The sequence below is a fragment of the Streptosporangium longisporum genome (assembly GCF_039534895.1).
Taxonomy (GTDB): domain Bacteria; phylum Actinomycetota; class Actinomycetes; order Streptosporangiales; family Streptosporangiaceae; genus Streptosporangium; species Streptosporangium longisporum.
In genome coordinates this window covers 55,716-113,386 of the sequence record NZ_BAAAWD010000010.1, presented here as the reverse complement: position 1 = coordinate 113,386, position 57,671 = coordinate 55,716, and the positions used below count along the sequence as shown (strand labels likewise).

General features: G+C 73.8%; 39 protein-coding genes and 1 pseudogene (2 of these 40 cut by a window edge). 11 read left to right on the top strand and 29 right to left on the bottom strand.

What is annotated here, in order from left to right; translation table 11 throughout:
* The 9 genes from ABD832_RS19350 to ABD832_RS19310 all read right to left on the bottom strand — a co-directional run.
* Positions 1 to 1,286 carry the 5' portion of a family 16 glycosylhydrolase gene (locus ABD832_RS19350; protein ID WP_344897092.1) on the bottom strand. It extends 109 nt beyond the left edge of the window, so 1,286 of the gene's 1,395 nt are visible here — the first part of the coding sequence; it begins with the start codon at positions 1,284 to 1,286; its stop codon lies off the left edge, out of view.
* A 202-nt stretch (positions 1,287 to 1,488) separates the two neighbouring features.
* Entirely contained in the window at positions 1,489 to 2,664 is a 1,176-nt protein-coding gene (gene efeB, locus ABD832_RS19345; protein ID WP_344897090.1) for an iron uptake transporter deferrochelatase/peroxidase subunit, read from the bottom strand.
* A 107-nt stretch (positions 2,665 to 2,771) separates the two neighbouring features.
* Positions 2,772 to 3,926 (bottom strand): iron uptake system protein EfeO, encoded by a 1,155-nt coding sequence (efeO, locus tag ABD832_RS19340; protein WP_344897087.1) that lies wholly within the window; start codon positions 3,924 to 3,926, stop codon positions 2,772 to 2,774.
* A gap of 23 nt (positions 3,927 to 3,949) precedes the next feature.
* On the bottom strand, positions 3,950 to 4,798 hold the full coding sequence (gene efeU, locus ABD832_RS19335; protein ID WP_344897084.1) for an iron uptake transporter permease EfeU: 849 nt from the start codon (positions 4,796 to 4,798) through the stop codon (positions 3,950 to 3,952).
* A gap of 98 nt (positions 4,799 to 4,896) precedes the next feature.
* Complete coding sequence (locus tag ABD832_RS19330; protein ID WP_344897081.1) at positions 4,897 to 5,538, bottom strand: TetR/AcrR family transcriptional regulator; 642 nt, start codon at positions 5,536 to 5,538, stop codon at positions 4,897 to 4,899.
* Entirely contained in the window at positions 5,528 to 6,313 is a 786-nt protein-coding gene (locus ABD832_RS19325; RefSeq protein WP_344897078.1) for an SDR family NAD(P)-dependent oxidoreductase, read from the bottom strand. The genes ABD832_RS19330 and ABD832_RS19325 overlap by 11 nt, the downstream gene beginning before the upstream one ends.
* 65 nt (positions 6,314 to 6,378) lie before the next feature.
* Positions 6,379 to 7,653 (bottom strand): lysine N(6)-hydroxylase/L-ornithine N(5)-oxygenase family protein, encoded by a 1,275-nt coding sequence (locus ABD832_RS19320; protein ID WP_344897075.1) that lies wholly within the window; start codon positions 7,651 to 7,653, stop codon positions 6,379 to 6,381.
* 175 nt (positions 7,654 to 7,828) lie between these two features.
* Positions 7,829 to 8,863: an iron-siderophore ABC transporter substrate-binding protein gene (locus ABD832_RS19315; RefSeq protein WP_344897072.1), complete on the bottom strand. Its 1,035-nt coding sequence runs from the start codon at positions 8,861 to 8,863 to the stop codon at positions 7,829 to 7,831.
* Positions 8,864 to 8,984: 121 nt separating this feature from the next.
* Complete coding sequence (locus tag ABD832_RS19310) at positions 8,985 to 21,263, bottom strand: amino acid adenylation domain-containing protein (protein ID WP_344897069.1); 12,279 nt, start codon at positions 21,261 to 21,263, stop codon at positions 8,985 to 8,987.
* 161 nt (positions 21,264 to 21,424) lie between these two features.
* Between ABD832_RS19310 and ABD832_RS19305 the strand changes: the two genes are divergently transcribed.
* Complete coding sequence (locus tag ABD832_RS19305; protein WP_344897065.1) at positions 21,425 to 22,825, top strand: salicylate synthase; 1,401 nt, start codon at positions 21,425 to 21,427, stop codon at positions 22,823 to 22,825.
* 151 nt (positions 22,826 to 22,976) lie between these two features.
* Here ABD832_RS19305 and ABD832_RS19300 read toward each other — a convergent pair whose 3' ends face one another.
* The gene (locus ABD832_RS19300; protein ID WP_344897062.1) at positions 22,977 to 23,549 is read right to left on the bottom strand and encodes a dihydrofolate reductase family protein; all 573 of its coding nucleotides are present in this window, start codon (positions 23,547 to 23,549) and stop codon (positions 22,977 to 22,979) included.
* Between the two features lie 107 nt (positions 23,550 to 23,656).
* Here ABD832_RS19300 and ABD832_RS19295 point away from each other — a divergent pair, with 107 nt between their 5' ends.
* Positions 23,657 to 24,271: a TetR/AcrR family transcriptional regulator gene (locus ABD832_RS19295; RefSeq protein WP_344897059.1), complete on the top strand. Its 615-nt coding sequence runs from the start codon at positions 23,657 to 23,659 to the stop codon at positions 24,269 to 24,271.
* Positions 24,272 to 24,384: 113 nt separating this feature from the next.
* Here ABD832_RS19295 and ABD832_RS19290 read toward each other — a convergent pair whose 3' ends face one another.
* Both ABD832_RS19290 and panD read right to left on the bottom strand, forming a co-directional pair.
* Positions 24,385 to 25,956: a (2,3-dihydroxybenzoyl)adenylate synthase gene (locus ABD832_RS19290; protein WP_344897056.1), complete on the bottom strand. Its 1,572-nt coding sequence runs from the start codon at positions 25,954 to 25,956 to the stop codon at positions 24,385 to 24,387.
* Positions 25,957 to 25,959: 3 nt separating this feature from the next.
* Positions 25,960 to 26,367 (bottom strand): aspartate 1-decarboxylase, encoded by a 408-nt coding sequence (panD, locus tag ABD832_RS19285; protein WP_344897053.1) that lies wholly within the window; start codon positions 26,365 to 26,367, stop codon positions 25,960 to 25,962.
* Between the two features lie 77 nt (positions 26,368 to 26,444).
* On the opposite strand from panD, the gene entS reads away from it, so the two are divergent.
* Positions 26,445 to 27,740 (top strand): enterobactin transporter EntS, encoded by a 1,296-nt coding sequence (gene entS / locus ABD832_RS19280; protein WP_344897050.1) that lies wholly within the window; start codon positions 26,445 to 26,447, stop codon positions 27,738 to 27,740.
* Positions 27,741 to 27,878: 138 nt separating this feature from the next.
* On the opposite strand, the gene ABD832_RS19275 is transcribed toward entS, so the two are convergent.
* From ABD832_RS19275 to ABD832_RS19260, 4 genes are all read right to left on the bottom strand, one after another.
* Positions 27,879 to 31,382: a non-ribosomal peptide synthetase gene (locus ABD832_RS19275; protein ID WP_344897047.1), complete on the bottom strand. Its 3,504-nt coding sequence runs from the start codon at positions 31,380 to 31,382 to the stop codon at positions 27,879 to 27,881.
* Positions 31,383 to 31,469: 87 nt separating this feature from the next.
* Positions 31,470 to 32,498, bottom strand: coding sequence for a FecCD family ABC transporter permease (locus tag ABD832_RS19270; RefSeq protein ID WP_344897044.1), 1,029 nt, complete (start codon positions 32,496 to 32,498; stop codon positions 31,470 to 31,472).
* On the bottom strand, positions 32,495 to 33,544 hold the full coding sequence (locus tag ABD832_RS19265) for a FecCD family ABC transporter permease (RefSeq protein WP_344897041.1): 1,050 nt from the start codon (positions 33,542 to 33,544) through the stop codon (positions 32,495 to 32,497). The genes ABD832_RS19270 and ABD832_RS19265 overlap by 4 nt, the downstream gene beginning before the upstream one ends.
* A gap of 237 nt (positions 33,545 to 33,781) precedes the next feature.
* Positions 33,782 to 35,263, bottom strand: a complete 1,482-nt coding sequence (locus tag ABD832_RS19260; protein WP_344897038.1) for a helix-turn-helix domain-containing protein — start codon at positions 35,261 to 35,263, stop codon at positions 33,782 to 33,784.
* A gap of 261 nt (positions 35,264 to 35,524) precedes the next feature.
* Between ABD832_RS19260 and ABD832_RS19255 the strand changes: the two genes are divergently transcribed.
* A complete protein-coding gene (locus tag ABD832_RS19255; protein ID WP_344897035.1) occupies positions 35,525 to 36,871 on the top strand; it encodes a cation:proton antiporter in 1,347 nt (448 codons plus the stop codon).
* Positions 36,872 to 36,953: 82 nt separating this feature from the next.
* Here ABD832_RS19255 and ABD832_RS19250 read toward each other — a convergent pair whose 3' ends face one another.
* The 3 genes from ABD832_RS19250 to ABD832_RS19240 form a co-directional block, all read right to left on the bottom strand.
* On the bottom strand, positions 36,954 to 37,676 hold the full coding sequence (locus ABD832_RS19250) for an SRPBCC family protein (protein WP_344897032.1): 723 nt from the start codon (positions 37,674 to 37,676) through the stop codon (positions 36,954 to 36,956).
* Positions 37,673 to 38,449, bottom strand: a complete 777-nt coding sequence (locus tag ABD832_RS19245) for a helix-turn-helix domain-containing protein (protein ID WP_344897029.1) — start codon at positions 38,447 to 38,449, stop codon at positions 37,673 to 37,675. The genes ABD832_RS19250 and ABD832_RS19245 overlap by 4 nt, the downstream gene beginning before the upstream one ends.
* A gap of 117 nt (positions 38,450 to 38,566) precedes the next feature.
* Positions 38,567 to 39,124 (bottom strand): hypothetical protein, encoded by a 558-nt coding sequence (locus ABD832_RS19240; RefSeq protein WP_344897026.1) that lies wholly within the window; start codon positions 39,122 to 39,124, stop codon positions 38,567 to 38,569.
* A 58-nt stretch (positions 39,125 to 39,182) separates the two neighbouring features.
* Between ABD832_RS19240 and ABD832_RS19235 the strand changes: the two genes are divergently transcribed.
* A complete protein-coding gene (locus tag ABD832_RS19235) occupies positions 39,183 to 39,626 on the top strand; it encodes a MarR family winged helix-turn-helix transcriptional regulator (protein WP_344897023.1) in 444 nt (147 codons plus the stop codon).
* A 622-nt stretch (positions 39,627 to 40,248) separates the two neighbouring features.
* Here ABD832_RS19235 and ABD832_RS19230 read toward each other — a convergent pair.
* Entirely contained in the window at positions 40,249 to 40,566 is a 318-nt protein-coding gene (locus tag ABD832_RS19230; protein WP_344897806.1) for a RidA family protein, read from the bottom strand.
* A 402-nt stretch (positions 40,567 to 40,968) separates the two neighbouring features.
* Complete coding sequence (locus tag ABD832_RS19225; protein WP_344897020.1) at positions 40,969 to 41,799, bottom strand: TetR family transcriptional regulator; 831 nt, start codon at positions 41,797 to 41,799, stop codon at positions 40,969 to 40,971.
* Positions 41,800 to 41,893: 94 nt separating this feature from the next.
* Between ABD832_RS19225 and ABD832_RS19220 the strand changes: the two genes are divergently transcribed.
* Both ABD832_RS19220 and ABD832_RS19215 read left to right on the top strand, forming a co-directional pair.
* Complete coding sequence (locus tag ABD832_RS19220; protein WP_344897017.1) at positions 41,894 to 43,111, top strand: FAD-dependent monooxygenase; 1,218 nt, start codon at positions 41,894 to 41,896, stop codon at positions 43,109 to 43,111.
* Between the two features lie 261 nt (positions 43,112 to 43,372).
* Positions 43,373 to 44,326 (top strand): pyridoxamine 5'-phosphate oxidase family protein, encoded by a 954-nt coding sequence (locus ABD832_RS19215; protein WP_344897014.1) that lies wholly within the window; start codon positions 43,373 to 43,375, stop codon positions 44,324 to 44,326.
* Positions 44,327 to 44,448: 122 nt separating this feature from the next.
* Here ABD832_RS19215 and ABD832_RS19210 read toward each other — a convergent pair whose 3' ends face one another.
* The 3 genes from ABD832_RS19210 to ABD832_RS19200 all read right to left on the bottom strand — a co-directional run bounded on the left by ABD832_RS19210 (position 44,449) and on the right by ABD832_RS19200 (position 47,679).
* A complete protein-coding gene (locus tag ABD832_RS19210) occupies positions 44,449 to 45,453 on the bottom strand; it encodes an ATP-grasp domain-containing protein (RefSeq protein WP_344897011.1) in 1,005 nt (334 codons plus the stop codon).
* An 11-nt stretch (positions 45,454 to 45,464) separates the two neighbouring features.
* A complete protein-coding gene (locus tag ABD832_RS19205; RefSeq protein WP_344897008.1) occupies positions 45,465 to 45,677 on the bottom strand; it encodes a hypothetical protein in 213 nt (70 codons plus the stop codon).
* A gap of 160 nt (positions 45,678 to 45,837) precedes the next feature.
* Positions 45,838 to 47,679, bottom strand: coding sequence for a discoidin domain-containing protein (locus ABD832_RS19200; protein WP_344897005.1), 1,842 nt, complete (start codon positions 47,677 to 47,679; stop codon positions 45,838 to 45,840).
* Between the two features lie 335 nt (positions 47,680 to 48,014).
* Between ABD832_RS19200 and ABD832_RS19195 the strand changes: the two genes are divergently transcribed.
* Positions 48,015 to 49,631 carry a serine hydrolase domain-containing protein gene (locus ABD832_RS19195; protein WP_344897002.1) on the top strand — a complete coding sequence of 539 codons (1,617 nt, stop codon included), beginning with the start codon at positions 48,015 to 48,017 and terminating at the stop codon, positions 49,629 to 49,631.
* On the opposite strand, the gene ABD832_RS19190 is transcribed toward ABD832_RS19195, so the two are convergent.
* Both ABD832_RS19190 and ABD832_RS19185 read right to left on the bottom strand, forming a co-directional pair.
* Positions 49,616 to 50,260, bottom strand: a complete 645-nt coding sequence (locus tag ABD832_RS19190; RefSeq protein ID WP_344896999.1) for a response regulator transcription factor — start codon at positions 50,258 to 50,260, stop codon at positions 49,616 to 49,618. The two genes, ABD832_RS19195 and ABD832_RS19190, sit on opposite strands and share 16 nt — an antisense overlap.
* Before the next feature lie 128 nt (positions 50,261 to 50,388).
* Entirely contained in the window at positions 50,389 to 51,666 is a 1,278-nt protein-coding gene (locus tag ABD832_RS19185) for a sensor histidine kinase (protein WP_344896996.1), read from the bottom strand.
* Between the two features lie 230 nt (positions 51,667 to 51,896).
* On the opposite strand from ABD832_RS19185, the gene ABD832_RS19180 reads away from it, so the two are divergent.
* The gene (locus tag ABD832_RS19180) at positions 51,897 to 52,406 is read left to right on the top strand and encodes a hypothetical protein (protein WP_344896993.1); all 510 of its coding nucleotides are present in this window, start codon (positions 51,897 to 51,899) and stop codon (positions 52,404 to 52,406) included.
* Between the two features lie 311 nt (positions 52,407 to 52,717).
* Positions 52,718 to 53,686: pseudogene (locus ABD832_RS19175) on the top strand (RNA polymerase sigma factor); the annotation flags it as partial.
* A gap of 124 nt (positions 53,687 to 53,810) precedes the next feature.
* Here the strand turns inward: ABD832_RS19175 and ABD832_RS19170 are convergent.
* Positions 53,811 to 54,215 carry an SRPBCC family protein gene (locus ABD832_RS19170; RefSeq protein WP_344896990.1) on the bottom strand — a complete coding sequence of 135 codons (405 nt, stop codon included), beginning with the start codon at positions 54,213 to 54,215 and terminating at the stop codon, positions 53,811 to 53,813.
* Between the two features lie 333 nt (positions 54,216 to 54,548).
* Here ABD832_RS19170 and ABD832_RS19165 point away from each other — a divergent pair, with 333 nt between their 5' ends.
* Positions 54,549 to 55,526: a CPBP family intramembrane glutamic endopeptidase gene (locus tag ABD832_RS19165; protein ID WP_344896987.1), complete on the top strand. Its 978-nt coding sequence runs from the start codon at positions 54,549 to 54,551 to the stop codon at positions 55,524 to 55,526.
* A gap of 137 nt (positions 55,527 to 55,663) precedes the next feature.
* On the opposite strand, the gene ABD832_RS19160 is transcribed toward ABD832_RS19165, so the two are convergent.
* Entirely contained in the window at positions 55,664 to 56,662 is a 999-nt protein-coding gene (locus ABD832_RS19160; protein WP_344896984.1) for an ABC transporter substrate-binding protein, read from the bottom strand.
* Between the two features lie 131 nt (positions 56,663 to 56,793).
* Positions 56,794 to 57,671 carry the 3' portion of a LacI family DNA-binding transcriptional regulator gene (locus ABD832_RS19155; protein WP_344896981.1) on the bottom strand. It continues 154 nt past the right edge of the window, so the window shows 878 of its 1,032 coding nt (coding positions 155–1,032); its start codon lies off the right edge, out of view; the stop codon is at positions 56,794 to 56,796.

Below are 57,671 nucleotides of genomic sequence, written 5' to 3'. Positions count from 1 at the left end.
AACTTGCGCTTGTAGTTCAGGTCGCCGCCGAGGGTGTCCTTGAGCCAGGTGGGTGTGTTGCCCTCGCGGCGCCAGATCTCCTTGCCGTCGACGTACCAGCGGATCACGCCCGGCTCCCACTCGGTGGTGTAGGTGTGGAAGCCGTCGCCCGGGTATCCGCTCGGGAAGGTGTACCGGAAGTCGTTCTTGGTGGGCGTGTAGTCACGGAAGATCGCCGTCGTCGAGGCCCGGTAGTACTGCGGGCCGCCGGGGAGCTCGGTGACGTCGATCTCGCCGTTGCCCCCGTCGTCGGGACGCATCCAGAACGCGGGCCACAGGCCCTTGGAGTTGTTCGGCCCGTTCGGGGACTTGGCGCGGATCTCGAACCGGCCGTAGGTGAACGACGCCTTGCCCCTCATGGTGTCGAGGTAGCCGGTCGAGTAGTGGCGGGTCGTACCGGCGCAGGTACGGTCCTCCTTGAGCGCCCGCATGGTCAGCACGCCGCCGCTCACGAACTGGTTCGCCGGCCTGCTGGTGATGCAGGCGCGGTCGAAGTCCAGGGAGCTGTCCCTGGTGTTCCACTTGGCGGTGTCGATCGCGGTGCCGTTGAACTCGTCGGCCCACACCAGCCGCCAGCCGGCCGGGGTCGTCGGGGTCACGGTGGGGCTCGCCGTCGGGGTGGGCGTCGGCCTGACCGTCGGGGTCACCGTCGGCGTGGGGCCGGGCGTCCCGCCGGTGGTGTAGGAGATCACCAGGCGCGGCCGGATCGCCGCGTTGGAGTTGTCGGCGGACGCCCAGTACGTACGGGTGGTGCGGGTCGTCTGGCGGACGGCGAAGGTGACCGCGCCGTTGCCGGTGACGGCCGAGGAGACGTCCCAGGCGTTGTAGCCCTTGGTGACCGCCGTGTTGGAGTCCAGCGCGGCGCCGAGCGCCGGCCGGCTCGCCCAGGTCCCGGTGCCGGAGGCTCCGCCGTCGGCCTCGTGCGCGGTGGTCGTGGTACCCGTGAAGGGATTCCAGGAGTACAGCTCCAGGCGGGCCGTCACACCGGTGGCGCCCGCGGGCAGGCCGGTGACGTTGAACCCGACGACCGCGTCCCGCTGCCCCGAGGCGTTCCCGTCGCAGGACTGCGGGCAGGTCGCCAGGGTCGTCCTGGCACTGCCGTCGCCGTCCTGGGCCACCTGCGAGTAGGTGGTGTCGGCGGCCGGTTTGATCGTGACGCTCGCCGCCGCGGCGGTGGCCGTGCCACTGCCGCAGAGCGTTATGACACCGGTCGCGGCCAGAAGCGCCGCGACCGCGCGTTTCCTCAAGAAGCTTGACCCCGTCGAACGCGGATGAGTCATCTTCCGCCCCCTTGAACATCGTCGGGCCGCTGCTGCAAGCGGCCGTTGATCATGTGAACGGGACGAACATAACAGCGAAAATCCGGTCCCAACGCTTTTCCGAATTTTGGACGGTTCCATATGGCGAAAACGGGGTATGCGCCGGTCCGGCGGGGGGCTCCGGCTCCGGTCAGGCGAACAGGGCCCGCCCCCAGTAGTCGCCCGCGTCGCGCACGCCCGGCGGGCAGGCGAACAGGGCGCTGGAGACGTGCCTGATGTACTCGTTGAGGGAGTCGGTCTCGGCCAGGGAGCGCTGCACGGTGACGAACTGCCGGTGCGGGTCGCGCTGGTAGGCCATGAAGAACAGCCCGGCGTCCAGCCGGCCGAGCCCGTCGGAGCCGTCCACGTAGTTGTAGCCGCGGCGCAGCAGCCGCGCGCCGCCGTTGTTCGACGGGTGCGCCAGCCGTACGTGCGCGTCGTCCTTGATCAGGGCCTGCCCGTCGGGGCCCTTGGCGGCGAAGTCGATCGTGTCGAACTCGGCCTTGCGGCCCAGCGGGGCGCCCTCGCCCTTGTCGCGGCCGAAGATCTGCTCCTGCTCGGACAGCGGTGCCCGGTCCCACGTCTCGATCAGCATCCGGATCTTGCGGGTGACCAGGTAGCTGCCGCCGGCCATCCAGCCGGGGCCGTCGCCGGGCGCCACCCACAGGTGGTCCCTCAGCAGAGCCACGTCCTCCAGCTTGAGGTTGGCGGTGCCGTCCTTGAAGCCCATCAGGTTGCGCGCCGTCGCCTGCGAGCGCGAGGTCGAGGACGTACGGCCGAAGCCGAGCTGGGTCCAGCGGACCGAGACCCGGCCGAAGCCGATGCGCGCCAGGTTGCGGATGGCGTGCACCGCGACCTGCGGGTCGTGCGCGCACGCCTGCACGCACAGGTCACCGCCGGAGATGTCCTTCACCAGCGCGTCGCCGGGCAGGTGCGGCAGGTCGGCCAGCGCGGCCGGCCTGCGCGACGCCAGCCCGAACCGGTCGTCGAACAGCGAGCCGCCGAAGCCGACCGTCAGCGTCAGTCCGGAGGCCGGCAGCCCGAGTGCCTCGCCGGTGTCGTCCGGCGGTGCCTCGCGGTCCCCGCCGACCGCCCCGAACACCCCGGCCTCCTGCCCCCGCGTCATCCGGGCCGCGGCCGCGGTCCACTCCTGGAGCAGGTCGTCCAGCTCGGCCCTGTTCTCGGTGACCACGTCGAACGAGACGAAGTGCAACCTGTCCTGCGCCGGGGTGACGATGCCCGCCTGGTGCTCGCCGTAGAAGGGGATCGGATCGGCGGCGGAGGCGGGGGGGCGAGGCGGGTGCCGGTTCGGGCCCGTCGGCGGCACCGCGCACCACGATCGCGCCGGCACCGGCGGCCGCCGCCCCCGCGGCGCCCATGCCCAGCAGTTTCCTGCGGCTGATCCGCCCGCTCATCGCCCCTGCCTCCCGCGGGTCACTTCGCCACCACCGCGGCGATCCTGCTGATCGGCTCGGAGAGCGCGTTGATCGCGTCCGAGAGCTTCTTGAGGTCGTCCTTGGACAGCTCGGTGTGCAGCTTCCAGCCGTCGCCCTTGCGGTGCGCGCCGAGCGCCGCCTCGGCCGCGGCGAACCTCTCGTCCAGCGTCGTGACCAGCTCGGGGGCGCGCTGCTCCAGGACCGGGCGGAGCGCCTGCACCGCCGCCTTGGACCCCTGCAGGTTGGCGTCGAAGTCCCACAGGTCGGTGTGGGAGTAGCGGTCCTCCTCGCCGGTGATCTTTCCGGAGGCGACCTCGTCGAGCAGCCCCTTGGCGCCGTTGGCCAGCAGCACCGGTGAGAGCTCGGCGGCGTTGGCCTTCTCCACGATGGTCGTGATGTCGGCCATCAGCTTGTCGGCGACGGGCCCGTCCTTGCTGATGTCCCCGCTGACCCAGAGGTCCTTCTCGATGCGGTGGAAACCGGTCCACTCCTCGCCCTCGGCCACGTCGTTCTCCCGGGCGTCGATGGCCGGGTCGAGGTCGCCGAAGATCTCCGCGACCGGCTCGATCCGCTCCCAGTAGGTCCGCGAGACCGGGAAGAGCGCCTTCGCCGTCTTGACGTCCTTCGCCTTGACCGCGTCCACGAACTCCTGCGCCTTGGTCAGCAGGGTGTCGCTCTGCGACTTGATGTAGCGCTTGTAGCCGGCGGTGGCCGCCGCGAGCTGCGCGTCGTCGCTGAGCGGCTTGTGCTCACCGGTGACCTTGAGCGGCCCGCGGACGCCCTTGCCGATCATGCCGGGCTTGCAGGCGGTCTGGTACGTGCCGGGGGGCAGCTCGATGATCACCTCGCGGGTCAGGCCGGGCACGATGTTCTCCACCTCGCCCATGACCCGGTCACCGGCCGCGTAGACGTAGAACTCGGTCACCTTGGTGCCGCCGTTGGTGACGGCGAACGTCGAGGTCCCGGCCGGGACCTCGGTGGCGGCGACCTTGCACTCGGTGTCGCTGGCGGCCACCGCGACGGGACCGCCCGCGGCCGGGGCCGCAGAGGCGGCCGACGTCCCGGCGCCCGGGGCGGGGGCGGGATCGGAGGCGCAGGCGGTGAGACCGGCGAGCGCGAGCACGCCGGTGACGATGGAGACAGAGGTGCGCATGGTCGTTCCGTTCGGGAATAGGGTCAGCCCGCGTGTTGCGGGTCGGTCGCTGAGGTCGGGGACACGGGGGCCGGGCTGCGCCGCGGCCACAGGAAGAGCACGAGCGTGGGCAGCGCGTACGCGGCCCAGGCCACCGTCTCCAGCACGCTCGGCTGCGGGGTGATGTTGAACATCCCGGCCAGCAGCGTCCCGTACCAGGAGTCGGCGGGCAGTACGCCGCTGATGTCGAAGGCCTGGACGGACAGTCCCGGCAGGACGCCCGCCTCCTGCAGGTCGTGCACGCCGTACTTGAAGATGCCCGCGGCGACCAGGATCAGCAGCAGCCCGGTCCAGGTGAAGAAGACGGTCAGGTCGATGCGCATCGCGCTGTGGTAGATCGCCCAGCCCAGCGCGACCGCGGTGAGCAGGCCCAGGCTGATCCCGATCAGCGGGACGGCGGTGGTGGAGGCGCCCTGCGCCGAGGCGAAGAACAGCAGCGCGGTCTCCAGGCCCTCGCGCGCCACCGCCAGGAAGGACACGACCACCACCGCGGTCGCGCCGACCTCCAGGGCCTGGCTGAGCCTGGCGCGCAGCTCGCCGGAGAAGGTACGGGCGGCGCGGCGCATCCAGAAGATCATCCAGGTGACGAACGCGGTGGCCAGCAGCGAGGTGATCGCCTCGAACAGCTCCTGCTGCCGGTACTCCAGGTGGGCGACGGTGAAGGTCAGCAGCGCGCCGAACGCGACCGACAGCACCAGGGCCGCGCCGACGCCGGCCCACACCAGGGGCAGCCGGTCCCGCCGGTCGCTCTTGACCAGGAGGGCGACGAGCACGGAGACGACGAGGGTGGCCTCCAGGCCCTCACGCAGTCCGATGAGATAGCTGGCGAACACCGTCACTCCATGAGAACCGAAAATCACGACCACGTTAGGTTAGGACAACCTTAGTCAGGGTGACGGGACGACTCTCGGGCGGGGTGGCCACAGACCCCTTACGCGCGCACGGAGCGCCAGATCCGTTCGGGCAGCAGGCGGCACGCCTCGTCCAGGTCGATGCCGGGGGCTCCGGCCAGCCACCGGCGGGCCGTCTCCGCGACCGGGCCGACGATCAGCGTCTCGGTCAGCGCGTCCGGCAGCTCCACGACCAGGCCCGCCTCGGTGTACGGCCGCAACCGGCCCAGGATCTCGGCGAGCCTCGGCCCCGTCTCCCGCGTGACCGGCCCGGGGTGGGCGGCGAGGAACCCGGCGTAGGCGGAGGCGTGCACGAAGTGCGCGGCGGACCGGTGCTCGCGGGTGAAGCCGAGGTAGCCGGTGACCACGGCGCGGATCACCCCGGCCGCCTCCTCCTCGTCCCGCCCCGGCCGCGTGGCCGTCCCGGCCCGGACGAGGTCGCGCTCGGCGTCGAGGGCGGCGATGACGGCGTCGAGCAGGCCGGACAGGCAGCGCGCGTACAGTGCCGCGGCCAGCCCGTCGAAGCTGCCGAAGTGGTGGTAGAGGCTGCCGACGCTGACCCCGCTCGTCCCGGTCACCGCGGTCATCGTGAAGCCCTCCGCGCCGTCGCGGTCGTACAGCTCCAGGGCGGCGGCCAGCAGCCGTTCCCTGGTCTCGTCGCCGCGCCTGTGCCTAGGCGACACCGGTGAGCTCCGCGGCCTGCGCCCAGAGCCTGCGCGCCAGGACGGCGTCGGCCGCCACCGGCTCCAGGGGCAGCTCGCGGTCGACGTCGAAGTAGCGCCCGGTACCGGCCCGGTCCATGGCCACCCCCAGGACCGCGGTCGCGCCCTCGGCGGGCGCCTTCCACAGCAGCTTGGCCACCTTCAGCAGCACCCCCACCGGGCCGCCGCGGTCACCGAGCCCGGTCCTGATCACCCCCGGGTGCACGGCGTCGATCGTGACGCCCCGTTCCCTCCAGCGCGCGGCCCACAGCGGTAGCAGCGCCAGGTTGCACAGCTTGGTGTCGGCGTAGGTGCGCACCGGGGAGAAGTCCGCGCCGGTGGGTGTGCGCCCGGGGTCGGCGCGGCCCTTGACGTACAGGCCCGCGGTGACCTGGACGACCCTGCTCAGGCGGTCCTGGAGCAGGTGGTTGAGCAGGAAGGGGGCCAGGTGGTTGACGGCGAAGGACTCCTCGAACCCGTCCTCGGTGAGCCGCCGCGCCGCGGGCCAGATCCCGGCGTTGTGGATCAGCACGTCCGGTCGCGGGCAGACCGCGGCCAGCTCCCCGGCGGCGGACCGGATCCCCCGCAGGGTCGACAGGTCCGCCGTCACCAGGCCGGCGCCGAGCCGGGCCGCCTCGCCCGCCGCGGCGGGGTTCCTGGCCACGAGCACCACGCTGTGGCCGAGGCGGGCGAACTCCTCGGCCGTGGCCAGACCGATCCCGCGGTTGCCCCCGGTGATGACGACGCTGGGTCTCATGTCCGGAAGCGTACCGGATTCTAGAGAGTCTCTCTAGAATCGGTTCCCGGCGCCGGGCGGGCCGCTCAGGGCTCGGCGCCCTGGGGCACCTGCGCGGAGCGGCGGGCGATCGAGCGCACGATCTCCCCGGTGCGCACGGCGGTCATGGACAGCAGCGACGAGGCGATCCCGTGGGTGTCCTCGGTGGCCCCCTGCAGGTAGACGCCCCAGCTCTTGCCGGGATCGACGGCGATCCGGTAGTCGCGCTCCACCAGCAGCTCGCCCGCCTCGCCGGTACGGCAGTGCTCGCGCGCCTCGCCCAGCAGGTCCAGGGGGTTGCGCTCGCGGTAGCCGGTCGCGCAGACGACCGCGTCGGCCTCGATCGTGCTCGTCTCGCCGGTGGGCAGGAAGCACAGCCGGACGCGGGCGGTCTCGCCGTCCTCGTCCACGCCGAGCAGGCGGGAGGCGTTCAGCATGCGCAGGCGTTCGACCCCGGCGACCTTCTCGGCGTAGGAGCGCCGGTAGAGCTCGTCGATGAGGTCCATGTCCACCACCGAGTAGTTGGTGTTGCGGGAGTAGGCCAGCAGCATGCGCTTGACCTCCTCGGGGGCGGTGAAGAAGTGGTCGACGGCCACGGGGTCGAAGATGCGGTTGGCGAAGGGGCTGTCGTCGGCCGGCGAGTAGCCGTACCGGGTGAAGACCGCGCAGATCTCCGCGGAGGAGTAGGTGCGGTGCAGGTGCTCGACGGCCTCGGCCGCGCTCTGCCCGGCGCCGACCACCACGAACCGCCTGGGCTCGCGGCCGCCGAGGCCCTCCAGGCGGGCCAGCAGCTCCTCGGTGTGCCAGATCCGCTCGCCCGAGCGCACGCCGCCGGGCAGCACCGGGTCCAGCCCGACCGCGATCACCAGGTTGCGGGTCAGGCAGGTGTGCAGCTCGTCGCCGCGCTGCACGACGACCTCCAGCGTGTCGTCGTCGTGCGGGCGCACCGCCACGACCTCGGAGTCGTAGCGCACCAGGCCGGCGAAGGAGGCGGCGACCCACTCCAGGTAGTCGTGGAACTCCAGCCGGGTGGGGAACATGGTCTTGTGGTTGATGAAGTCGACCAGCCGGCCCTTTTCCTGCAGGTAGCACAGGAAGGAGTAGGGGCTGGTGGGGTTGCGCAGGGTGACCAGGTCCTTGAGGAAGTGGACCTGCATCGTGGCGCCGTCGATGAGCATGTTGCGGTGCCAGCCGAACCTGGGCTGCCTCTCGAAGAAGACCGCGTTCACGCCGGCGCCGTACTCCTCCTCCAGGGCCACCGCGAGCGCGAGGTTGGAGGGCCCGAAACCGATGCCCACGACGTCATAGACCGGGCTCGACATGTTCGCCTCTCACGTGCTGAGGAATGGTCCCCCGCGGCCGGGCGGCGGCGGGGGAAGAGCGGGTCCGCACGGGATCCGCACAGGATCCGCGCAGGATCCGGGCGGGGTCCCGCGGGCACCCGCCCCGGTACGGCCCGCCGGGGCGGGCCCGTCCCGGGGCGGGCCGGGACGTCCGTCAGGAGGACGAGGCGGCCTTGGCGGCCTTGGCGACCTGGGGCACGAGCTGGTCGACCACGTAGGGGATCGCCAGCGGCGTCGGCGTGCGCAGCGGCCAGAACGCCTTGAGGTCCAGCGGCACGTACGAGCCGCGCTCGACCACGTCCAGGCCGGAGAACAGGGCGTTGGCCTCGATCTTCTTCTGGGTGGCGGCGTCGTCGTTGTAGTGGCTGAGCAGCACGTCGACGTCGAGGACCTTGACCTTCTCCATGCTCAGCTCGGCCGCGAAGCCCTCGCCGGGCAGGGCCTTGATCTCCTCGGGCAGCACCATCCCGAACTGGTCGAAGAGCTTGACGCTGATGTCGGCGTCGGACTTCATGACGCCGATGTTGCCGGACGGGAAGACGCTGGTGAGCGCGTACTTCTTGCCGGAGAGCTCGGGGTGGGAGGTCTTCACCGAGGCGATCTTCGCCTCGACGTCGGCGACGAGCTTCTCGCCCTCGTCGGCCTTGCCGACCGCCTTGGCGACCTGGCGGGCCACGGTCTGCCAGGAGTCCTCGGCCGGTCCGGTCTCGTAGGCGGTGGTCGGCGCGAGCTGGGAGAGGCCGGCGTACTCCTTGTCGATGTAGTAGTCGCCGCCGGCCAGGATCAGGTCGGGCTTGAGAGCGGCGATCTTCTCCAGGGAGAAGCCCGCCTCGCCGGCCTTCAGCAGCTCCGGCTTCGCGCCGGAGAGCTTCGGGGCGGTCCAGGGGGTGAGGCCGTCGGGCTGGATGCCGGTCAGCTCCGCCATGCCGACCGGCTGCACGCCCAGGGCGAGCAGGGTGTCCTGGTCGATCTCACCGAGGGCGACGATACGCTGGGGCGCGGATTCGATCGTGGTGGTGCCGAGCTTGTGGGTGATGGTCACCGGGAATCCGGAGCCTGCCCGGGCGGCGGGCGTCGTGGCGCTCGCGGCGGGCTGCTCGCCACCGCCTCCGCCACCGCACGCGCCCACCAGGCCGAGGCCCAGCAGGAGTGTTCCGGTGGCGAACAGACGGCGCATCGTGTCGCGCATGGGTATGGGTGTCCTTCCAGAGCTCACGGGAGCTCCCGTTTTAGGTAAGCCTCACCTAAGTTAACAATCTTTGCCCGCCCTGGGAAGCGCTTCACGGCGAAGCGCTTCCCGGCCAGGTGCCTCACTCCAGGCGGTCGACGAGCTCGGCCACGCTCTGGGACGTCATCAGCGTGGCGATCCGCACCCCGGTGCAGCCGGGCTCGCGCCGGATCCTGCGCACCAGCTGCATGGCCAGCAGCGAGTGGCCGCCCAGGTCGAAGAAGTTGTCGTGCGGCCCGACCGCGTCCACCTCCAGGACCTCGGCGAACACCCGGCACAGCCGCTCGGTGAGGTCGTCGTCGCGCCGGGAGGCCCGTCCCGTGGCGGCGGCGGTGACCGTGCGGGCCTCCAGCGCGACGGGCAGGTCGCTCAGGCGCGTCTCGGGTTCGGCCGCGACGCGTCCCAGCACGTCCAGGAGCGCCTCGATCATCGTGTCCACGGTGGCCGGGTCGAACAGGTCGGCCGAGTAGTCGACGATCAGGTGGAGCTCCTCCCCCCGCTCCCGGAAGATGAAGTCCAGGTCGAACTTGGCCGCGGGCGGGCTGAACAGCGCCTCCCGCTGCCGCAGCCCGGGGAAGTCCACCTCGCCCATGGCCTGGTTCTCGTAGCCGACCATCACCTGGAACAGCGGGTTGCGGCCGGGCACCCGCGGCGGGCGCAGCGCCTCCACCAGCGCCTCGAACGGCAGGTCCTGGTTGGCCAGACCGGCCAGGTCGGTGTCGCGGACGCGGGCCAGCAGCCCGGCGAAGGAGGGGTCGCCGGAGGTGTCGGCGCGCAGCACCAGCGTGTTGACGAAGAACCCGACCAGGTCGGCGGCGGCCTCGTCGGTACGGCCCGCGACCGGGCTGCCCAGCGGGATGTCCTCCCCCGCGCCGGTGCGGTGCAGCAGCGCGGCCACCGCGCTCTGGCAGACCATGAACATGCTGGCCTGCGCCGAGCGGGCGAGCTCGCGCAGCCGCCCGGTCAGCGCCGCCGGCAGCCGCCTGGTCGCGGTCCCGCCGCGCTGGCCGACGGTGGCGGGCCTGGGCCGGTCCACCGGCAGCGGGATCTCCTGCGGCATGCCGGACAGCGTCCGCGCCCAGTAGGCGAGCTGGCGGGCGTGCAGGCTGCCGGGATCGGCGGGGTCGCCGAGCAGCTCGCGCTGCCAGAGCGTGTAGTCGGCGTACTGCACCGCGGGCGGCTGCGCGGCCGGTGCCACCTCCCGCAGCCGTGCGGCGTAGGCGCGGGCCACGTCCCTGGCGAACGGCCCGAAGGACCACTCGTCGAACGCGATGTGGTGGAAGACCGCCAGCAGCAGGTGCTCGTCCGGTCCTTCCTCGATGAGCGCGGCCCGCAGCGGGATCTGCGTGGCCAGGTCGAACGGGCGCGCGATGACCTCCTCGGGCGTGGCGGAGGTGATCTCCAGGACCGGGCGGGCCTGCTCGGGCGGCAGGACGCGCTGGAAGGGCACGCCCTCGTGCTCGGCGAAGACGGTCCGCAGGCTCTCGTGCCTGGCGGTCACGTCGCCGATCGCGGCCTGCAGCGCGGCCACGTCGACCCTGCCGCTCAGGTGCACCGCGAGCGGCAGGTGGTAGGCCTCGCGCGGCCCCTCGTCCTCGCGCAGCATCTGGTCCAGCAGCCACAACCGGCGCTGGGCGTACGACAGCGGGACGCGCTCGGGCCGCTCGGCGGGCACCAGCGGGGGCCGCAGCGCGACCCCGGCCCGGTCGTGCAGCCGTTCGGCCAGCTCGGCGACGGTGGGCGCCTCGAACAGGTCGCGGATGGCCAGCTCGGTGCGGAGCACCGCGCGGACCCTGCCGACCAGCCGGGTCGCCAGCAGCGAGTGGCCTCCCAGCTCGAAGAAGTTGTCGTCGATGCCGACGCCGGAGACGTCGAGCACCTCGCCGAAAAGCGTGCACAGCAGGTGCTCCACCGCGGTCCTGGCGGCGCGCCCGCTCCCGCGCGGCCCGTGCCGGTCCGGGGCGGGCAGGGCCCTGCGGTCCAGCTTGCCGTTGACGGTCAGCGGCAGCGCGTCCAGCGTCACGACCGCGCTCGGCACCATGTACCCGGGCAGCCTGCGCTTGAGCCCCTCGCGCACCCGCGCGGCGAGCGCCCCGTGGTCGCGGGCCGCCGCCGGGTTGCTCGCGTACGAGGCGGGCCTGCGGTCGGGGTCGGCCGGCGCGTACGCGGCCCCGCCGCCGAAGACGGCGTCGTAGTACCCGATCTCGGCCGAGAGGGTGATGACCACGTCCGGGTCGAGCGCGTACAGCGACTCGGGGTCGACCCCGCGCGGGGGCTCGGCCAGCAGCTCGCGCGCCCGCCTCGGTGAGGCGCCGCCCTCCAGAGCGCGCAGCGCGGCGAGCTCGCCGGACAGGCGGGGGTCGGGGATGCCCCGCACCCGCAGCGGCCCGGCCGGGCCCGCGGGCGGCAGGGTGCCCGGCCCGGCCCAGTCCACGACCGGGGTCTCCTCCGCCGGTACGGCGGGCGGGGTGACCGGCGCCTTCCACAGCGTCACGTCGTAGCGGTGCCTGCTGAGCTCGTTGTGGTGCACGCCGCGCTTGGCGCGGACCTCCACCCGCGCGGCCACGCCGAGGGCGGTGAAGAACGCGGGGTCGAGCAGCAACTCCTTCTCCATCCGGACGGCACGGTCGATCGCCGCGGTGACCGCCCGCGGGTCGCCACCGTCCGCGCCGTTCCCGTCGTTCCCGTCCTTGCTGTCCGCGCCGGTCCCGTCGCCGAGGCGGCCGAGCTGGACGGCCGCGTGCAGGCAGCGCACCGACCGCAGGTCGCGGACGTCGCCGACGAACAGAGCGCCGCCGGGGGCGAGCAGGTCCATCGCGGCGCCGATCACCTCGGCGAGGTAGCCGGCGCTCGGGAAGTACTGCACCACCGAGTTGACCACGACGACGTCGAAGTGCCCGGAGGGCAGGCCGGCGGTGTCGTGCGCGGGCCGGCAGCTCAGCCGTACCGGCGAGTCCGGGCCGAGGTCGGCCTGGAGCTTGGCGATGACGGGGGCGGCGAAGTCGGTGCCCCAGTACTCCTCGCAGTCACCGGCGAGCCGCGACAGCAGCAGGCCGGTGCCGACGCCGATCTCCAGCACCCGCCGGGGCCGCAGCGCGGCGATCCTGGCCACGGTGGACTCGCGCCACTCGCGCATGTGCTCCAGCGGGATGGGCGTGCCGTCGTAGCTGCTGTCCCAGCCCGCGAAGTCCTCGGTGTGCACGGCCGTGCCGATCTCGGTGTACTCGGCGTCGTAGATCTGCCGCCACTCCGCCAGGTGCTCGGCCTCGGCCTCGGGCTGCGCGGCGCCGTCGGGCACCACGTAGCCGATGAGGCGCTTGACCCCGGGCACGTCCGTGCTCACCGCGACGACCGCGGCCTGCCCGACGCCGGGCTCGGCCGCCAGCGCGGTCTCGACCTCCTCCAGCTCGACCCGGTAACCGCGGATCTTCACCTGCTCGTCGGTACGGCCCAGGAAGTCGATGTTGCCGTCCTCGCGGACCCGTACCAGGTCGCCGGTGCGGTACATCCTCTCCCCGGCCTGGAAGGGGTCGGCCACGAACCGTTCGGCGGTCAGGCCGGGCCGGTCGAGGTAGCCGCGTGCCAGGCCGGCGCCGGAGATGTAGAGCTCTCCGGGCGCGCCCGGCGGGACCGGCCGCAGCCAGGCGTCGAGCACGTACCCGCGGGTGTTCCAGATGGGCTTGCCGACGGTGGGGGTGGCGCTGTCGTCGGTGCCGCCGCCGAGGGTGTTGATGGTGTACTCGGTCGGGCCGTAGAGGTTGTAGCCGAGCGTCCCCTCGGTGCGCGCGAGCCGGTCCCACACGGCCGCGGGGACGGCCTCGCCGCCCAGCAGCACCAGCGGCGGCCGGTGCTCACCGTCGAGCAGGCCCTCCTCCAGGAGCTGCTGCGCGTAGGTCGGCGTCACGTTGATCACGTCGATCCGGTGGCGCCGCAGGTACTCGGTCAGCGCCTCGGCGTCGCGCCGCAGCTCCTCGTCGCAGACGTGCACCTCGTGGCCCTCGATGAGCCAGAGCAGCTCCTCCCACGACATGTCGAAGGAGAACGACACGGTGTGCGCGATCCGCAGCCGGCGCCCGGCCGAGGCCACGACCGGGTCGAAGATGTTGGCCCGGTGGTTGAACTGCATGTTGGTCAGGCCCCGGTAGGGGGTGACCACGCCCTTGGGCCGGCCGGTCGAGCCGGAGGTGTAGATCACGTACGCGGGGTGCTCCAGCCGCCCGGGGACGTCCCTGCCGAAGCCGGGCGTCTCCTCGCCGGTCAGCCCGGTGCCGGGCAGCCGGTCCAGGCGCTCGCGCACCGCGGGGTCGTCGAGCGTGATCGTCTCCCCCGGGCAGGTCAGCCCGGCGGCGATGGCACGGTGCGAGACCAGGCAGGCCGGGGCGGCGTCGGCCAGCATGAAGTCCAGCCGGTCGGCCGGGTAGTCGAGCTCCAGCGGCAGGTAGGCGGCGCCGGTCTTGAGCACCGCGAAGAGCGCGACGACCATCTCCGCCGAACGGGGCAGCGCGAGGGCGACGACCCGTTCCGGACCGGCCCCGTGCGCCAGCAGCAGCCGGGCCAGCCGGTTGGCCGCGGCGTCCAGCTCGGCGTAGGTCAGCCGCACGTCCGGCTGGGAGACCAGGGCGAGCTCGTCCGGGGTGCGCGCGGCCTGCTCGGCGAGCAGCTCGGCGATGGTGAGCTCGGGCACGAACCGCTCGGAGTCGGCCCAGTCGCGGCGCAGCCGGTCGTGCTCGCCGGGCAGCAGCAGGTCGAGCCGGTGGCAGGGCCCGGCCGGGTCGGCCGCGACGGCCTCCAGGACGCGCACGTAGCGGTCGGTCAGGCGCGCGGCCTCGGCCTCGGTGAAGGCGTCGCCCCGGTACATGACCCGCAGGCCCGCGCCGGGCTCGACGACCATGGTGACCGGGTAGTGGGTCGCGTCGCGGACCTGGCGGCCGGTCACCCGCACGTCGCCGCCGGGGCCGAACCCGCGCCCGACGGGCATGCCGGGGAAGTTCTGGAACACGAAGAGGGTGTCGAACAGGGTGCCGAGGCCGGTCTCCCGCTGCACGTCGGCGAGCGCGACGTAGGAGTGGTCGAACAGCTCCGACTGGAAGGTCTGCACCCGCTCCAGGACGGCGCGGAGCGGGTCGGCCGCCGAGGCCCGCACCCGGACCGGGACGGTGTTGAACAGCAGCCCGACGACGGACTCCACCCCGTCGACGTCGGGGTGGCGGCCGGAGACCGAGACGCCGAAGACCACGTCGTCGCGGCCGGTCAGCCCGGCCAGCAGCAGTCCCCAGGCGCTCTCGTACAGGGTGCCCAGGGTCAGGCCGGACTCGCGGGCCAGGGTGTCGAGGCGGGACGCGAGGTCGCCGGGCAGTGCCCGGTGGATCTCCCCGGCGCCCGCGAGGTCGGCGGGGCGGCCGGTCAGCTCGGGCCTGATCAGGGTGGGCTCGTCGAGGCCGTCGAGGGCACGGGCCCATGCCTTGAGCGCGGCCTGGCGGTCCTGGGCGTTGACCCAGTCGAGGTAGGCGTGGAAGGGGACGGCAGGGCGGTCCCGCTCGGCCTCGGCGTCGGTGTAGAACTCCAGCAGCGAGGTGACCAGCAGGGCTCCCGACCAGCCGTCCAGCAGGATCAGCTCGGAGGTCAGCACCAGCCGGAAGTCCCCCTCCCCCACCCTGGCCAGCGCGAAGCGGATCAGCGGCGGGGAGTCGGGGACGAACGGGCGGGCGCGCTGCGCCTCGACGAACGCCTCCAGGCCGTCCGCCCCGCCGGTCCCGCCGGTTCCGCCGGTCTCGCCGTCGTCGCCGGTTCCGCCGGTCGTCCCGGTGAGGTCGGCGAAGGTCCAGTCGACCTCGAAGTGCTCGGGGACGAACTGCACGGTACGGCCGCCGTCGGTGCGGAACCCGGCGCGCAGGTTGGGGAACTTCAGCAGCACCCGGCGCGCGGCCCCGGCCAGCCGGTCCGCCTCGACCGGTCCGGTCAGGGTCACCACGGCCTGCTGGACGTAGATGTCGCGGTCCTCGCCGGCCATCATCAGGTGGAAGAGCAGGCCCTCCTGCAGCGGGGAGAGCGGCAGCTCGGCCCGCTCCGGGCCGGAGGCGCCCCCGGCCGGGACGTCCGGGACGGACGCGTCCGGTGCGGGGACGTCCGGCAAGGACGCGTCCGGTGCGGACGCGGCGGCCGGGATGCGGGCCAGGGCCTCGACGGTGCGCAGCCGGAACACGTCGCGGACGGTGAAGGCGAAGCCGGCGCGGCGGGCCCTTCCCACCAGCAGGGCGGCGCTGATGCTGTCGCCGCCGGTGCGGAAGAAGTCGTCGTCGGCGTTGACGGCGTCCCGCCCGACGGTCTCGGCCACCAGCCGGGCCAGGGCGAGCTCGGGCCCGGTCTCCGGGGCCCGTCCCGCGCGGGCGGCGGGCTCGGGCAGCGCCCGGCGGTCGAGCTTGCCGCCCGGGGTCAGCGGCAGCCGGTCGAGGCCGACGAGCACGGCCGGGACGAGGTGGCCGGGCAGGGTCTCGCGGAGCCCCGCGTGCAGCGCGTCGAGGTCGGTGCCGGGCTCGGTCTCGACGTAGCCGACCAGGCGCGGCCCCGAGCGGAGCGCCACGGCCGCCCGCCGCACCCCGGGCCGGGCCGCGAGCGCGGCCTCGACCTCCCCGGGTTCGACACGGAAGCCACGGATCTTGATCTGGTCGTCGGCGCGGCCCAGGAAGTCCAGGGCGCCGTCGCGGCGGCGGCGCACCCGGTCGCCGGTGCGGTAGAGCCGCGAGCCGGGCGGGCCGAAGGGGTTGGCGACGAACCGCTCTGCGGTGCGGGCCGGGTCGCCGAGGTAGCCGCGCGCCAGGCCGTCCCCGGCCAGGTACAGCTCGCCGACCGTCACCTCGCGCAGCCCGGCGTCCAGCACGTACGCCTCGGTGCCGGTGATCGGGACCAGTCCCCCGGCGCCCTCGGCGATCAGGCTGTCGCCGGCCGCCTCGGAGCAGCCGTACAGGTTGACCAGCCGGGCCGGGACCCGCTCGGCCAGCGCGGCGGGCAGGGCCTCGCCGCTGCTGATCCAGGTGGTCACCGATCCGAGGTCGCCGGTCCCGCCGGCCTGAAGGAGCGCGGACAGCAGGCCGGGCACGACCGTCACCAGGTTCACCCGGTGCCGGCGGATCAGGCCGGCCAGGGCGAGCGCGTCGACGGCGGTCTCGTCGTCGGCCACGACGACGGTGTCGCCGACGACGAGGCCGCCGAGCAGTTCGGTGCTGCCGTCGATGAAGGCCGGTGAGCTCTTGGCGACCCGCGTGCCGACCGGGGCCAGGTCCATGCCCCAGGCCAGGCGTCCGGCCAGGGCCCGCTGGGTGCCGGCGACGGCCTTGGGCGTCCCGGTGGACCCCGACGTGAAGATCACGTACGCGGGGTGGTCGGGCAGCGGCCGGGTCCGGGTGCGGGGCGGTGCGTCCGGGGGGACCTCGTCGGCGCCCAGGACCAATAGCGGGCGGGCCGCGTCCAGCATCAGGTCGATCCGGGAGCGCGGGTAGGTCGTGTCGATCGGCAGGTAGGCGGCGCCGGTCTTGAGCACCGCCAGCAGGGCGACCACGAACTCGGCGGAGCGGGGCAGCGCGATCGCGACGATCCGCTCCGGCCCGGCGCCCGCGGCGGCGAGCCGGTCGGCGAGGGCCTCGGCGCGCTCGTCCAGCCCGGCGTAGTCGAGCACGGTGTCGCCGAAGACGACCGCGGGGGCGTGCGGGGTCCGCGCCACCTGGGCCTCGACCATCTCGGCGACGGTCAGGCCGTCGGTCCCGCCGTCGCGGAGCCCGCGGAGCTCGCGGGCCTCGCGAGGCTCGCGGGTGGTGACGGCGGGCCGGGCGGCCGGGGCGCCGAGCGCCGACAGGCGCCGCGCCGGGTCCTCCACGGCCCGCCTCAGCAGCTCGGCGAGGTCGTCGAGCAGGGCCGTGACGGTCTCGGCGTCGTAGAGGTCGGCGGCGTAGGCCACGAACCCCTCGATCAGGTCCTCGCCCTCGGAGAAGTAGACGTCCAGGTCGAACTTGACGCCACCGGTCTCCGGCAGGAACGGCTCGGCGCGCACGCCCGGCAGCCGGAGCCGGACGTCCTCCAGCCGCTGGTGGACGATCATCACCTGGAACAGCGGGCTGCGGGCCAGCGAGCGCTCCGGCGCCAGCCGCTCCACGACCTGCTCGAACGGCACGTCGGCGTGGGAGAACGCGGCCAGGTCGGCCCGGCGGACCCGCTCCAGCAGTTCGGTGAAGGCCGGGTCGCCGGACAGGTCGGTGCGCAGCACCACGAGGTTGACGAACACGCCGACCAGGTCGGACAGGTCGGCGTCGGCACGGCCCGCGACGGGCGTGCCGAGCGCCACGTCCTCGCCCGCGCCGGCCCGGTGCAGCAGCGCGGCCACGGCGGCGTGCAGGACCATGAACACGCTGGTGCCGGTCCGCAGGGCCAGCTCGCGCACCCCGTCCAGCGGCAGCCGGAACGGGACGAGCCCGCCGCGGTGGCTCGCCTCGGCGGGGCGGGGCCGGTCCGGGGGCGGCGTGCTCTCCTCGGGCAGCCCGCGCAGCGTCCGCTCCCAGAAGGCGGTCCCGCCGGCGACCTCGGAGGCCCGGCTCCGCCAGACGGCGTAGTCGGCGTACTGCACCGGCAGCGGCGCCCAGTCGGGCCCGGCGCCTGCGGCACGGGCGGTGTAGGCGCGCGACAGGTCGGCGAGCAGCGGCGTGAACGACCACTCGTCGGCGGCGGCGTGGTGCTGGAGCATGACCAGCACCGACTCCTCGGCGGAGACGCGCAGCAGGGTCGCCCGGATCGGCAGGTCGGTGGCGAGGTCGAAGACGTGCGAGGCGGCCCGCGTCTCGGCCTCGCGCAGCCACTCCTCGGAGCGTCCGCGCGCGTCCACCACGTCGAAGGCGGCCTCGCCGACGGCCAGGACGCGCTGCACGGGCAGGCCGTCCTCCCCCTCGACGAGCAGGGTGCGCAGCGCCTCGTGGCGGGCCACCACGTCGGCGAAGGCGGCGCGCAGCGCGTCGGCGTCGACGGGGCCGCGCAGGCGCAGGCCGAGCGGGAGCGCGTCGGCGGCCGAGGGGCCGCGCAGGCGCTCCTCGAACCACAGGCCGCGCTGCGCGGGCGAGGCCGGGACGACGTCCGGCCGGACGACGTCGCGGACCCGGGGGCCGGTGCCGCGGGTCAGGCGGGGGGCCAGGGTGGCGACCGTGGGCGCCTCGAAGACGTCGGCGATGGTGAGCTCGGCGTCCAGCGCGGCGCGTACCCGGCCGGCCAGGCGGGTGGCGAGCAGCGAGTGGCCGCCCAGCGCGAAGAAGTCGTCGTCGATGCCCACGCTCTCCAGCCCGAGCGTCTCGGCGAAGACCGCGCACAGCGCGGCCTCGCGCTCGTCGCGCGGTTCCCGGCCGGAGACGCGGACCTCGGGAGCGGGCAGCGCGGCCCGGTCGAGCTTGCCGTTGACCGTCCGCGGCAGCGCCTCCAGCAGGACGGTCGCGGAGGGCAGCATGTACTCGGGAAGCGCCCCGGCCGCGGTGGCCCGCAGATCGGCCTCGTCCAGGCCGTCGTCCAGGCCCGGGTGCGGCACGACGTAGGCGACGAGCCGCCTGTCGCCGGGGGTGTCCTCGCGGACCACGACGGCGGCCTGGGCGACACCGGGGTGGGCGGCGAGCACCGCCTGCACCTCGGCGGGCTCGATCCGGAAGCCGCGGATCTTCACCTGGTCGTCGCCGCGGCCCAGGTACTCCAGGGAGCCGTCACGGGCACGGCGGGCCAGGTCGCCGGTGCGGTACATGCGCTCGCCGGGCGGGCCGAAGGGGTCGGCGACGAAACGCTCCGCGGTCAGCCCAGGACGGCCGGCGTAGCCGCGGGCGAGCTGGACGCCCGCCAGGTAGAGCTCGCCGGGAACGCCGACCGGCACCGGGCGCAGCGCGGCGTCCAGGACGTGGGCGCGGGTGTTGGGGAACGGGTGGCCGATCCCGTCCGACGGCAGCTCGGCGGAGGTCGCCCAGATCGTCGCCTCGGTGGGCCCGTACATGTTGACGGCCGAGGCCGCGACGGCGTGCAGGGTGCCGGCGAGCGCGGGCGGCAGGGCCTCGCCGCCGACCAGGACCCGCAGCCCGGCCAGCGCGGCCGGCTCCAGCGACCCCAGCAGCGAGGGGGTGCCCTGGACGACGGTCGCCCCGGCCAGCGCCCGGCCCAGCGCGGCCGGGTCGCGCACGGTCTCGCGGCTCGCGGGGACCACGGTCGCGCCGCTGATCAGCGGTACGTACAGCTCCAGCGCGGCGATGTCGAAGGCGATCGTGGTGACCGCGACCAGCCGGTCGCCGGCGCCCAGGGCCAGGCGCTCCCGCATCGTGAGCAGGAAGGCGGTGAGCGCGGAGTGCGGGACGGCCACGCCCTTGGGGCGGCCGGTCGATCCCGAGGTGTAGATGACGTACGCCAGGTCGCCGCCCCGCACCGGCCGCGCCTCCGCGCCGGCCGGCGCGCCGGGGTGGGTATCGGGAGCGGTGGCGGTCGTGGGGCCGTCGAGGAGGAGCACGTCGGTCCCGGGCGGCAGGAGCGCGGCGGTCTCCGCGGTCGCGAGCGCGCAGAGCGGGCCCGCGTCCTCGATCATGTACGCCAGCCGGTCGGCCGGGTGGTCCAGGTCGAGCGGCAGGTAGGCGGCGCCGGCCTTGAGCACGGCCAGCAGCGCGACCACCAGGTCCGGGGTGCGGGGCAGGGCCAGCGCGACGACCCGGTCGGGCCCGGCGCCGCGCTCGCGCAGCAGACGGGCGAGGTCGCGGGCGCGCCGGTCCAGCTCGGCGTAGGTGAGCGTGCCGGACTCTCCGTCCACGGCGACCGCGTCCGGGGTGCGCGCGACCTGCTCCTCGAACAGGGCGGTGACCGTGGTGTCCGGGACGGGACGCGCGGTGTCGTTCCACGCCTCCAGCAGCGCCGACTCGGCCGCGTCGAGCAGCTCCAGGTCGGCGATCGGCGTGTCCGGGGCGTTCACCGCGCCGCCCAGCAGCGTCTCCAGGTGGACCAGGAGCGCGTCGATGCGCTCGTCGTCGAAGAGCTCGCGGCGGAAGGTGGCCTCGACCGTCATGCCCTGCGGCCGGACGAACGCCTCCAGCGACAGGTCGAAGTGGGTGGTGCCGTTGTGGATGTGCGTCCAGCCCGTGGTGAGGCCGGGCAGGTCCAGCTCGCCGATCTCCTGGGCGAGGAAGAGCAGCATGGTGTCGAAGAACGGCGACCCGCCGCGCCTGCGGGCCGGCCGCAGCTCCTGCACGATCGTGTCGTACGGCAGCGTCCGGTTCGCGAACCCCTCGGTGCAGGTCTCGCGCACCCGGTGCAGCACCTCGCGGAAGGTGGGCGCGCCGGACAGGTCGGTGCGCAGCACCAGGGTGTTGCCGAAGTTTCCGGCCAGCCGCTCGATCTCGGTGTGCTCGCGGTTCATCACCGCCGAGCCGATCGCGATGTCGGTCGCGCCGGTGTAGCGGTGCAGCAGCACCGCGTGCGCGGCGAGCATCACCATGTACGGGGTGAGGTTCTCCCGGGCGGCCAGCGCGCGCATCCCCGCGGTGACGGCGTCGTCGAAACGGCGGGCCCGGCGCCCGCCGCGCTCGGAGACGACGGCGCCGCGCGGGCGGTCGGCGGGCAGGTCCAGGGGGGCCGGGGGCGGGTCGAGGCGCCGGCGCCAGTACTCCAGCTCCTCGGCGGCGTGCGGGCGGCCCTGCTCCCAGGTGGCGTAGTCGGCGTACTGCACCGGCAGCGGGGGCAGGCCGTCCGGCTCGCCGGAGAGCGCGGCGCGGTACAGCGCCGACAGGTCGCGGGAGAGCGACCCCCAGGTCATGCCGTCCCAGGCGATGTGGTGCACGACCAGGACCAGCGCGTGCTCGTCGGCGCCGAGCCGGAGCAGCTCGAGCCGGATCGGCCGCTCGGTCCGCAGGTCGAACGGGAGCGCGGCGAGGTGCGCGGCCCGGGCCTCGGCGTCGTCGCAGTCGTGCGGCGGCAGGTCGAGGGAGTCGTCGTCCAGGACGCGCTGCACCGGTCCCCCGCTGTTCGCGCTGTTCCCGCTGTTCCCGTTGTTGCCGGTGGTCGCGGGGTGCTCGGCGCCCTCGTCGTAGACGGTGCGCAGCACCGCGTGACGGCGGATCAGGCCGCGCAGGGCCTCGCGCAGCGCCTCGACGTCGAGCGGGCCCGCCATGCGCACCAGCAGGCAGACGTTGTAGACGGGGCTGTCGGGGAACGTCCGGTGGTGCAACCACATGCTCTGCTGGGCGTAGGACAGCGGGGCCGGTCCCGCCGAGGCACGCGGGACGATCCCGTCCCTTCCGGGCCCGAGCCCCGCCTCGGCCATCATCCGCCGCATCAGTTCACGTCGCCGCGCAATGTCCTGCTGTTGCCGCACGCTCAACTCTTCCTTCGGGGCCGGGGCCGGGCACTGTCCAGCGTCTGGCTTAGGTTAGCCTTGCCTCTTAAATTCACACAAGGTTAGGCTTACCTAATTAGTCGGGAAGTTCGTCCCGCGGAGGGGTGGGTCTTTTGTCCTCTGGTGTCAGCACCGATGAGATGCGCGCGCACGTGGTGGTCGGCGACGTGGCCGATCCGCTGTCGTTGGTCACGCGCCTGGCCGGGTCCGGCCTGTTCACCGACTATGTGGTGTACGAGCGGCCGGGCCGCTGGACGTTCGCGGGCGGGGTGGCCGGTGAGGTGATCCTCGAACCCGGCGTCGTGCGCAGCCGCTGGGCGGACGGTCCCGCCGAGGAGGAGACCTGGTCGGGACGGCCCTCCGCCGCGCTGGAGGCCGCGCTCCAGTCGGCTCCCTGGCCGGCCTGGAACGCCTACGGCTGGATCGCGTTCGAGTTCGCCGCGCACGTCCCCGCGGGACGGCTCGCCCACCTGGTCGTGCCGCGCACCGAGGTGCGGATCGAGGAGGGACGCGCCGTGGTGACGAGCACGGACCCGGGCGAGGCCGAACGGGTCGCCGCGCTGCTGTCCGAGCCGGTCGCGTCGCAGGTCGTCCCGCCGGGTGCGTCCCCGGTCCCGCCGTCGGCCGTGTCGTCGGCCGCGTCCTCTGTCGTGTCCCCCGCCGCGTCTCCCGTCATGTCGTCGGCCGAGGTCGCGGCGACGGCGGCTCCGGTGCCGTCCCCGGTCGACGTGCGTCCCGGCGGCGACGACTACCGGGCGCGGGTGGCCAGGGCCGTGGCCGAGATCGGTGCCGGGCTCTACCAGAAGGTCATCGTCTCGCGCCGGTTGCCGGTCCCGTTCCCGGTCGACGTCGTCGCGACCTACGCGTGCGGCCGCGCCGCCAACACCCCGGCCCGGTCGTTCCTGCTCGACCTGGACGGCTTCCGGTCGGCCGGGTTCAGCCCCGAGGTGCTGGTCAGCGTGGACGAGGCCGGTACGGTCACCACCCAGCCGCTGGCCGGCACCCGGGCCTTCGGCCGCGGGGAGAGCGTGGACTCGCTCACCCGCCGCGAACTGGAGGGGGACCCCAAGGAGATCTTCGAGCACGCGGTCTCGGTGCGCGCCTCGCAGGAGGAGCTGTACCGGGTCTGCGCACCCGACACGGTCCGCGTCACCGGCTTCATGACGGTCAAGGAACGCGGCAGCGTGCAGCACCTGGGCTCCAGCGTCAGCGGTGAGCTGGCACCCGGCCGCACCGGCTGGGACGCTCTCGACGCGCTGTTCCCCGGGGTGACCGCCTCGGGCATCCCCAAGCCCGAGGCGATCGACGCGATCGCCCGGCTGGAGGAGCCCCGCGGGCTCTACGCCGGCGCCGTCCTGTCGGTCTCGCGGGACGGGGCGATGGACGCCGCCCTGGTGCTGCGCGCCATCTACAGCGAGAACGGCCGGGCCTGGCTGCGGGCCGGTGCGGGCATCGTCTCCGGCTCGACCCCCGAGCGGGAGTACGAGGAGACCTGCGAGAAGCTCTCCAGCATCGCCCCGTACGTGGTCCCGAGCGCCTAGCCGCCGTTCCCGTGCCACCCGGGCGAGGCGCCCCCGCCCGGGTGGCACGTGCTTCTCCCCACCGGCCGCGTCCGGCGACCACCCGGCACCGCCGACCCGGTGGCCCCGCCCCGGCCCGGCGGCCTCGTCCTGGCCCGGTGGTGCCGGGGCCTCACCGCACCGGCGTCCCGGGAGCCGCGACGTCGTAGGTGAGGAGCAGGGCGCCCGAGGCGAACCGGCGGGTGTCGGTGAGCCGGAGATCCGCCTTCGGGTACGTGCCGTCGAACAGCGGCGTCCCGCCGCCGAGCAGGACGGGGTTGACGACGAGCCGCAGCTGGTCCAGGACACCGAGGCGCACCGCGGAGGTGGCGGCCCGCCCTCCGGCGAAGAGCGCGAGGTCGCGCCCGTCCTGGCGCTTGAGGTCGCCGAGGAGGCGGGCCGGGTCGTCGCCGAGCGGGTGGGAGTTGTGCCACCCGGTGCGCGGGAACGTACGGGACAGGACGTACTTGGGCAGCTCGTGCATCCGGCGCCGCTGGGTGGCCGAGACCTCCTCCCCTGCCGTCGGCCAGTACGCGGCGAGCTGCTCGAAGGCCGTCCGGCCGAAGACCATCCCGTCGATCGACTCCAGCAGGGCGTCGATGTGGTCCTGGAACTCCTTGTCGGCGAACCGCCAGTCGATGTCACCCGCGGGGTCGGCGACGTAGCCGTCGAGCGACACGTTGATGTGCAGGAAGAGGCGTCTCACGGGATCTCCTCGAAGGGGCGATGACTTTTTGATCGGGCGAACAAGAAGTCGTGACCGGCACGGTTCCACTTCTTGAACGCACTGTCAAGAAGTTGTAGGCTCCCCCCATGCCACGCACCGGACGGCCCCGCTCCTTCGACGACGACCAGGTCATCGGGGGCGCCCTGGAGATCTTCTGGCGGCACGGCTACGCGGCCACGTCGCTGCGGGACCTCAAGGGCGGGATCGGCGTGCTGCCGGGCAGCCTGTACGCCGCCTACGGCGACAAGCACGCGATATTCCTGCGGGCGCTGGGGCGTTACGTGGACGCGAGCCGGGAGCAGGCGGACGGGATCGCGGCCGAGGGGCCCGTCCTGCCGCGGGTCCGCGAGCTGCTCCTCGGCGTCCTCGAGGCCGCGCGGGCGGAACCCGGGCGCGGCTGCATGCTCGGCAACACCGCGGCCGAGCTGCTCCCGCGGGACGAGGCGGCGGGACGGCTGGTCCACGACGGCTTCGGCGCGCTGGAGAGCGGCCTGGAGCGGGCCCTGGACGCCGCGCGACGCTCCGGCGAGGTCCGTCCCGACATCGACTGCGGGGCCCAGGCCCGCCTCCTGCTCGCCCTGATGCAGGGACTTCACGTCGTCGCCCGGGCCGAGGCCGACCCCCGTCGCCTCGCCGACGCCGTCGACGCCGCCCTCGCCCCGCTGACCGCCCGGCCCGGGAGCGACCACCCGGACCGGTGACCCCGGTGACCCCGGTGACACCGCCGACCCCGCCGTCCGCGCCTGCGGACATCCCCGGACGCGGACGCCACGGACACGGACGTCCGCGGGTGCGGACGTCCGTGCCAGGACGCTCAGCCCAGGCCGGTGGCGAGCTCCTTCTTGCTGACCTTGCCGACCGGGGTGCGCGGGAAGGTCTCGACCAGCCGGATCCGGTCGGGCCACTTGTAGGCGGCCACGCCGCGCTCCTTGAGGAACGCCTTGACCTCCCGCAGCGTCGGCGCCTGGCCGCGGACGATCAGGAAGGCGCAGGTCCGCTCCCCCATCGCCGCGTCCGGTATGCCGACCACCGCGGCGTCGTGCACCGCCGGGTGGGCCAGCAGGTGGTTCTCCAGCTCCTCGGCCGAGATCTTGTCCCCGCCGCGGTTGATCTGGTCCTTGGCGCGGCCCTCCACGACGAGGTGTCCCGTGGGCAGCTGCCGCACCAGGTCACCGGTGCGGTAGAACCCGTCGGGGGTGAAGGAGCGCGCGTTGTGCTCGGGCGCGCGGTAGTAGCCGCGCAGGGTGTACGGGCCGCGGGTGAGCAACTCGCCGACCTCCCCCGGGGCGACCTCGGCGCCCTCGGAGTCGACCACGCGGATCTCGTCGGCCGGTGAGAGCGGCCTGCCCTGCGTGGTGTCGACCAGCTCCCTCGGGTCGTCCAGCCGGGTGTAGTTGAGCAGCCCCTCGGCCATTCCCAGCACCTGCTGCACCGCGCAGCCCAGCACGCCGGGGACCTGGGCGGCCCGCTCGGCCGCGAACTTGGCGCCGCCGACCTGGAGCAGTTCGAGCGAGGACAGGTCCTCCTTGGACCAGGAGGCGGCCTCCAGCCAGAGCAGCGCGATGGGCGGCACCATCGCGCAGACCGTGACCCGCTCCCGCTCGATGAGCGGGAACGCCTCGTCGGGAGAGCCCGAGGGCGCCAGCACGACCGTGCCGCCCCTGGCGAACACCCCGAGCACCCCGGGGCAGGCGAGCGCGAAGTTGTGCGCCACCGGGAGCACCACGAGGTAGACGGTCGCGGGGGTGAACCCGCACACCTCGGCACTGGCCTCCAGGTTGTAGACGTAGTCGCGGTGGGTGCGCGGGATGAGCTTGGGCAGGCCGGTGGTGCCGCCGGAGAGCAGGAAGACCCCGACGTCGGCCGGATCGGGCCGCTCGCAGGACACCTCACCGGGGTCGGCCTCGAGGTCGGCCAGCGCGAGGAACTCCTGGGCGTCCCCGTCCACCACGACGTGCTCGACGGAAAGCGAGCGGGCCAGCTCGCGGTGGTCGAACCCGCCGTGCACGTCCGGGATGACGTACGCCCTGGCCTCGCTCAGCTCGCACAGGTAGCCGATCTCGCTGCTGCGGTGCGCGGGCAGGGCCAGCACCGGGGCGGCGCCGATGCGCACCAGCGCCAGGAAGACGACGACGAACGAGGACGTGTTGGGCAGCTGCACCACGACGCGGTCGCCGCGCCGGATGCCGAGCCGGGCGAAACCCGCGGCGGTGCGCCCGGCACGCCGGTCCAGCTCGGCGTAGGTCAGTCGCTCGTCCCCGGCGACCAGCGCGACCCGCTCCGGGTCGCCTCCGCGCAGCACGTCACCGAGGAGGCGGTCGCTCCAGTAGCCCTCGGCCACGTACCGGGCCTCGAACTCCTCGGGCCAGGGGGTGAACCCTTCCACGTCTCACCGCCCCGCGAGCTGGGCCGGCTCGCCGGGGACCGGCTCGGCCGGGTCGTTCCCCAGGGCGACGATGCGGTTGGCCGAGTCCACGTGGACCACCTTGGGCAGGTGCGCCCGTCCCTGGGCGTCGTCGAAGGTGCCGTACGAGATGATGATGACGAGGTCTCCGGGATGCACCAGATGGGCGGCGGCACCGTTGACGCCGATGACCCCGCTGCCCGCCTCACCGGTGATGGCGTAGGTGACCAGGCGGGCACCGTTGTCGATGTCGACGATGTGGACCTGCTCCCCCTCGACGATGTCGGCGGCGGCCATCAGTTCGGCGTCGATCGTCAGGGAACCCACGTAGTGCAGGTCCGCCTGGGTCACCGTGGCGCGGTGGATCTTTCCGTTCATAAGGACCCGCTGCACTGTCTGCCCTCTTTCCCTAAGGTCAACTAAGGTAAGGCTCACCTTATCCACTCTGCATGTCGAGGAGAACCCCGAAGATGCTCCGCCATCTGGCAATGGACATCGGCCCGCTCCGTACCAGCAGGGCCTTTCGCGACGTCTTCATCGCGCGCACCGTCTCGGTCTTCGGCATCGGGATGCTCATGGTGGCGGTCCCGGTGCAGGTGTACGCGATGACCGGCTCGACGGTGCACGTCGGCGCGGTCTCCTCGGCCGAGGGCTTCGCCCTGCTGGCGGGTTTCCTGTGGGGCGGGGTGCTGGCCGACCGGCACGACCGGCGCCGGTTGATGCTCGTCGCGCGGACCGCGGCCGGGCTCGGCTTCTCGCTGCTGACGCTGAACGCCTTCCTGCCGTCCCCCTCGCTGGCGGCGATCTACGTGCTCGCGGCCTGGGACGGGCTGGCCACCGGCGTCAGCGTCACCGCGCTGCTGGCCGCGACCCCGGCGCTGGTGCCGCCCGACCGGCTGGTGGCGGCGGGCGCGCTCAACGCGCTGACCGTACGGCTGGGCTCGATGCTCTCCCCCGCGCTCGGCGGGCTGACCGTGTCGGCGTTCGGGGTCGGCTGGAACTACGCGGCCGCGGCCGCCGGCACGCTGGCCACCCTCGGCCTGCTGGCCAGGCTGCCCGCGCTCAGGCCGGTCTCCGAGGTCACCGAGAACCCGCTGCGGGCGATCGGCTCGGGACTGCGGTTCGTGGCCTCGCACCGCGTCGTCGGGTCGCTCATGCTGCTCGGCCTGCTGTTCATGGTGGCGGGCGGCATCCCGGTGCTGATGCCCGCGTTCGCGTCCCTGCAGCTCGGCGGCGGCCCGGCCACGGTCGGCCTGCTGTACGCGGCACCGGCCTGCGGCGCGGTGCTCGGCGCGGTCACCAGCGGCTGGACGGGCCGCTCGCGCTCTCCGGGCAAGGCGCTGCTCGTCGCGTCGGTCTGCGGGTTCGCCCTGCTGGCCTGCCTCGGGCTGGCCCGCCACCCCGCGCTCGCCGTCGCGATCCTGTTCGGGTACGGGCTGGTCGCCTCCATCGAGGAGATCCTCCGCTACGGCCTCATCCAGGCGCACACCCCGGACGGCTACCTCGGGCGGGTGAACGCCCTGTGGTCGGCCCAGGAGACCGGTGGCGAGGCCGTCGGCTCGCTCGGCGCGGGCGCGCTCGGCCGCTACCTGGCCCCCGGCACCGCGATCGTCGTGTACGGGGCCGCCAGCGCCGCGCTGGCACTGGCGCTGGCGCTGACGCTCACCGGCCTGCGCGGCGCGACCCTGGCCCCCGGCGAGCACGGGGACGAGCACGGGGACCAGGGCGAGCACGAGGGCCGGGGCGAGGAGGCCGGGACCCGGTGAGACGGGCCGCCGGGTCCCGGCGGCTCCCGGCCGGTCCGGTGGGTCCCGCCGGTTCCGGGGCGCCCGTCCGGTGCTCCGGACACGGCCGACGCCCACGGGGCCGGCGCGGACACGACCGGCGCCCACGGGACCTGCGGGCTACCGCCCGGCTTCCAGGCGTTCGTCGATCTCGTCCTCGGACATGCCCTCCACCGCGAGCCAGATCTCCGCGACCGCCTCCAGCCTGCCGGGCGTCTCCTCCGTCTCGGTGAACCGGTGGGCGATGCGCGACACGGTCCGCTCGGTGAACAGGGCCCGCAACGGCAGCGACGACGCGTCGAGCGCCTCGCGCAGCCGGGCGATGACCGTGGTGGCCAGCACCGAGTCCCCGCCGAGCGCGAAGATGTCGTCGTGCGCGCCGACCCTCGGCACGTCCAGCACCTCGCCGACGATCCGGGCGAGCACCCGCTCCAGCGCGGTTCCCGGGGCGGTGTAGGGGGCGCCCGCCTGCCCGGCCGCCGCGGTGACCAGGGCGGTGAGCGCCCTGCGGTCCACCTTGTCGTTGGCGGTCAGCGGCAGCGCCTCCACCGGCACCAGCAGGTCCGGGATCATGTGCGGGGGCAGCAGCTCCCGCAGGTGGACGAGCAGGTCCGCGGTGGCGCCTTCTTCCGCTTCACTGGACCGGCCGGGCTCGCCGGTGAGCACCACCGCCGCGGCCAGCCGCGCGTCCGCGAGCAGGCCGACGGCCCGGCGGACCCGGGGGTGGCTCTCCAGCGCGGCCTCGACCTCGCCGAGCTCGATCCGGAAGCCGCGGACCTTCACCTGGTGGTCGCGCCGCCCGAGGAACTCCAGCGTGCCGTCCGGCCGGTAGCGGGCCATGTCCCCGGTCCGGTACCAGCGGGTGCCCTCGTGGACGACGAAGCGGTCCGCGGTGCGCTCGGCATCGCCGGTGTACCCGTCCGCGACGCCCGCGCCGCCGATCCACAGCTCGCCCTGGGCCCAGTCGGGACGGTCCCGCCCCAGCTCGTCCACGACCCGGCAGGCGACCCCGCGCAGCGGCACGCCGTACGGGATCGCCGTCCAGTCGGCGGGAACCTCGCCGTCGACCTCCAGCACGGTCGAGTGGATGGCCGTCTCGGTCGTGCCGCCGAGCGCGACGAACCTGCAGCCGGGTGAGCGCTCCCGCAGCAGCGCGGGCAGGTGCGTGCCGACCCAGTCGCCGCCGAGCAGCACCAGCCGCAGGCTCGGGACGGGGCCGGTCTGCAGCAGCATCTCCAGCACCGACGGCACGCAGTTGAGCACGGTCACCGACCAGCGTCCGGCCAGCTCGGCCCAGCGGGTGGCGTCGCGCCGCTCCTCCTGGTCCGGCAGCACCACGGCGCCGCCCGCCGACCAGAGCGCGAACAGGTCGAACACCGACAGGTCGAAGTCGAGCGCCGACACCGCGAGCGAGACGTCCCCCTCGCCGATGGAGAACCGCTCGACCAGGTCGCCGATGGTGTTCATCGCGGCCCGGTGCGAGACCTCGACGCCCTTGGGCTCCCCGGTGGACCCCGAGGTGAACAGCACGTACCCGACCCGGTCCGGGGTGACGGCCACCGGTGCGCCGGCGGGCGCGGGGTGCGTCACGGCCGCCGCCAGCGAGTCCGGGGTGAGCGAGACCGCGACCCCGGCGGTCGTGAGGATCCGCTCGCGGCGCGCGGCGGGCTGCCCGGACCCCACGGGGACGTACGCGGCACCGGCGGCCAGCACGCCGAGCACCGCGACGGCCTGGTCGGGGCCCTTGGGCAGTTCGACCGAGACGCGGTCGCCGGGCCGTACCCCCTCGTCCCTCAGGTGGGCGGCCACGCGCAGCGCCCGGTCGGCGAGCGCGCCGTAGGTGAGGGTGCCGTTCTCGCCCCAGTGCAGGGCCGGCAGGTCCGGGGTGGTGCGCGCCCGCTCGAAGAACCCCTCGTGCAGCGTCCCGGCGGGCGGCGGGGGCTGGGCGTTGAGCCGGTGGCGCAGGCGCAGCCGGTCGGGGGACGGGCCGATCCGCAGGGGTTCGTCCCAGTCCGCGTCGGACGCGCCCAGGCGGGTGATCGCGCCGGTGTAGGCGGCGAACATCGCGTCGGCGACCCCCTCGGGGAAGGCCGGGTCGCGGACGTCCCAGTTGAGCAGCAGCCCGTCGGACACCTCGGTGACCTGCGCGTCCAGCAGTACCTGCGGCCCCTGGGAGATGATCCACTCCGGCTCGCCGAAGGCGCGCCGGGCCCGGTCGCCGAACAGCTCGCCGAGGTTGAGCGCGCTGGTGTAGACGATCGGCGCGAGCACCTGCTCGCCGCGCGAGCGCGACAGGTCCCGCAGCACCTCCACGCCGGAGTAGTCGCTGTGCTCGCCCGCCGTGTGCAGCAGCGCCTGCAGCTCGCGGGCGCGCTCGGTGAACGGCAGCTCCCGCGACAGGTCCGCCTCCAGCAGGACCGAGCCGGTGAAGTCGCCGACCAGGGCGTCCACGTCGGGGTGGATCGGCTCGCGGTGGAAGAGCGGCAGGTTCAGCAGGAAGCGCGGCGTCGCCGACCAGGCGCCCATGACCTCGGCGAAGACGGCGGCCAGCGCCATGGCCGGGGTGACGCCCTCGCGGTGCGCGCGGGCGATCAGCCGCCGCCTGTCGTCGGGGGCCAGCCAGTGGTGTTTGCGCACGACCCGGTCGCCGGGCTGCGCGACGACCGGCAGCTCGGGCGGGCCGGACAGCTCGCCGAGCCGTCCGGCCCACCAGCGCCGGTCGCGCTCGCGGGCCTGCGCGCGCGGGTCGGCCGCCAGGTAGCGCGCGTAGCTGTAGCCGATCGGCGGCAGGCTCTCGCCCTCGTACAGCGCGGCGAGGTCGGCCAGCATCGTGCGGTAGCTCATCGCGTCGGCGGCGACCATGTCGACGTCCAGGTGCAGCCGGGCCTCGCCGGAGGGCAGCAGGCTCAGCCGCGCGTCGAAGACCCGGCCGGTCTCGATGGGGAGCCGCTGGGTGGACATCTCCGCGCGCAGCCGCTCCAGCTCCGCCTCCGGGTCGGGGACGGTACGCAGGTCGTGCACGGTGACGGCCGGTCCGGGCCGCTCCGGCAGGACGACCTGGGTGCCGTCGTCGCGGATCGCGGCCCGCAGCATCGGGTGCCGTTCGACGAGCGCGACGACGGCCCGCTCCAGGCGGCCGGGGTCGACCCGGCGGCCGTCGAGTTCCACGTACAGGTGCGCGGCGACGGAGCCGAGCGACTGGCCGGAGTCACGGCCGATCCAGTAGGCGTGCTGCATGAGCGCGAGCGGAAAGGGCCCGTCCGGCTCGGTGGCGTCCTCGGTGGCATCCTCGACGTCCTCGGCGGCGCCGGTCTCGGTGCCGTGTCCCGTCCCCGGGGCCGCGTCGGGGGTCGTACCGGAGGCCGTGGCCGTGGTGGAGGCGGCGGCGCCGTCCCCGCCGGGAGCGAGGACGCCGCGCTCGGCGAGCAGTTCCCACCATTCGGCCAGCGTGGGCCGGCGCGCGAGCTCGGCGAAACCGACCTCGACACCGAGCCGGCGCAGGCGGCCGGTCAGCCCCATCAGCTGGATCGAGTCCATGCCCAGCTCGATGAGGTTGTCGTCCGCCTCCACCGGCTCTCCGAGCAGTTCCGTCAGCGAATCGTGAAGTTCTTCCCTGGTCAGCACAGAGCTCCCCTTTAATCAGGTAAGGCTAACCTAATTTAGGCGTGTTCGATCGTCAACGCACGACCGGGCCGGAGCTCCGCAGGCCGCTCACGCCCGCCCCCTGGCCCCCTCGCTGGACAGCAGCCAGACCAGGTACACCCCGCCCAGCACACCGGTGACCACGCCGACCGGGAGCGGGATCGGCAGGTGCAGCGTCACCAGGTCGCTGAAGACCAGCAGCGCCGCCCCCATCAGCGCGGACGGCACGGGCTGCGTCCCCGGGCGGCGGGTGAGCCTGCGCGCGAGCTGCGGCGCGGCCAGCGCGACGAACGGGACCGGGCCCACCGCCGCGGTCGCCACCGCCACCAGGCCCACGCCGGTCACCACCAGCGCGGCCCGGGTCCGCTGGACCGGCACGCCCAGCGCGAGCGCGGCGTCGTCACCCAGCTCTCCCATGCGCAGCCGGCGGCCGAACGCCAGCGCGACCGGTACCAGCACCACCATGGCCGCGGCCAGCGGCCAGGCGTGCTGCCAGCTCCTGCCGTTCAGGCTGCCGGTGAGCCAGAACGCCGCCTCGTACGCCTCGCGCAGCTCGGCGCGGGTGATGAGGTAGGCGTTGAAGGACTCGAGCATCGCCGCCGCGGCCACCCCGACCAGGACCAGCCGGTAGCCGTGCACCCCGCCGCGGTAGGCGACCAGGTAGACGGCGAGCGCGGTCAGCACCGCGCCCAGCACGGAACTGGCAGCGACGGCCAGGGCCCCGCCGCCGACGACGAGGATCTGCACCAGCGCGCCGGTGGCCGAACCGGTGGTGAAGCCGATCAGGTCGGGGCTGCCCAGCGGGTTGCGCGTGATGCTCTGGAAGATCGCGCCGCTCAGCCCGAGGGCGATCCCGGCGAGCAGGCCGGTGACGGCCCGGGGCAGGCGGAGGTTGAGCACGATGAACTCGGTGGCCCGGTCCCCCTGCCCGGTCAGGGCGGCCAGCACCTCGGTGACGGAGAGCGGGAGCTCGCCGGTGCCGACCACGACCACCGCCGCCCCCAGGGCGATGCCGGTCAGGACGGCGCAGACCGCCACCGACCACGGCTCCCACCGCAGGGAGAACGTCCCGGCGCGCAGGACACGACTCGTGCTCACAGCTGGGGAACCCTTCCGCGTCGGACCATCAGCGCCAGCAGGGGGGCACCCAGGAACGCGGTGACCAGCCCCGTCTCCAGCTCCCCGGGCGCCGCGACCACGCGGCCGAGGATGTCGGCCCACAGCAGCAGCACCGGCGCCAGCAGCAGCGAGTACGGCAGCACCCGGCGCTGGTCCGGCCCCGCCAAGGCGCGGACCGTGAACGGCACCGCCAGCCCGAGGAACATGATCGGCCCCACCGCCGCGGTGGCCGCACCGCACAGCACCACGACGGCCAGCGCCCCCAGCGCACGGGTCCGGCCGGGCCGCGCGCCCAGCGCCCGCCCGGTGTCCTCCCCCAGCGCCAGCGCGTTGAGCGGACGGGCCAGCAGGAGCGCCAGCACCGTACCGGCCAGCAGGAACGGGCCGATCCGCAGGAAGACCTCCAGGTCGCGCCCGGAGAGCGAGCCGACCTGCCAGAACCGGAAGCCGCCGAAGCTGCGCGGGCTGAGCAGCATCAGTCCCGCGGTCAGGGAGCTGAACACCGCGTTGATCCCGGCCCCGGCCAGTACCAGCCGGGCCGGGGTGGCGCCGGAACGGCCGCGCGTCCCGACCGCGTAGACCAGCGCGGCCGCCCCGGCCGCCCCGAGGAACGCCGCCCAGACGTAGACGAGGACGTCGTCCACCCGGAACAGGGCGATCACCGTCACCACGGCCACCGCGGCGCCCCCGTTGACGCCGAGCAGGCCGGGCTCGGCCAGCGGGTTGCGGGTCAGCGCCTGCATGAGCGCGCCCGCCAGGCCGAGCGCCGCGCCGACGCCCACGCCCAGCAGGGTCCGCGGCAGCCGGAGCTGCTGGACGATCAGCGCGTTCTCCGAGCCGTCCGGGGCGAGGACGGCGGCCAGGGCCTGGCCCGGCGGGATGTGCTTGGCGCCGATCACGATGCTCGCCAGCACGGTGAGCAGCAGCATGGCGCCGAGCAGGCACAGGGCGGTGAACCGGCCGGGCAGGTACGCGCTCCTCGCGGGGGGAGGCGCGACGGGAGAGGAGACGACGGGGGGAGGCACGCGCTTCAAGTTAGCCCAACCTAACCGACTCGGCGACGGACACCCCGCCGCGTCGACACCGTCGCCACGTCGACACCGTCGCCCTCTCGGCCGTCGCCGCCGGCCCTGTCGAGCCGCCGCTCACCTCGTCCCCGCCCCGCCGCTCACCCCGTTCTCCGTTCCCCGCTCCCCCGGGACGCCGTTCACCCCGACCCCGTCCCGTCGTTCACCTCGTTCCGGGCCGGAGCGGGCCGTCCCTCACCCCGTTCCGGGCCCCGCCGGGGCGCCGGAGCGTACCGGGATCGCCGGGCCCGCCACCGCGTACCGCGCCGGGGCCGGTGGCGTCTCGGGACGCGCCGCGACACCGATGAGCTCGAGAGCCCTGCGGTAGGCGTTCATCTGCCCCGCCGGCGATCCGGCCCGCCCCCACAGGTCGCCGATCTCACGCCAGAGCCGGGCCGTCTCCCGGCCGGTGGCCGGGGCCGCCGGGCTCGACGGAGCCGCCAGGTCCGCCGGGGTCGCCGGGGTCGCGTCGAGCAGGCGCTCGGCCTCCGCCAGCGCCGGTGCGGCGTCTTTGGAGCGTGCCAGGGCGAGTTCGGCCAGGATCACGGACGCCATGGCCGGCACCGTGCCGCGCGCGCCGTCGAGCAGGGTGAGCGCGCGGTCCACCAGGGCGGCGACGTCGTCCAGCGGCTCGGAGAGCCCCGTCCGGCCCGTGCCGCCGAGGCCGGCGGCGCCCGCCGTCCCGTTCACGCCGGCGCGCAGTCGTACGCGGGAGAGCACGAGCAGGCTGCGGGCATGCTCGGGCGTTCCGGGTGCCAGCGTGGAGAGGACGTCGACGGCGGAGGCCGCGAACTCTCCCGCCCGGGTCAGGTCGGCGCCGCCGGGCCGCGCGGTGGCGAGCCATGCCCAGTGCATGGCGCCGCGCACGTAGCGGCCGGCCTCCCGCGCGGGCCTGCCCGCGGCGACGGCGTCGTCGGCGAGCACCACGGCGAGCATGGAGTCCTCCCCGGCCGCGGCCAGGCTGGCCCGCCACAGCTCCAGGGCCTCCGAGCCGGAGCCGGTGACCTGGGGGGCGCCGGACGCCGTCAGCACCCGCTCCGGATAGGAGAGGTCGATCTCCGTCTCGGCGAGCACCGCGGCGAGGTCGAGGGCCAGGTCACCCCGGTCCAGCCCGAGCCGGTCGGCCATGGCGACGGCCTCGGCGCCGAGGTCCCCGGCGCGCAGCGTGTCGCCGGCGCGGTGGTAGCACCGGCAGAGCGCCACGACGAGCGGGAGGTCGGCGAGGCGTTCGGGATGCGCCGCGGCCTCACGGCGGAGCCGCTCGTAGGCCTCGACCGCCTGTGCCGTACGGCCCTCCGCCTCCAGGGCACGGGCCTGGCCGAGCCGCGCCTGGGCGCCGAGCACGGCCCCGTCGTGGTCGGCGGCCTTGACCACGGCCGCGAAACGGCCGGACGCCAGGGCCGGGTCGCCGTAGAGCAGTTCCAGCTCGGCGTGACGCAGGGCGAGCCCGGTGTCGACGCGCTGGTGCGGCTCGATCCCGTGGAGCAGGAACTCCGCGGTGCAGCCGAGCCGGTCGGCCAGCAGGCGGGTGACGACCGGGGTGGGAGTCCGCTTGCCGGACTCGATGAGCGACACGTAGCTGTCCGACAGGTCCTGTCCGGCCAGCTGTGCCTGGGACATGTGCTTGTTCAGCCGCAGTCCGCGGACGCGGTCGCCGATGGTCGCTTGACCGGCCATCACCGGAGCCGTTCCGCCGGGGGCACGATGAGATTCACGTCCCACTCCTTACGCACGGTTTACTGTCAATTACAGTAGATCGTACTGCCGTTCGTGGCCAGCGGCGTCGTGACGGCGAACCGTTTTGAACTCGCTCCACCGGGATCATCCGAAGGGCCCGGGGCGGAGGGCGATGTGATGGTCGTTGTGATTCGGATGCAAGTGGGAGCCAAGTGAGACCGGGTACTTCTTCTACCGACTCTGAGACGTCGAAGGAGAACGATGCCCCCCTCCCTGGCCGCTCCCATAGCGCCGATCGCCGCCCATGAACTGCTGGTCTTCCTGCTCCAGGTCGGGATCCTGCTCATGCTGGCGGTGTCCCTCGGACGCCTCGCCGCCCGGTTCGGCATGCCCGCCGTCGTCGGGGAACTGTCCGTCGGCGTGATCCTCGGCCCCTCCCTCCTCGCCTGGGCCGCGCCGGGCGTGTACGGCTGGCTCTTCCCGGCCGTCCCCGAGCAGTACCACCTGCTCGACGCCGTCGGTCAGATCGGCGTGCTGCTGCTGGTCGGCCTGACCGGCATGCACATGGACATGGGGCTGGTCCGCCGCCGCGGCGGCACGGCCGCCGGCGTCAGCATCGGCGGCCTCGTCATCCCGCTGGCGCTGGGCATCGGCGCCGGCTTCGTGCTCCCGAAGGCACTGATCCCCGAAGGCACCGACGTCACGGTCTTCGCCCTGTTCATGGGCGTGGCGATGTGCGTCAGCGCGATCCCGGTCATCGCCAAGACCCTGATGGACATGAACCTGCTGCACCGCAACATCGGCCAGCTCACGCTGACCGCCGGAATGATCGACGACGCCTTCGGCTGGTTCATGCTGTCGATCGTGAGCGCCATGGCGGTCAACGCCGTCTCCACCGCCACGGTGCTGACCTCGTTCGCCTACCTGGTCGCCATCATCGTCTTCGCGCTCACCCTCGGCCGTCCGCTGGTCAGGCACACCCTGCGGCTCGCCGCCCGGTCCGACGAGCCCGGTCCCACCGTCGCCGCCGCGGCCGTCCTCGTGATCCTCGCCGGGGCCGGGACCCACGCCCTGGGTCTCGAGGCGGTCTTCGGGGCGTTCATCTGCGGCATCCTGATCACCACCGCGGGCAAGGTCGACCCGACCAAGCTCGCCCCGCTGCGCACGGTCGTGCTCTCGGGGTTCGCGCCCATCTTCTTCGCCACCGCGGGGCTGCGGATGGACCTGACCGCGCTGGCCAGGCCCGAGGTGCTGCTCGCCGGTCTGGCCATCCTGGCCATCGCGATCATCGGCAAGTTCCTGGGCGCCTACGCCGGGGCGCGGCTGAGCAGGCTCAACCGGTGGGAGGCGCTCGCGCTGGGCGCCGGGCTCAACGCCCGCGGCGTGATCGAGGTCGTGGTCGCCATGGTCGGCCTGCGGCTGGGGATCCTCAGCGTGGAGGCGTACACCATCGTGATCCTCGTGGCGATCGTGACGTCCCTGATGGCGCCGCCGATCCTGCGGCTCGCCATGGCCAAGGTGGAGCAGACCTCCGAGGAGAGGATCCGCGAGGCCGAGCACCAGGCGTGGACCCGGCAGCCGGTGGGCGGTGCCGATCCGATCGTGTGACCCGCCACCGGGGCGTGGTCTCCGACGGCGGCGGGCCGGGTCCCCCCGGCCCGCCGCGTCCCTCGCGTACGACGGACAGGCCCTATCCTTGCGCGGCCACCGGCGGGTAGGTCTGCGCCCACCAGGCGTTCCAGCGGGACTCCAGCCCGGTGAACGCCGCCTCGTCGAGGCCGTACGCGGTGAGCACCATCATGACGGTGCCGCCCGGGTGGGCGGGCGAGGGCGGGTTCTGGCCGGCGACCAGCAGGCCGTCACCCCAGCCCTCGACGGTGAGCCCGACCTGGTTGGCCGAGCGGAACCTGACCTGTCCGCGGAGCGGCTCGCCGGTGGGGCCGGTCACCTCGTACGGGCGCCCGGCGGGCAGGCCTGACACCGCCGCGAGCCCGGCGGCCTCCAGCAGCGGCGTGGTCGCGTCTCCGGAGAGGAAGACCGTGCGCCGGTCGGCGCCGGGATGGCGCTCCAGGGCGAACGCCAGCTGGTTGACGAAGGTGATCCAGCCCTCGGTGATGTCGTCGTAGTAGGCGTCCCACTCCGGATTCCCGCCGCGCGGGGCACGGGTCAGCCGCAGGCGCGTCCGGTCGCCCAGGTCGGTCAGCTCGAAGACGTCGTCGCCCTGGATCTCCAGCCGGTGGTCCTCGGCCGACTCGACGGCACCCTTGAGGTAGATGACGTCGATCTCCTCGTCGAGACCGTCGAAGTGCCAGCCGTGCCAGCGCCGGATCAGGGCGGGGTCGCGCAGGGCGTCCCACACCTCGCCGACGGGCGCGGCGATGGTGACGTCGACGACGAACGGTTCATCGGTCATTCGGATACCTCCGGGTGGGGGATCGGCGGGGCACCGGCCCCGGGGAGAGGGCCGGTCGCCCGCTCCCTGCGGGCCGGGGCGGGGTGGCCCCCGGCGACGAGGCGGTAGGGCCGCCCGCCGGGGGTGTCGAAGCGTTCCGCGACCCTGGCGAGGGCGTCGGCGAGCGCTTCGGTGAAGTCGTGCACGTCGCCGGGCTCGGCGAAGCGCACCTGCGCCTCCAGGGTGAACGTCAGCAGCCGGACGCCCTGCCGGTCGGCGGCGTCGGCCATCCGGGTGACGTCGCGCACGGTGTCCGCGGCCGCCCCGACGAGGTGCTCGGCGGCGTACCGGTCGGCGACGCGGCGGAACTCCGCGTCGGTCTCGGCGGCCACCTCGGCCTCGGCCGCCGCCGCGTCCGCCTCGGTCCCCTCGGTCGCGCCGGTGAGGCCGGTCGTGCCGGTCGCGCCGGTCGTTTCGCCGGCCTCCGCGGCCCCGGTGGCCTCCTCGGGGGAGGTGAGCACGCCGGGATCGACGAGGAACGCCTTGGCGGTCACGCGCATGACGCGCTCGACGAAGCCGCGCCGCGGGCGCTCCTCCACCAGCTCGATGAGCCCGGCCTCCTCCAGCACCTTGAGGTGGTAGCCGACCCGCTGCCGCGGCAGGCCGAGGTCGGCGGCGAGGCGGACCGCCGAGGCGGGCTCGCGCAGGCGGCCGAGGAGACGCCGGCGGATCGGGGTGAGCGCCAGACGCAGGCGGTCGGGCTCGTCCATCAGCGTCATCTCGGTCGCGGCCATGCTGCATCAAAGCATTGGACAAATTAATCTGTCAAATGACGACGCGGGTGCCGCCCCGCACCGTCCGTCACCCCCGGGGCCCGGACGAGGGCGCCGGCACCGCCGTCCGGCCGGGCGTCAGCCCTTCGGTGACGCCGGCTCCGGCTCGCGCTCCGGCACCGGCGCGTCGAGGATCATCAGCCGCGCCACCCCCACCATCCAGACGAGCGTGAAGGCGATCACCGTGGGGTTCTTGGCGGAGACGAGGACGGAGGTCACCGTCTCCCGCGCGTCCTCGGCGACCCACGCGCCGACGGCCAGGTCGGGAAGGATGTCGAAGAGCGTGAACGCGGCCCCCAGGATGAGGAACTGGGCGGCGACGTCCGACCGCCTCCGGGCGGCGAACACCCCGAGGCGCCTCCACCGGCCGTCGCGCGCGAGCGGTCTCAGGGCGGGGTCGTCGACAATGGCCAGCTTGATGATCATGTAGACCAGCAGGACGCGGCTCGCCACGGTGACCAGTTCACCGGCGACGGCGGCGACGTCCGGGAGGTCGCGGCCCCACCGGATGGAGACGAAGCGCTGGAGCGCCGGGATCATGGAGAGCCCGACGATCGGCCCGGCGTGACGGAGATAGAAGCGCGCACCCCAGCGCGCCGCGTCACGGCCGAGCCGTGCCCCGGTAAGAAGAGTCATACCGCTAGATTATTACAGAGCATTGAACTATTCACCACAGTGAAGTAATTGGAGCGAGATGGACGGCGCCGAACTGGGCTGGGAACTGAGCACCGCGGTGGTGATCTTCCATGAGGCGGTCGCGCGGCGGCTGGGGCTCAGCGCGATCGATCACAAGGCCCTGGGGGTCGTCACCAGGAAGGGCCCGCTGCCCGCCGGGGCGCTCGCCGCCGAGCTCGGGTTCGGCGCCAGCGCGATCACCGCCCTGGTCGACCGCCTGGAGCGGGCCGGGTACGTGCGGCGCGTCCCCGACCCGGCCGACCGGCGGCGGGTGCTGGTCACCGCCACCTCCGGGGGCACCCCCGACCTCGGCGCCATCTTCGCCGGCCTCGGCCGCGAGATGGGCGCCTTCCTGGCCGAGTACGACGAGCGCGAGCTGGCCCTGATCCACGACTACGTGACCAGGACCATCGCGGTCCTGAAGGACCAGACCGCCCGCCTGTCCTCGGCCGAGGACTCGTGACGTCCCCCGGGGAATCCGGAGGATCCGGGGGATCCGGGGGGACGTCCCCGGCGCGCGTCGCCGCCTGGCTGCGGGCACGTCCCGCCCGCGCGGGCGGCACCCGCGTCCTGGCCGTCGAGGGACGGTCGGGATCGGGCAAGTCCACCCTCGCCACCGCGGTCGCCGCCGAGCTGGGGGCTCCCGTCGTACGGATGGACGACCTCTACCCCGGCTGGGACGGCCTGCTGGGCGGGGTGGACGCGCTGGTCCGCTGGGTCCTGCGGCCGTTGAGCCTGGACGGTGGCGCGCGGTGGAGGCGCTACGACTGGACGGCGGGCGGCTACGCCGAGTGGCACGAGACACCGGACACCGGGGTCCTCGTCGTCGACGGCACCGGCTCCGGAGCCCTGGCCGCCGCGCCGTATCTGAGCGGCCTGGTGTGGCTGGAGGCACCCGACGAGGTGCGCAGGACCCGCGCGCTGGAGCGGGACGGCGACCTCTACGCCCCGCACTGGGAGCGCTGGGCGGCCCAGGAGGAGAGGTTCCACGCCCGCGACGACGTCCGGGGCCGCGCGGACCTGACGATCGCCACCGGCCGAGCCGCCGAGCCTTGCGTCGCGGTCTCCGCCGGGACGTGCCGTGGTCAGCCGCGCGGGACGGCGGCGATGGCCTCGACCTCGATGAGGAGTCCGGGGGCGGCGAGGGCGGCGACCACGATCAGCGAGTGCGCGGGCCAGTCGCCCTCCGGGAACCACCGGGCGAACACCTCACCCTGCGCGGCCCGCGAGCCCGCCAGGTGCTCCGTACCGGAGAGCATGGTGAACAGCTTGACCAGGTGCTCGGGCCCGGCTCCCGCGGAGCGCAGCAGGCTCTCGATGTTGGCGAAGACCTGCCGGGCCTGGGACTCGGCGTCCGTCCCCGCCAGGGTGCCGTCCTCCATGACGCCGACCTGGCCGGACATGACCAGCAGTTCGTGACCGGCGGGCACGGACGCCAGGTGGCTGTACCGGCCGAGCGGCGCGGCCGGGCCGTCGGGGTTCCAGCGGCGGATCATCGGTTCTCCTCGTCGTCTGCCGGATCGTCTGCCGGCGCGTGCCGCGGGGGCACGGCCGCCGTCCCGGGCGGTCTCCGGGACGGCGTCCGTCCCCCGCCCGAACGGCGGGTCCCCCCGCCCGAACGGCGACACAACCCTAGACCTCGCCCGGCGAAGGCAGGTCCACGGGCGTCCCGATCGTCACGAGCCTCCCGGACCCGCATCCACGTCCCCGCCGGAAGCGTGGATCTCACCGCGCTCCTCGCGAGGCGCCCGCACCGGTGTACGGGTCCGGAAACCGTCTCAGAATTAGTCTCATTAAATGTCTCATTACTCCGGGGGCGGCGACAGGTAGCGGTAGAGCGTGGCGCGGGAGACGCCGAGGGCCGCGGCGATCTCGGCCATGGTGTGCGAGCCGTCCGCGTCCATCCGCCTGGCCCGCTCGACCATCTCCGGGGTCATCGCACCGGGCCTGCCGCTCCTGTGCCGCCGTGTCACCGCGCCGGGAACGGTGGGCACGGTGGGAGCGGTGGGCGTCCCGGACAGGCCGGGCCCCAGCGGTGTCCCGGGCACGCCGGACGTCCCGGCCGCTTCGGCCACGCCGGCCGCCCCGGGAGCCCCGGGCGTCTCGTCGAACAGGCGGCGCACGCCCGCCAGCACCTCCCGGCGGAGCGACTCCGTGGCGGTCTCGGCCAGGAGGATGACCGGATCGCTGAGCATGGCGATGGCCTGCGCCGCCCGTACCCGCTCGCGCAGGTCCGGGTCGTGACCGGAGACGACGCGGTTGGCCTCGGTCATGGCCACCACGAACCGCTGGAACGCCGAGTTCTGCGCGAACAGCGCGACGTCCCGGAGGATCATGCGCAGCGACCCCCGGTGGGCGAGGTAGACGTCCAGCAGGTTCTCCATCAGCGTCCACCGGTCCCGCTCGGGGTCGGGCGGACCGGTCACGACGACCGCCGCCTCCAGGTCCCGCAGGAGCGGTTCGGCGAGCGCGTCCAGGATGTCGGCCTTGGCGGGGAAGTGGTACAGGACCGCCGTCTTGGTGAGGCCCAGCCGTTCGGCGATCTCCCGGACGGAGGTGCGCTGGTAGCCGTTCGCGCCGAACAGCTCGCGCGAGGTCTCCAGGATCCTCTCGCGGGTTCCGGGTTCGTCGTTCATGGCTCCACCGTAGCGCGCTTGCCTAACCGATGGTCAGTGCCTTACGGTCACTCTACTGACCGATGGTCAGTAGAAGCGGAACGTGGAGGACGACATGACGATCAAGAACCGTGACGTGCTGATCTCGGGGGCGAGCGTCGCCGGCCCGACCCTGGCGTACTGGCTGGTCCGCCACGGGTTCCGGCCCGTGGTGGTCGAGCGCGCCGCGGGCCCGCGCGAGGGCGGCTACCCGATCGACGTGATCGACCCGGCGACGGAGGTCGCACGCAGGATGGGGGTCCTGCCGCGCGTGCGGCAGGCCGCCGTGGAGACGAGGGCGCTGTCGTTCGTGGACCGCTCCGGCAGGAGCAGGGCGAGGGTCCCCACCGGGAGTTTCGCCACGCGCGGCGTCGAGCTGCCCCGCGGCGACCTGGTGAGGATCCTGTACGAGGCCACCGCCGACGACGTGGAGTACGTCTTCGGCGACTCCGTCGCCACGCTGGAGCAGGACGGCGACGGGGTGGACGTCACCTTCGAACGGGGCGGAGCCCGCCGCTTCGACCTGGTGATCGGCGCCGACGGCCTGCACTCCCTCACCCGTTCCCTGGCCATCGGCGAGGAGGGGCGTTTCCTGCGCCACCTGGGCCACTACGTCGCCGCCGCGGACGTGAGCAAGGACATGGGCGTGGACGGCGAGGTGGTGCTGTACAACGAGCCGGGCAGGATGGCCGGCGTCTACAGCTACCTCGACCGGGCGACGGCGATCTTCGTCTTCCGTCACCCCGAGCTGGAGGGTGGGGGCCGGCGTGACGCCGCCCTGCACAGGCGGGTGCTGCGCGAGGCGTTCGCCGGTGACGGCTGGCGGGTGCCGGAGCTGCTGGAGCAGGTGACCGCCGCCCCCGACTTCTACTTCGACTCGGTGAGCCAGATCCGGATGGACCGCTGGTCGGCCGGGCGCGTGAGCCTGGCCGGGGACGCCGCCCACTGCCCGGCGCTGCTGTCCGGGCACGGCACGACCCTGGCGATGGTGGGGGCGTACGTGCTGGCCGGTGAGCTGCACGCCGCCGGCGGTGAGCACCGGGCGGCGTTCGCCCGCTACCAGGAGCGGCACCGCCGGGCCGTCGAGCGCGGGCAGGCGAGGGTCGCCGAGGGGGCCGGGCGGCTGGTCCCGGGCAGCGCCTCGGCCATCCGCACCCGCGACCTGCTGAGCCGGTTCTGGATGCTGCCGGCCGTCGCGAGCCGGCTCGGGAGCCTGCTGCCCCGCCGGACCCCCGTGCTCGACGACTACGGATCCGGCGTCCCCGCCGCTCCCCCGGCCGCCCGCCCCTCCTGAACCCTCCCTCACGGAACCGGAACCGAAGCCGGAACCGGAACCGGTGCCGGGCCGGACGAACGTCGGCGGCATCCCGGACCCCGGCGGACCACGGCCCTCGCCGGGGCCGTCGGCGGCCGGAGGGGGACGTACCGGCTCCGACCAGGTCGGATTAGCCGCGCGCCGGTGCGGGGAGGCCTCAGATGACGCCGAACGGGGGACGCGGAGCCGGAGGAGCCCCGGACTCGCACCGGCGTCACCGTTCTCGGCAGGAGAAATCCCATGACTGGACGCGTACCGGCTCCCGGCGACCTCGGCCGCCGGATCGCCAGGCGGCGCGAGGACCTCGGCCTGACCAGGGAGGAACTGGCCCTGCGGGCCGGGATCGACCCCGGGTACCTCGCCTACCTGGAGGAGACCGTGGCCTCACCGAACCCCGGGACCGTGAACCGGGTGGCCACCGCCCTGGACACCCGGCCGGAGGAACTGCTCGGCGGGAACACCGGCCCGCCGTCGAGGTACGACGTCTCGCCCGGGTCCGGCCTGTCGCCGGGACACGGGCCACCGCCGGTGCCCGGCCGCTCGTCCTGGGACGACCCGCCGTCCGGCACAGACGGGCCGTCCGGGGATGATCGGCCGCCCGGAGGCGATCGGTCGTTCGAGGGGGACCGGCCGTCCGGGGACGACCGGCCCTTCGGGAGTGACCGACCTTCCGGGAGTGACCGGCTCGCCGGGAGTGAACGGCTCGCCGGGAGTGAACGGCCCTTCGGAAGTGACCGGCCTTCCCGGTACGGGCGGCCGTCCTCCCCGGCGCGGTCGCAGCGGCTCGACCGGGACGAGTGCCTGCGGCTCATCACCCCTGGCGGGGTGGGACGGATCGCCTTCGAGGGCATCGGCGGACCGGTGATCCAGCCGGTCGACTACGCCCTGCACGGCGATTCGGTGATCTTCCGTACGGCCTGCGGCGACCCGCTGGAGCAGACCCCGCACCTCGACGTCGACGGCGTCGAAGGCGTCGAGACCAAGGTCGCCTTCGAGGTGGACCGGATCGACGACGCCGGCCGCGAGGGCTGGAGCGTGATGGTGCGCGGCGGGGTCGACCAGGTCTCCTCCGAGGAGGACCGGGCGGCCCTGGCGGCGCTGGGCGTACGGCCGTGGACGGACGGCGAGGGGGAGCCGTACCTGCGGATCCTCGCGAACGAGGTCACCGGCCGGCGCATCCGGCGCGGCCCGTGACGGCCGCGCGACCACGAGCCGCGCGACCACGGCACCGGGACCTGCGCGGCACGGTGGTACGGGTCCTGGCGGACGCCGCGGAGCCGGACAGGCTCTCCCCTGCCCGAACGGGAACACCCGGTTCAGGTGGCCGCGCGGCACAGCAGGGCGGCCAGCGCCCGGGTGACGCCCGCCGAGCCGGTACGGCGCTCGATGGCGGCGAACATGGGCGAGGGGTTGCACTCCAGCACCGCGAACGTGCCGTCGTCCCGGCGGCGCACGTCGACGCCGGTGAAGGTCAGCCCGCACGCCCTGGCCGCGCGCACACAGGCGTCGCGCTCCTGCTCGCTCGGCGGCTCCGGGAGCACGGCCCGCTCGGCCCCCCGGAAGTCCAGCTCCTCGGAGACGATCTCGTACGAGGCGGCCACCTCGTCGTCCACCACGTACACGCGCAGGTTGCGGCCGGGCACCTCCTCCTGGAAGAGCACCGGCGCGGTGGCCAGCAGCCGCAGCCGTTCGGGGCGCAGGTCACCGGGGGTGATCCGGCGGCACAGGGCGCCCCCGGCGAGCGGTTTGTAGACGACCAGCCCGGCGGTGGCGCGCGCGAAGCCGGCGACGGCGTCCGGGTCGTTGGTGGCGAGCGTCCGGGGCACCGGTACCGCGGCCTCGCGCAGCCTCCGGAGCTGGTCGAGCTTGAGGAAGTGCTGGCCCAGGGTCTCGGGAGGGTTGACGAGCACCGCGCCGCCGTGCCGCAGCGCGGTGACGAAACCGAACGTGAACGAGCGGCGCTCACGCCCACCGGCGTACGCCGAGCGCTGCTCGCGCTCCCACTCCTCCGGCGTGACTCCGCCCCCGTCGCCCCCGCTGCCCCCGTCGCCCCGGTCTCCCGGGGTGTCCTGGGCGTCCCGGCCGGGCGGCCAGGGGGCGAAGGGCAGCGGGAGCGGCATGGAGCGCAGGTACCAGGCGCGGACCGCGGTGACGTCCACCCCCGGGGCCGAGGGCGTCCCGTCGAGCAGCGAGAGCCTCGACCGTGCCGGGAACCCCGACAGGTCGAGGACGACGGGCTCGGCGCCGCGCTCCCGCAGGGCGGCGGTCACGTTCGCCACCTGCGGGTCTTCCGGCGGGCCGATGATCCCCCAGCGGGTCACGTCCAGGCCCCCTACGCGCCGGCGCGACCCCAGCCGTGGTCGTCGCCCTCCTCACCGAGGGCGTAGGTGGTGGGGCCGTCGTCGCCCTCCTCGCCGATGGCCAGCGTGGTCGGGTCGTCGCCGCCCTCCCAGTAGATGTACGTCAGCGCGGCTCCGGAGCCCCGGCGGGTCTCACCCGCCAGGCTGCCGGGAAGGTCGGTGATGAAGTGCGCGAGCTCTGCCATGGTCTCAGCCTCCGGTCGGCCCTGTCGGGACGTCGTCACTGAGGGTAACCCTATACGCGCGCGGTGTTCGTGTCGCCGCGCGAGGCCGGTCCCCGGCCGGTGCCGCGCCGGCCGGGGACGGATCCACCCGTTCACGTCCCGGGCCTTCCCGGGAGGGTGCTCAGGGGCGGTGCACCTCGAACGCGGAGAGCTGCGCGGCGGGCCAGCCGGTGTTGCCGGTGACGGTCAGCCGCACGTACCTGACGGCCGCCGCCGGGAACGTGACGGTCACGGTGTTGCCGGTGGCCGGGTCGAAGACGTGGCCCCGTGAGCCCGCCAGGGTGGTGAACGACGTGCCGTCGGCGGAGCCGAGCACCGACAGGGTCTGGGTGCGCCTGGACCAGGCGGCGGCAGGCGGCACCCTCAGCACCACGCGCCCGGCCTGGGCCTGCGCGCACAGGTCGACGGTGATGGACTGCGGGAAGGCGTGGTTGACGCTCTCCCAGTAGGTGGACGCGTCACCGTCGACGGCGTTGGCCGCCACGTAGTTCTGCGTGACGCCGCTCGCCACGACCGGCCTTCCCCTGGCCATGTCACCGGTGTTCGGGGAGCAGCCGGCCGGGGGCCCGGTCGTCGCGGTCACCGTGCCGGAGGGCGGCGAGGTGTTCCGCGCGGCGTCCCTGGCGACGACGTAGAAGGAGTAGGCGGTGGACGGGGTGAGGCCGGTGACGGTGAACGACGTGCCGGTGGTGCTCCCCACCAGCGGGTCGACCGCGCCGGCCTCGCGGTGGACGTCGTAGCCGGTCACCCCGACGTCGTCGGTGGAGGCGGTCCAGCCCACGGTCACGCTGGTGGACGAGGCCGGGACGGCCCGCGCGGCACCCGGCGCCGTGGGGGGACGCGTGTCGCCCTGGCCACCGGCCCTGCGGGTCTCGAACTCCGTCGCCCAGTACTTCGTCCGGTCCAGGTACGCGGTCTCCGCGGCGGCCCCGGTCCTGCCGTAGGCGCCCTCGTAGGTCTGGTAGCCGAACCCGGCCGGCGGGGTGGAGTCGGCCGGTTCGATGGAGCTGCCCTCGTGCCACTCGTTGAACGAGGTGACCGAGACCCAGGTGGGCAGGCCGCCCTTGGCCGGGTCCAGGGCGTTGGACCACTCCAGGTCGTAGGTGGCGCCGTTCGCGCGGCCGAGGGTCGGGGTGGTGTTGCCGGGCACCGCGCGGTCGTCGATGTAGCCGGGGGCCACCGAAGGCGCCCAGATCAGGTTGTTGCGCCTGGCGTACGCGCTCGCGTCGGCCCAGCCGGGCGCGGTGGTGCCGGCGATCCCGTCGTAGGTGTACATGCCGGAGAAGTGCGCGATCTTCGAGGTGTCGGTGGTCTGGGCGAGCACGATGTTGTCCGCGGTGACCTGGTCGAGCGCCGACCAGTCGGTGATGCGCAGGCTCTCGAACACGTAGAACGCGGCCCGGCCGCCGTGCTCGGCCGAGCGGTAGAAGGCGGGGTGGGAGCCGTAGCGGTCGTTGATGTAGCGGATGTCCGCCACGGTGGAGGCCGCGGTGCGCCCGCCGTAGGGCTCCAGGTGCCAGGCGACCTTGATGCCGTGGCGCGCGGCCGCGTCCAGCACGCCCTGGGCGATGCGGTCCTCGGGGCCGCCGACACCCCACCAGCTGTAGACGATGACGCCGACCCCGGCCTGCTTGATCCACTGCATGTGCCGGGTGACGGCTCCGGCGTGGTCCGCGGAGTCGTAGGCGCCCAGGGTGGGGTAGAGGTCGGCGCCGATGTCGTCCGGCGGGGTGTGGCCGCCCTGTTCCCAGTGCCGCCAGCCCCCGCTCACCTGGGGATTGCCGTACCAGGGGTAGTAGAACAGGTGGACGTTGGAGGACTGTTCGGGGACGGCCGCGCCGCGGGCCTGCGGTGGCGCCTGGGCGCCGGTCCAGCACAGGGCGGCCAGCAGGATCGCCAGCACGGTCATGGCACGGCCGCCGAGGCGGTGCGGCCGGGTGGGGGATCGGTCGGATGTCGTCATCGGCTGACCCTTCGTCACGCCGGGCCGGATCGCCGCGGGACGCGCCGTCACCGCGATCCGGCCTGATGGGGGGTGGGGGTGCCGCCGGTCACCTGGAGATCAACGGGCGGCGCTGCTGACACCATAGGATGACAAACAGATGTCTGCAATGTTTCTACTTATTTGTGCAAAATATATATTCGCATCGTGTCGGTGCGGACGCGGCGGATCAGGCACCGGACCGGCCGGACCCGGGCACGGGAGGGGTACGCGGTGATCCCCCTGTGGTTTTCCGCAGGGTGGAGGGAGGGATCTCGCAATGGCCCGGGTCCGGGGGCGGTCCCTACGGTCGGGTGATGCCCGAACTCGACATCACCGGCGGCCCGGTGTTCCGGCGCCTCGCCGCCGCTCTCCCGGCGGCCTGCGTCCTCGCCCTGGCGGCCGTCCCGCCCGCCGCCCTCTCCTCATCCCCGTCCCCGTCCCCGTTCCGGGCCCCGTCCGGCTCCCAGCTCGGGGCTCCCCCGGTCTCCCCGGGCACGGAATCCCTCCTGCCGGCATCAAGGATCGCGGCCGGGGCCGGGCGTGAGATCGACCCCGCGGCCGTCGACCGGTTCGTGAACGCCTACCGCGAGGCCACCGGCCTGCCCGGGGTCGCGGTCGCCGTCACCCGGGGCGCGAAGGTCGTGCACGTCGCCGGTTACGGCCGCACCGCCTCCGGCGAACCGGTCACCGGACGGACGCCGATGGCCGTCGCCTCGCTCAGCAAGTCCTTCACCGCGCTCGCGGTCATGCAGCTCGTGGAGGAGGGAAGGGTCGGGCTCGACGCGCCGGTGCGCGAGGCGCTCCCGGAGTTCACGATGGCCGACCCCCGGGCGGCGCGCATCACCGTCCGGCAGCTGCTGGACCAGACGTCGGGGATGGCCACGTCGGCCTTCCGCGAGAGGAGCCTGCCCCAGCCGCGTTCCCTGCGCGAGGCGGTCGCGCGCCTGCGCGGGGCACGACTGGCCGCCGACCCCGGCACGCGGTGGAGCTACCACAACACCAACTTCCAGGTCGCGGCGCGGCTGGTCGAGGTGGTGGCCGGGGTGCCCTTCGCCGACCGCCTGCGGACCCACGTGTTCGGCCCGCTCGGCATGCGCGACAGCCGCACGATCGACACCGAACGGGACCTGCCGCCGACCGCGCGCGGGCACCTGCACCTGCTCGGCGTCCCGATCGCCCTCGCCGAACCGCACGGGTTCGGCAACGGCTCGGGCGGCGTGATCAGCAGCGCGGGCGACATGGCGCGATGGATGATCATGCAGGCCGGTGAGGGCACCGGTCCCGGCGGTGTCCGCGTCGTCTCCGCCGCGGGCGTGGCCGAGATGCGCACCCCGTCCCGGATCAAGCGCTCGTACGCGCTGGGCTGGGCGCTCGGCACGACCGGGAGCGGTGCGCCGGTCGTGGAGCACGACGGCGACCTGTCCACCGCCACGGCCCGGCAGACGCTGCTGCTGCGCTCCGGCCACGGCATCGTGGTGATGGCCAACACCGGAACCGCCTACGACGACAGCGGCGCGATCGCGGACGCGCTGGTCGCCATGGCCGAGGGGAGGGAGCCCGAACCGCCGCCCTCCCCCTCGCCGTTCCTGCTCGTCGACGCCGTGTTCGCGCTCGCCGCCGCGCTGACGCTCGCGCTCGCCGGGCGGGGGCTGGTCCGCTCGCGCCGCTGGTCGGCACGGCGCGCCGGACGGCCGGGGTGGCGGACGGCAGCCCGGCTGCTGCCGTACGCGGCGCCGGGGGTGCTCTGCCTGACGATCACCGATGTGTTCCGGGTGCTGTCCCGAGGGGGCGACGCCACCTGGGCGCACGTGGCCTACCTCTACTTCTCGTTCGTGATCTGGCTCCTCCTGGCCGCCGTGGCCTGCGCGCTGCTGCTCCTGGCCCGCCTGCGGCACCTGGTCCTGGCAGGCGCGGGTCAGGCATCGAGGTAGCGCAGCACGGCCAGCACGCGCCGGCTGTAGCCGGGGACGCGGACGAGCCCGAGCTTGTCGAAGATCGCGTTGACGTGTTTCTCCACCGCGCTCTGCGAGACGTGCAGGCGCTCGGCGATCGCGGCGTTGACCAGGCCCTGGGCCAGGTGCTCCAGCACCTGGGTCTCCCGCGGGGTGAGCCTGCCGAGCGGGTCGGCGCGCGTGGTGCGGGCCAGCAGCCGCCTGACCACCTCCGGATCGAACACCGTCCCGCCCGCGCCGACCCGCTCCAGCGACTCCAGGAACTCCCCCACCTCGGTGACCCGGTCCTTGAGCAGGTACCCCAGTCCCTCCGGTGCCCCGGTGAGCAGCCGGGAGGCGTAGGTCGTCTCGACGTACTGCGAGAGCACGAGCACGCCGACGTCCGGCAGGCGCTCCCGGATCGTCAGCGAGGCCCGCAGCCCCTCACCGGCCTGGCCCGGCGGCATGCGCACGTCCACGATCGCCACGTCGGGACGGTGCTCGTCCACGGCCTCCAGCAGCGCCGCCGCGTCGCCCACCGCCGCCACGACCACGTGGCCGGCCTCCTCCAGCAGGCGGACCAGGCCCTCCCGGAACAGCACGGAATCGTCGGCGAGGACCAGTCGCATGGGGGCTCCGGAGGTGGGTGCGGGTGCCGGCGGGGGAACCCGGCGGGCGGACACGAGGGGACACGAGGGGACGCGGGCCGGAAGAGGCCGGACGGGTCCCGGGCGGGGCGGCGGGGGCTCACCGGGGCTCACCGGGACGCATCGGTCCCCCGGGGCGGTGCCGGGCGCCCTCCGAGGGGCAGGACGGCCGTGATCATGGTCGGGCCGCCCGGCGGGCTGTGCACCGCGAACGTGCCGTCCAGGGCCAGCACCCGCCGCTCCAGCCCGGACAGGCCGCTCCCGGCGGGGTCCGCCCCGCCCTGGCCGTCGTCGGAGATCTCCACGGTGACGGCGTGCCCGTCCTCGTCCAGGACCACCAGGACGCCCGTGGCGGCGGCGTGCTTTGCGGCGTTGGAGATGGCCTCGCGGACCACGAAGTAGACGGCGGTCTCGATCTCGGAGACGGGACGTTCGACCAGGCCGTAGCGGACGGTCACCGGCAGGCCCGCCTGTTCCGCCACCCCGGTGAGCGCGGCGCGCAGGCCCAGCTCGTCCAGGGCCGAGGGGTAGATCCGCCAGGCGACGCCGCGCAGCTCCTCCAGGAGGCGGCGCGACTCGGCGTGGGCCTGTTCCACCAGCCCGGCGACCACGGCCGGGTCGGTGCCGTGCCGTGCGCGGCCCAGCAGCATGCCCAGGGCCACGCCCCGCTGCTGGACGCCGTCGTGCAGGTCGCGCTCGATGCGCCGCCGCTCGTCGTCGACGGCCCGCACGATGCCGCTGCGGGAGGCGGTCAGCTCCGCGATGCGGCGACGCATCGCCTCCCGCTCCCCGGGACCGGCGAGACAGCTGGCCAGCCGCCGCTCCGCGGTCACCGTCACCGCACCCCACAGCGCGGACGCTCCCAGCAGGACCAGCCCGTGGGCGGTGCCCAGCGGCCCGCTGTCGACCGTCAGGCGCACGCCGGGATACCGAAGCGGGACCGGGTACGAGGTGCCGGAGAGCAGCCCCTCGACACCACCGGTCAGGAACAGCAGGCCGACGAAGAGGCCGGTGAACGTCAGGTAGCTCGCGAGCGTGCCGAACGTCGCCCGCAGCGCGAGGTAGCGGTACCCGTTCGCGGCCGGCACCTCGCCGGTGTCGTGGTCGAACCACGCCGCCAGCCGGGCCCGTTCCAGCGCGACCAGCCGCGCCGCCCCGGCCGCCGCGAGCCGCCGGGCGGTACGACGGCCCGCGGGCCACGTCCCCGGGACCGCCAGCAGCACGCCCGCGACGCACAGGAAGCCGAGCTCGGCGACACCCGTCACCCCGCCCGCGGCCAGGCCGACGAGGCGCCGGGCGGCCCGCGCGACGGGTGCCCCGGCCCGTCCGGACCGGCGCGGCGGTCGCGGCGGGGCGGTCGTCGTCGGCGTGATCGGCATGGTCGGCATCGGATGAATTGTATTGACCCCTCCCCGGCCCCCGGAGGATCCCACGGAGCGGCCGTACGGACGCGGCCGGCAGGGCCGGTGCCGTGACGGGTGACGCTCACCGGAGCAGGTGATGAAGCCCAAGCAAGTGATGAAAATGCAAAAAACAGTCAAAGGCGCGAAAATGGCCGAAAGATGCCGCAATTGCGAATTGCGTTGACCGATTACTGGAGATTAGTCATATTTGCGCAATGACGAAACCACGTACGCTCGCGGGAGCGATGCTCGCAGCCGTTCTGCTGACCAGCTCCGTCGCCGCCCCCGCCACCGCCACGTCCCAGGAGACCGTCGCCGTCTCCTCGGCCGAGGCCGCCGCGCGACCGGGTAACGGAAAGATCCTCTACGACCGCATCAGCGGCGGGCCGGGCAGGCTGAAGATCAAGAACGGCAACAGCAGGGACGCCGTCGTCACGCTGGTCCGCGGCAGGTCCAAGGCGATCAGCATCTACGTCCGCGCGCGGTCCACCGCCTCCGTCAGGGACGTCAGGGACGGCACCTACACGATCTTCTTCACCTCCGGCTACCGGTTCAGCACCTCCCGGGGCAGGTTCGCCGGCGCTCCCTCTTACCAGCGCTTCACCCAGAAGCTGAGGTTCAGCACGACCGCGACCAGCTCGACCGTCTGGACCCTGACCATCAACCCCGTCAGGAACGGCAACGCCCGGACGACCGGCGTCAACCCCAGGGACTTCCCGGCCTGATCCGGCGGGCCCGGCGGATCCGGTTCCCCCTCCCCACGTCCCACCGACCACGGGCGGCGCCCGCGGCGTCCCGCAGGAGCCGTGGGCGGCCCCGACTCGTCGGCGGTGGAACGGAATAGCCCTGTCCTGGGCGGGAACACACATGTGCGGCGGAGGCTCTCCGGAGCGGCGAAGGCCACGACGGCGAGCCAGGCGCCGCAGCATCCCGTCGCGGGACGTACCTTGAACTGCACGGGTTGTTGTATCTGACCGGACCTGGGGAAGGTGTGAACGCCATGGAAGCCGCCACCGTGGAGGGCACCGTCGACGAAGAGGAACTCGTCCTGACGGACGACGACGAGGTACCCGCCGCCCTGGAGTCGAGCGTCGGCGCCAGCACCGACCCGGTCAAGGACTACCTCAAGCAGATCGGCAGGATCCCCCTGCTCAACGCCGAGCAGGAGGTCGAGCTCGCCCGCCGGATCGAGGCCGGGCTGTTCGCCACCGAGCGGCTCAACGAGGCCGACCGGCTCCAGCCGGACGTCCGCGCGGAGCTCGAATGGCTCGCCGAGGACGGCCACCGGGCCAAGAACCACCTGCTGGAGGCCAACCTCCGCCTGGTGGTGTCGCTGGCCAAGCGCCACACCGGCCGCGGCATGCTCTTCCTGGACCTGATCCAGGAGGGCAACCTGGGCCTGATCCGCGCGGTCGAGAAGTTCGACTACACCAAGGGCTTCAAGTTCTCCACGTACGCCACCTGGTGGATCAAGCAGGCGATCACCCGTGCGCTCGCCGACCAGGCGCGGACCATCCGCATCCCGGTCCACATGGTCGAAGTGATCAACAAGCTGGCCCGCGTGCACCGGCAGATGACCACCGACCTGGGCCGCGAGCCCACCCCCGAGGAGCTCGCGGTCGAGCTGGAGATGACCCCGGAGCGGGTCGTGGAGGTGCAGGGGTACGGGCGTGAGCCGATCTCCCTGCACAGCCCCCTGGGCACCGAGGGCGACAGCGAGTTCGGCGATCTCATCGAGGACTCCGAGGCGATCACCCCCGAGGACGCGGTGGCCGCCGCGCTGCTGCAGGAGCAGCTGCACACGATCCTGGAGGCCCTCTCCGAGCGTGAGGCCGGGGTGGTGGCGATGCGGTTCGGGCTCGGCGACGGCCGCCCCAAGACCCTCGAGGAGATCGGCCGCGCCTACGGGGTGACCCGCGAGCGCATCCGGCAGATCGAGTCCAAGACCATGACGAAGCTGCGCCACCCCTCCCGCTCCCGCGCGCTGCGCGACTACCTGACCTGATCCCTCCCGCGGACCGCGTGCAACCGGACGGGCCGGACGGCCCGAAACATCGGGCAAGGGCCGGAGGATCACACAGGGACGTGATCTTCCGGCCGCCTGCCCCTCCCCGTCCTGCCGCAGGCGATCAGGCGCCCTGACGGTCCACCTGGAGGGCCAGCCGCTCCAGGCTGTCGCCGAGCGCCCGGTCGACGGCCTCGGCCGGCGGAGCGTGATCCTCGTCGAAGAACGACAGGTGGATCGTCACCTCGCTCTCGTTCTCCCCGCTGTCGGCCACCTGGAGCCATCCGGCGTACCGGCCGTTGTCGCGGGTGCCCCACTCCATCCGGAGCTGGTCGCGTTCGGCGCGCAGCAGCGCGCGGGCGTCCGTCCCGGTGGAGTCCTCGTGCACGGTCACCGCGGGCGGCTGCTCCCCGGCGTGCACGTGCAGGTCCCGCGGGAGCCAGTCGTCGAGGCCGTCCAGGTCCTCCGCCCGGTCGAACACCACCCCCGGCGGCGCCGCGATCCTGCGGGAACGCTCGTGTTCACTCATGCCTACTCCTTCAGCGTGGAGACCCCCTGACCGCGTCCCGTGCGGGTCGTCGGCCGGTCGTCGTCCCCGGTCGAGGACGTTGATCGACGACTTACCCCTCACCGCCGGGTCCATCCACGAAATCCGAGGTCGAGCCGGGCCCGGCCGGGCACGCGGCCGGGACGGCGTGCCGGTCCGGCTTCGGACGGCGCGGAGCCGGGGAGGAACCCGGTGGCATCCGGCGTCGTTGTGCCTGAAGGTGCGCCGAGATCGCGTGCGGGACGCCGGGCGCGCCGCGTCGTGTCCCGTTCCCGGCCCGACGACCTCCGCGAACGTATCGAAACGGAATGAGACATGCACGTCCCTCAGGATTCCGAGCCCACGGCGACACCCTCGCCGGCCCAGGGCCCGCCCCCGGAGCCGGCCCCCTGGTTCGTGGCGGCTCCGTCCGGTACCCGCTACGACCGGCTGGCCCGCACCCCCCTGCACGCCTGGTGGCGGCCCGTGCTGGGCACGCTCGCGGGCCTGCTCGGCGTCATGCTGGTCATACTCGCCGTGGTCCTCGGCGGCACGCTGGTCGCCGCGCTCACCGGTGCCGGGATCTCCGGGTCGGGCGAGCGGATGTTCGAGGACCCGGTCCTCGAACTGGGCGTCAACCTGTTCGCCATCGCCGCCACCCTGCCCGTCGTGTACGGGATCGCCGCGTGGATCCAGCGCCGGCCGCCCGGCACCCTGTCCTCGGTCGTCGGCCGCCTGCGGTGGCGGTGGATGGCGTGGTGCGCGGCGGTGGCCACCGCCTCCGTGGTGCTGGGCCAGGGCACGGTCGCCCTCACCTACCTGGTGACCGGCGAGGACCTGGGTGAGCTGTTCGGCTGGGTCGGCTGGGAGCGCTTCCTGCCCGCCCTGATCGTCACCGTACTCCTGGTGCCGTTCCAGGCCGCCGCCGAGGAGTACGTCTTCCGGGGCTGGCTGCTCCAGGCGTTCGGCGCCTTCCTGGCCAACCCCTGGCCGGGCATCCTGCTGAGCGCCGCCGGTTTCACCGCGGTGCACGCCTACATCGACTGGGGCATCCTCGACGTCTTCGCGTTCGGCGCCCTGATGGGCTGGCTGGCGGTGCGGACCGGTGGCCTGGAGGCCGCCATCGCGCTGCACGTGGCCAACAACGTGCTGGCGTTCGGGGTGAGCGGGGCCGACGGGTCCCTCGACGAGGCGCTGAAGCAGGGGTCGGTGCCCTGGCAGAGCCTGACGGGGACGGTGGTCCAGCTCGGCCTGTACGCGGTCGTGGTGGTGATCATGGCCAGGAGGCGGAGGATCGAGACGCTCTCCCCCTGACGTCCCGGCTTCCGGGCCGTCGTCCCCTCGCGCCGCGGGGGCGGTGGGTGCCGTCGGCACCCACCGCCCCCGTGGTCATCGGTCGTCCGGTACGCGCGCCCGCTCGGTGCGGGCGCCGTCCGGTCGTGCGCGCTCGATCAGTACTTGCGGTCGGCCAGGACCGCCTTGGCCTGCTCGGGCGTGAAGGTGGTCTCCTCGGTGAGCACCCGCTGCGGGATCTGCTCGCCCTTGACGGCCTTCTTGACCAGGTCCATCAGTTGCGGGCCGAGGAGGGGGCTGCACTCCGCGATGAAGCTGATCTTCCCGTCGGCCAGGGCCTGCATGCCGTCCTTGACCGCGTCGATCGTGATGATCTTGATGTCGGTGCCCGGCTTGAGTCCCGCGCCCTCGATCGCCTCGATGGCACCCAGACCCATGTCGTCGTTGTGCGCGAACAGCACGTCGATGTCCTTGTGCGCCTTGAGGAAGGCCTCCATGACCTCCTTGCCCTTGGCGCGGGTGAAGTCACCGGTCTGCGAAGCGATGATCTTGAACTTGGGGTCGGCCGCGATGGCCTCGCCGAAGCCCTTCTTGCGGTCGTTCGCGGGCGCCGAGCCCGTGGTGCCCTGGAGCTCGACGATGTTGACCGGGTCGGACTTGCCCTCGTACTCCTTGACCAGCCACTCGCCGGACTTCTTGCCCTCGACGACGAAGTCGGAGCCGATGAAGCTCTTGTAGAGCGAGGTGTCGCTGGAGTCGACCGCCCTGTCGGTCAGGATGACCGGGATGTTGGCGTCCTTGACCTCCTTCAGGACGGTGTCCCAGCCCGACTCGACCACCGGCGAGAAGGCGATCACGTCGACCTTCTGCTGGATGAACGAGCGGATGGCCTTGATCTGGTTCTCCTGCTTCTGCTGGGCGTCGGAGAACTTCAGGTCGATGCCCGCCGCCGCGGCCGCCTCCTGGACGGACTTGGTGTTGGCGGTACGCCAGCCGCTCTCCGCGCCGACCTGCGAGAAGCCGAGCGTGATCTTGTCGGACCCGCCGCCCTGGGCGGTCGCGCCGGTCGTGCCGGTGTCCCCGCCGCCCGAGCCGCAGGCGGTGAGCACGACGGCCATGAGTCCCGCGGCCAGTACCGCGGGCAGTTTCTTGAACATGAACCTTCTCCTGATAGTGAGGTGAGGAGTTTTCTCGAAGAGGAAGTCGCCTCCCGGAGACCGTCCGGGACCGGCGGGGAAGGGGGGATCGGCGCGGAGGGAACGGACGCCGATCGGGTGGTACGGGAGCGTCAGTGCGGGGCGGGGCCGCTGCTCTCCCTGACCACCAGTTCGGGTTCCACGATGCGCGGGCCTCCTTCCTCTGCGCCCTGGATACGGTCGATCAGCAGCCGGAAGGCGTGCCGTCCGACCTCTCCGAAGTCCTGCCTGACCGTCGTCAGCGGCGGCCAGAAGTAGGCGGCCTCGGGCACGTCGTCGAAGCCGACCACGCTGACGTCCTCGGGGACGCGCCGGCCCGCCTCGCGCAGGGCCCGCAGCACCCCCAGGGTCATCTGGTCGTTGGCCGCGAACACGGCCGTGACCGAGGGGTCCTCGGCCAGCCGCCTGCCGAGCCGGTAGCCGGAGTGCGCGCTCCAGTCACCGGCCGCCACCTCGGGCACCGGCCGTCCCTCGGCCTCCAGCACCGACCGCCACCCCTCGACCCGTCCCCTGGCGTCGATCCAGTCGGGAGGGCCGGACAGGTGCCAGACGGTCTCGTGCCCGAGGCTCAGCAGGTGCCGGGTGGCCCGTACGGCGCCGCCGCGCTGGTCGACCATGACCACCGGGACGGGGATGTCGTCCCCGGCGTCCACCGCGACCAGCGGCAGGCCGGACGAGAGGTGGCGCAGGCCGTCGGCGGCCGACTCGTGCGGGGCCAGGACGACGATGCCGTCGACCGACTGCGCGTGCAGCCGCTCCACCCCCTCCGCGATCGACCTGCGGTTCAGGGCGCCGAGGCTGGCGATGTTGACCACGTAGTCGTTCTGCCGGGCCGCCTGCTCGATCGCGTAGAGCGTGGAGGCGGGCCCGTACAGGGTGGTGTCGAAGCTGACCACACCGAGGACTCCCGAGCGGCCCGTGACGAGCTGGCGCGCCGCCGGGTTGGGCCGGTAGCCGAGCTCGTTCACCG

Bases quoted from the DNA above. Each gene is read 5' to 3' on its own strand.
- ABD832_RS19200 (WP_344897005.1), bottom strand. From the start codon at position 47,679: ATGACGACATCCGACCGATCCCCCACCCGGCCGCACCGCCTCGGCGGC.
- ABD832_RS19320 (WP_344897075.1), bottom strand. From the start codon at position 7,653: ATGTCGAGCCCGGTCTATGACGTCGTGGGCATCGGTTTCGGGCCCTCC.
- ABD832_RS19220 (WP_344897017.1), top strand. From the start codon at position 41,894: ATGACGATCAAGAACCGTGACGTGCTGATCTCGGGGGCGAGCGTCGCC.
- ABD832_RS19230 (WP_344897806.1), bottom strand. From the start codon at position 40,566: ATGTCCGGCCAGGTCGGCGTCATGGAGGACGGCACCCTGGCGGGGACG.
- ABD832_RS19240 (WP_344897026.1), bottom strand. From the start codon at position 39,124: ATGACTCTTCTTACCGGGGCACGGCTCGGCCGTGACGCGGCGCGCTGG.
- ABD832_RS19195 (WP_344897002.1), top strand. From the start codon at position 48,015: ATGCCCGAACTCGACATCACCGGCGGCCCGGTGTTCCGGCGCCTCGCC.
- ABD832_RS19235 (WP_344897023.1), top strand. From the start codon at position 39,183: ATGGACGGCGCCGAACTGGGCTGGGAACTGAGCACCGCGGTGGTGATC.
- ABD832_RS19180 (WP_344896993.1), top strand. From the start codon at position 51,897: ATGACGAAACCACGTACGCTCGCGGGAGCGATGCTCGCAGCCGTTCTG.
- ABD832_RS19165 (WP_344896987.1), top strand. From the start codon at position 54,549: ATGCACGTCCCTCAGGATTCCGAGCCCACGGCGACACCCTCGCCGGCC.
- ABD832_RS19315 (WP_344897072.1), bottom strand. From the start codon at position 8,863: ATGCGCGACACGATGCGCCGTCTGTTCGCCACCGGAACACTCCTGCTG.
- ABD832_RS19260 (WP_344897038.1), bottom strand. From the start codon at position 35,263: ATGGCCGGTCAAGCGACCATCGGCGACCGCGTCCGCGGACTGCGGCTG.
- ABD832_RS19255 (WP_344897035.1), top strand. From the start codon at position 35,525: ATGCCCCCCTCCCTGGCCGCTCCCATAGCGCCGATCGCCGCCCATGAA.
- ABD832_RS19160 (WP_344896984.1), bottom strand. From the start codon at position 56,662: ATGTTCAAGAAACTGCCCGCGGTACTGGCCGCGGGACTCATGGCCGTC.
- ABD832_RS19250 (WP_344897032.1), bottom strand. From the start codon at position 37,676: ATGACCGATGAACCGTTCGTCGTCGACGTCACCATCGCCGCGCCCGTC.
- ABD832_RS19185 (WP_344896996.1), bottom strand. From the start codon at position 51,666: ATGCCGACCATGCCGATCACGCCGACGACGACCGCCCCGCCGCGACCG.
- ABD832_RS19295 (WP_344897059.1), top strand. From the start codon at position 23,657: ATGCCACGCACCGGACGGCCCCGCTCCTTCGACGACGACCAGGTCATC.
- entS (WP_344897050.1), top strand. From the start codon at position 26,445: ATGCTCCGCCATCTGGCAATGGACATCGGCCCGCTCCGTACCAGCAGG.
- ABD832_RS19170 (WP_344896990.1), bottom strand. From the start codon at position 54,215: ATGAGTGAACACGAGCGTTCCCGCAGGATCGCGGCGCCGCCGGGGGTG.
- ABD832_RS19325 (WP_344897078.1), bottom strand. From the start codon at position 6,313: ATGAGACCCAGCGTCGTCATCACCGGGGGCAACCGCGGGATCGGTCTG.
- ABD832_RS19305 (WP_344897065.1), top strand. From the start codon at position 21,425: ATGCGCGCGCACGTGGTGGTCGGCGACGTGGCCGATCCGCTGTCGTTG.
- ABD832_RS19245 (WP_344897029.1), bottom strand. From the start codon at position 38,449: ATGGCCGCGACCGAGATGACGCTGATGGACGAGCCCGACCGCCTGCGT.
- ABD832_RS19190 (WP_344896999.1), bottom strand. From the start codon at position 50,260: ATGCGACTGGTCCTCGCCGACGATTCCGTGCTGTTCCGGGAGGGCCTG.
- ABD832_RS19225 (WP_344897020.1), bottom strand. From the start codon at position 41,799: ATGAACGACGAACCCGGAACCCGCGAGAGGATCCTGGAGACCTCGCGC.
- ABD832_RS19205 (WP_344897008.1), bottom strand. From the start codon at position 45,677: ATGGCAGAGCTCGCGCACTTCATCACCGACCTTCCCGGCAGCCTGGCG.
- efeO (WP_344897087.1), bottom strand. From the start codon at position 3,926: ATGCGCACCTCTGTCTCCATCGTCACCGGCGTGCTCGCGCTCGCCGGT.
- ABD832_RS19215 (WP_344897014.1), top strand. From the start codon at position 43,373: ATGACTGGACGCGTACCGGCTCCCGGCGACCTCGGCCGCCGGATCGCC.